Raw genomic sequence first — 57671 nt, 5'->3', positions numbered from 1 at the left:
TGCGGTCAGTAATGGGACCGATTTTCTCGCTTATAACATTTTATATGGAAGTGGTTTTGAGATATTAAGGCCAAACCAATCTGTCACGTTGAACAACAACGGTCAATTACAGACACTCAATCTTACTGGGCGAACTGTGAACAACGGTCGAGCAGTTTCACTTGGACAGTATACCGATACGATTCCAATTACAATTGAATTTTAAAGAACACGATCATGAAAAAAATAGCTTTGAGCGTTTTACTTTTGTTGGTTGTGCAGGATGGAAATACAGAAACAACAGCAAATTTTCAAATGCAGGCGACGATAGAAAATGGCTGTGAATTAAACAGCACTGAACAATTACTTGATTTTGGTCGTCACGCATTAATGTCCCAAGACAATGTAAATGGCTCAGTGATAAATACAGCACAAACTTGGAATATTCACTGCACTGCACTTTTGCCTGTGATGGTCATGCTCAATGGCGGTGATCATTTTTCAAATAATTCTCGCCGATTGAAGCATGAGCTACGAAACGATTTTGTTGCCTACCGACTCTATCAAACGACAAATTTGCAAAATGAATATCTGCGTGGAAATACTTACGCTCTAACGGCAACGACCTCTTTAAATTCTCTCTTGAATTTTTCTGTGTATGGCGTAGCTGATTTGAATAATAACAATCAACCACGATCAGCAGGTCTATATAAGGATACGGTTGCAATAACGATTACATGGTGACTTTATGAGTTTAAATAATATGAAAATATGCTCGAGCAACGTTTTTTTTACTGTTGCTATGTTGACGATTACTTCACCTGCATTGGCTCAGGCGACATTTTTAATCTGGCCAATTTATCCAAAAATTGAGGCTGATGAAAAAGCAGTTGCTGTTTGGCTGGAAAATACGGGTAAATCTGATGCGATGGTCCAAATTCGGGTATTCAAATGGGAGCAGGATAATCTGCAAGATCATTATACGGAACAAAATGACGTGATTCCGAGTCCACCTGTTGCCAAAATAAAGGTGGGTGAAAAGCATATGTTGCGCTTGACCAAAGCGAGTAATTTGGTCGCTGGAAAAGAAAATGCCTATCGAATTATTGTAGATGAATTGCCGATTAATCTGAATGCTGAAGAAGTAAAAAAAAATGCATCGACTGTCAGTTTTCAGATGCGTTATTCCATTCCATTATTTGTTTATGGTAAAGGGTTGGGAAGTGGTTTGACTCAAACCTCCCAAAGGATGAATGTTAAGAATCCCTTGGCTAGACCTTTATTAAGCTGGTGGATAAAAAACAATCCAGAGGGCAAACCTGAACTTTATATTAAGAATGAGGGGGCAAAATTTTCAAGACTTTCAGGAATTAAATTAAGTCCCGATTCAGCACAAATGGCTTTTGGAAAGACCGCATTTGGTTATGTGTTGGCGCACAGCACCATGAAATTCGATCTCGATGATCATTTACTAAAAAATCTCAACCATCAAATTTCTTTGTATGGTGTGGATAGTTCAGGCGTGCAACAGGAGTTAATTGAGATTAAAAAAGCGGGGGGAGGATAATGCATTGTCTATCGGGTTTAAAATCCCCACTTTTTTTAAGCAAAAGCCTGACTTTGATATTGATATCCAATCTTCCATTAGTTTCTTGTCATATCTATGCAAACAATTTGCCCCCACCACCAAGAAATATTTCAGAAGTGAATAGCCTATTTAAACTTTATCTAGACTTGGTTGTGAATGAGTATTCGACCTTACAGACTGTTCCAATCATTGTTAAAGCGGATCACTATTATGTTCAACAGGCTAAAATAGCTGAACTTGGAATCAAGATTCCAGAATCAGCATTAAAGGATCAACAGGGAACAATACTGACTGATTTAGATATTTTTTCTTTAGGTTTTTCTGGCAATGCATCTGAATGGATTGCATTGGATCAAGTGTCAGAATTGAACTATCACTATAATCCAGTAAAACAGTATCTTAGTTTAAATATCCCTGCCAGTTGGATGCCTGTTCAGATACGAGGTCAGGATTTCTGGTATCTGCCTGAAACAGCTCAATCTGGAATAGGCTTGTTAAATAACTATGACTTGTATGCTTATCGTCCTGAGCAGGGAGGGTACAGCAGTACACTATTTACAGAACAAAGATTTTTCTCACCATACGGTGTGTTAAAAAATTCAGGAATTTATAGTAAAACTGATTTTAAATCTGTTGGAAAAAATGCACAGCAGAACAATGGTGGATATCGCAGATACGATACATCATGGCAATATGATGAACCTCAAAATGCGCTTTCATATTTGATTGGTGATATTTTCACTGGCAATAAAAACGCTTGGGGGAGCTCAGTTCGTTTAGGTGGATTACAGGTCCAACGTAATTTTGGCACACGCCCAGATTTAATTACCTATCCTTTACCTCAGTTTAAAGGCGAGGCTGCACTTCCAAGTACAGTTGATTTGCTGATTAATGGGCAAAAAATCAATTCGACAGATGTACATTCGGGTCCCTTTATTTTGAACAATGTGCCCTTTGTCAATGGGAAGGGAGAGGCCGTTGTTGTCACAACAGATCGGGTTGGTCGGCAGGTTGCAACAACTGTTCCGTTTTATATTTCTAATACGCTTTTAAAACCTGGATTATTAGATTATTCCTTATCAGTCGGACAGGTCAGAGAAGATTATGGGATTAAGGATTTTTCTTATGGAAAATTTGCAAGTTCAGGAGATATTCGCTATGGCATCAATGAGTGGTTTACTGCTGAGGGGCGTATCGAATTTTCCAATACGATTCAGTTAGCAGGGCTAGGCTCAGTCATCAAGCTGAATCATTTTGGTGTTCTCAGTGGTTCTGCTACGCAAAGCTGGGCGGAAAAAGACGTTAATCAGATATCGGATCAAGATATTAAGGGGAATCAATATATTTTAGGGTACAGTTATAACCAGCAGCGCTTTGGGCTGAGTATCAACTATTCGCAACGTGATCGAAATTATTATGATCTGTCTAGACTGCAATATACTGGTTTAATTTCAGCGAACAGTAATCAGAATTGGGTGGCCAATACTTATTTTGCAACGGATAAGACAGGGACTTTTGGTGCAGCTTACATTCAAACCAAGACCAATGATATTGAAAATAAATTGTTGAATCTATCTTGGGCGCCAATACTGCCGTCTTATATGCGGGGCGCAACTGTTTCGTTAAGTGCGAACCGTGACTTTGTTGAAAAAGATTGGAGTATGGCATTACAGTTATCTGTACCACTTTTTGGAAAAAAGGCAACCTCAAGCTTAGGATACACTCGACAATCAAGTGGATATCAAGGTTATATCAATTTCAATCGTGCGACGCCTTTAGCAGGAGGTTTCGGGGTTGATTTAAGTCGACGCATTAATGAAAACAGTGATGATTTTAATCAGGCCCGTATAAGTTATCGCAATCGATATTTCAATACAGATTTGGGCATGTCAGGTGATCAAGATTACAGTTACTGGTTAGGTCTTTCAGGATCATTTGTTTTGATGGCTGGTGATGTTTTTGCATCCAATAGACTGGGTGAATCTTTTGCACTCATAGATACCAATAAAGTAGCAGATATTCCCGTTCATTATGAAAACAGTCTTATTGGACACAGTAATTCTAAAGGTTTCATCTTTGTACCGTCTGTGACCCCGTATTACGCGGCAAAATATAGTATCAATCCAATCAATCTACCTTCAAACTTTAATGCCACTCAAGTCGAAAACCGAATCGCTGCTAAACGAGGTTCAGGTGTCGTTATCAAGTTTCCAATCAAGCAATCTTATGCTGCAAATGTTTATTTGACTGAAAGCAATGGTCAACCTATTCCAGTGGGTGCTGTCGTACACCGTGCCCATCATGGGTCAACTTATGTGGGGATGGATGGTATCGCTTATCTTGAAGATCTCAGTGCTGAAAATAGCATTAGAGTTCAATTGCCTGATCAGACTTTGTGTGAGGCGAAATTCTCATTAGATCTAGAAAAGGCCCAGCAACAGATTGCAGTTATCAAGTCAGTGACTTGTCATGAGGTGGTTCAGCCATGATGCTTAATTTAAAAAAAATATTTCCATTCGGGATGTTGACTGGGTTGTTATTTATGTCCACTCAAAGTCATGCAGATTGTCAAGTGAATACAAATGGAAGTTATTCCATAGGAAGTATTTCATCTATTGCTCTGATGGATACGGGTGTAGCATCTAATCAGTTCAATGCGGGTTTAAGCTGTACTGGATTTAGTCTAGCTGCCTTAAATATGACTTATCTAAAATATAAGGTGAGTCAGATTCCGGAAAGTTATAAAAATACTATTACAGGTGAACAGCTTTATGTAAGTTATTTGGATACCAATAATAATCCAATTACAATTAATCAAGAAGTTGACTTGAGTAGTTTTACGATACTTAACTTTTTTTCTGGTCCAAATAATTCTTTACCTTTTTATGTTCGAATTAATGCAGGACAAGCGGTTTCACCAGGAACCTATAAATCTGAAGTTCCGTATAAAGTGCGATGGTATTACTCCGTACCAGCACTTGCTGTTGCGGGTTTAGGAATTTATTTTGAAAGTTTTGGTTTTTTTAGGGGAATATTAGGACTTGGGTTGAACTGGGGTACTGGTGAAGATGTGGTGACAAATCTAAGTATAGAAGTTTTACCTGATTGTCGTATTTCTACAAATAATGTCAATTTCGGTACTGCTGCATTTGCAAATGCTTTTGAACCTGTGCAAACCTCTATGGGGATCCGTTGTTCTGTAAGAACACCTTATCATGTCAGTTTGAATAATGGCTTGTATCCACGAAATGGAAATCAACGTGCGATGAAATCAGTTATAGGGAATAATTATTTAAATTATGAAATTTATAAAAATTCAACAACAGAACGTTGGGGGAGTAGCGGGACTGAGCGATGGTCTAGTCTGAATGCGACCACCAATGCAGGAATTCATGATGCAAGAACACAACAGGGCTATGCATTTACAGCAAAAATTCTAGATAACAATTCAGCCAATCTACCCTCTGGGACTTATAAAGATACATTAACTGTACAGATTGAATTTTAATGATCATCAGTATTTAAAGTAGCTAATGATACATGCTTGAATGAAAATATTTTACTGAGTAACTGAGGTTTTTGATGGATATGTGGAGCAATTTTTATATGCTTATCAAGCAATTTGATTGCTCTATCACTCTGACATTAAAATAATTGATGCTTGTTTTTTAAAATTTTTTATTGGCTTTTATAATAGTTTTTTTATTTTAATTGAAATAAATGAATATTAATTTAGGGTGCTAATGATTTATATTTAGACTTATTGAGTTTTTGTAGGTGGTATTTGACTTAAATATTATTTTATTCAATGAGGTTTTGTTGTGCGTGCATATGCATATTTTAGAATTGATGGGATTTCAGTAAATGAATTTAATTATACCAGTTACTTACTTGGTTATGGTTATGAAATACCCAAAAATAGATTTATATTTGAGAATGTTAAGGTGAGTATACCATTTGAGTTTCGGCATCAATTTAAAATCTTGATTAACTATACGTTGGAAAGCGGAGATCTTCTTTTAATCGATGGAATAGATGCTTTGGGAAGTAATTTTAAAGAAATATATACGACAGTTAATTTTATTTTTAAAAAAGGAATACGTTTAGTCTGTTTAGATTTTTCAAAGAAAGAAATCAAAGGAGATATAAAAAAAATTTTCTTTCACTTTCTAAAGATATGTTCTGATTTTGATAAAAAAGTTCAACTTGATAAAATGATGGATAGTAAAAAAAATAATAAAGTGGGGCGTCCAGAAATTTTGAATAAAAAACAAAAAAGAGAAGTCATTGAGAAATTTAAAAATGGACAAAGTGTATATTCTTTAGCGAGACAATATTCAGTGACCAGAACAGTCATTCAAAGATTATTAGCAAAGTCATCAGAAAGCATTATTCTTGAGGATTCGGGTGAAAAATAATAGAAAAATAAGTAGATTGGTTTTGGCAAGACATAAAGATAATCTGGATAAAAGCATAGCTGTTCAACTTAAATATCGATTAAATAAAAAAATCTGGATTTCTGATAAGATTATTCAAATTGAGATTAATTGTGTAAATGGTTTGACTCAATATAAAATTTTAAGCATTCAGCACGATGGATTAAAAATTATTTTTCTATATGGCTCTGTGCCTTATATTGTAGATTTAAGACCAGTATAGATGATGGATTGACTTAATTTAAAAGCGAAAGCTGGGGAATATTATCGCCTTTATCTCGAGTTGGTTTTAAGCATATGTATCATTCAGCAAGTTACACATACTTAAAATCATTGTCTCAGTCATTTTTGTGGTCATTGTTCAAGTGTTCGAAGTGGATGCATACCATTGACCATCCCCATAAAAGGTGGATAGATCGAATAACCAACCAAGGCTTGAAGCTCAGGTGAAAGCAACTTTACAGTTTCTTTAGAAAGTTCCAAGAGATAGTTTTCCTGTTGGCGAACATATGCTTCACAGTACTGATGTGTAACTGCAAAACGCGAGGCTTTGGAATGATTTTCACCGCCGCCGTGCCAGGTTGTTCCAAGAAAGAAGACTACGGAGCCTGCAGGCATGATGGCAGGGATCGCTTCTGCGCTTTGAGCAATGCGATCACTTCCCCAAAGATGGCTTTGAGGAATAATCACTGTGGCACCATTGTCCTCTGTAAAATCATCAATTGCCCAAATACTTGCTGCACCAAGCGGTTGCCGTGGACGGGGTAGGCGATAGAATGCATCATCATAGTGTAAATGTTGGGCAACTTCTTCGGGTAGGATATTGATCATTTGGCTCTGTGAAAGCAAAAAACCAGGTTCAAATAATCGATCCATAAGTCCAAGAATACGGGGATGTACTGCAAGTTGGTCAGTCATTCTTGTCTTGGAAAGCACATTATAAACACGTTGGGTTTGATGTCCTTCAAATGAGTTTCGTCCAGTTTGATTCAGTAAGGCGAGACCTTCTTGTTTAATTTTGCTGCAAATTTCCTTGGGAATTAAATGATTGATAATGACGTAACCATCACGCATCAATGTTTCAAAATCTCGTTCAATTTCGGATGTGTTTCTCTCTGAACCAGATTGCAATTGTCGATGTGTTTTTGCATGATCTTGTTGATTATATTTATGGATATCTAATCTTTCAGACATATAATGCTCCTTATTAAAAGATCGGCTAGATAGACAATCAATACGCGGATATTGTGATGTATTGATTCATCTACGGTTGCTGGAGTTGCAGGGTGTTGCTAATCAATTGCCAAAGTTGATGTAGTAGTTCTGTATTCGATGGTCTTTCTTTCGCGAGAATGGCTTGATCTATAGCCAAGTGAAGGCCTCCCATCAGCATCGCTACAGTTGTTTTGGGGTCGAGGGCAGCACTGATTAATCCCAATTTTTGTCCTTGAGCGATATTGCGTGCACCTTGTTCTATTAAGGCGTCTATATGGGCACGTTCGATGTCAAGCACTTCAGGTTCACGCGCCAAACGGCCTGCAATCAATGGTGCTAAAGGGTGCTGATAGAAATAATCTATAATTGCTTTAGTTCGCGCTTTTTCTCTTTCGCGCCATTCAAGATTTGCAGGGATTCCATCCCCTAGAGCAATTTCTCTTAATGGTTCATAGAATTGATCCACAACTGCTGCAATTAAACCTGTTTTTGAACCAAAGTGGTGATAGGTAAGTCCAACTGAGGTATTTGCTCTTTTCGCAATCGCACTGATTTCCATATGACCATTATTTGCAATCAACTCTTGTTCTGCGGCGGCAAGGAGTCTTTTATAGGTTTCGATTTTCTTGTCACTCATTTTTTGAATACTTAAAAATTTGAATTGAATTCAATTTAATTTAATCTCAAGCAAGGATCAAGCATTTTACGCTGTTTTTTAAATTACATTATTTGCAATAAAGTTGATGATATTTGATCTAGAAAAATAATATGCTGCTATGAAAGAATACTTTTCACTTATGTGATGTATTTCTAATTGATCATACTTAGGTGTTGAATGGTGACCATTATTTGAAATGTTGAAATGAAAATTTTCTTTCTAAGTAATTGAAACTAAAAAACATGTTGATTGTCTGTCAATCACGAAAACTTAATTAAAAATCACAACAATAAGATTTTTAAATCTAAAAAATTTCCCATCAAAAATTAAAAATTGAGGATTAATTTATGAGTAAAATTGGAACCAGCCCACAAATAGGGACTTTAAGTGCAGATTGTATAAGAAAATTTACGGTTCACTTTAGACGTCCATATGAAATTGGTCGACCTTCAGACCGTTATCATGGAGAGTTCGGATTTGATTGGGTGCGTGATGAATATATCTATCCTTTGCTTAATATTGAAGGGAAAAAAGATACGGTTATAACCGTTCCCAACCACAACTTGCTTTATCGAGTTATGTATAGTAATACGGATAATAGTTCTTATCTTAAAGATAATTTTTCGTATTTTCCATCTTGGCTTTATTTTTTTCTTCAAACTATAAAGGAATATATGGCAGTGAGGAAATAAATAAAGATGGTGTATGTTTAGATATAGAAATTCATCAGCAATTTACTGACAAAAATGACCTAGGAATGATTGATGAAAAAGAACCTCTGACAGATAATGGAACCATTCTAAAGTTTCAGGCTTCGAGTAAGTCCATCACACTATCAACATTTAATAATAATCAAAATGCTCAGACAGTATTTGAAAATAAAGACAGTATTGAATATAAACCCTTATGTGAACCTTTAAGTAGTTTCATCAACACAAAACGAGAATTTAAACAACTAGATGCTAGTGAAGACATAACAACAGTTAACGGTAAAACTGTTAAAAAAATTATAGAAGTCAATAGATATAGTTATAAAAAAAATAATGCAATTACAATTCGTTGTTCGGGTGAAGTATTAAAAAAAATGAATACATTAAAGTTACCGCATCACGAAACGGATGTCCGGATAAAGAGGTTGGGGTGATATATCTTGGTCAAAATTCTGCGATTAGCGTCATTAGTATGGTTGAAGTTGATGTTAAAGTTAAAGGAGAAATTTTAGAAAAATCCAAAAACTATGAATGGGAACTTAAAAACAGATATTTTAATCAATCTCTGATGGTCTTTAAGGTGGTGAAAAGAGAGCTTTTTGATTTAGATTTATTGTCAAAAACAGATCCAGAAGTCCGAAGTTTTGTAAAAAAATGGTGGGAAGATGAGTTAAAGACCAAATATAAAATCCAATACTTAGAAAATGTAACTGGTGAAAATGAAATCAAGGAAAATAATTTAAAAAGGAAAAAAAAGTTTAATCTAACTGAAGCTATTTATTCAGAATTTATAAGAGAGTTAAAAGAACTCTATTGGCGTAAAATGTGGGCAGAATTACGATCGCCATATGGTGATTTAGAAAGAATAACATTTATTTTTTTCACACCGATTCGTATAAGAGCTGTACCACCTGAAAATCGAAATGATAACTGGGGGGAATATCAGGAAGTGCAAGTTTTAAAGCTTATCCAAGTCTGAACTCCTTTAAAGGTGAACTTTCTAGTCAATATGAGTTTGATAATGCTATTGTTTTCTTAAAAGATGGCGTTGAACAAGGCTTTTTGGAAACGTATGCCCATGAGCTTGGCCATGCATTAGGATTATCGCATATTTTTGAATATGGGGAATTATTTGAATCATATCAGGGGTATACGGATAATTTAATGGATTATGACTATACCACAAGTAATGCTATATCTAAGTTTAAAAATAGAGTGAATATATTAACTAAATATCAAATTGATAATATTCGCCTAAATCAACGTATGACAGGTATATTATGGATTTGGGTCGGAAAAGAGTCTAATTATTGAACTGTAAAGAAACACAAACAGGCTTATTTTTCCTCATAAGCCTGTTTCAAATTAGTTCGATTTATTCCAAGTCATTATTTTGAATAATCCATACATAAAGCAAATCCAGATTGGAATTAAAATAACGGACTCTTTAAAGCCTTGTGTCCACATGATATATAAAATCATCACGATGAATGCCAAAACAAGATAATTACTGATAGGTGAAAATAAGGCAGGAAATTTGACTTGAATACCTTCCAATTGCGCGGCACGTTTAAATTTTAAATGGGTAAAACATATGATTGCCCAATTTAAAACCAAGGCAGCAACTGCCATATACATCAAATGGCTTAGAGCCTTTTCAGGTATAAAATAGTTCAGTAACACACAACCAAAAATAAGCATAGAAGAGAATACTACTGCAGGCACAGGTACGCCTTGTTGACTTACTTTAGCAAAAATCTTCGGCGCATTTCCTTGAGCAGCAAGGCCATACAACATACGGCTATTGGCATACATGCCACTGTTATAAACAGAAAGTGCAGCAGTTAAAATAATAAAATTCAGTAGATGTGCTGCCCAGTCAATACCCAATTGACTAAAAATCATCACAAACGGACTTTTATCCAAACCACCTAGATCAAGTTGATTCCATGGAATCAATGACATGATGATAGCAAGTGAGGCAACATAAAAGACTAAAATCCGAAAAATAACCTGATTGATGGCTTTAGGGATACTTCTTTCAGGATTTTCTGCTTCCGCCGCAGTCATGCCAATCAACTCAATGCCACCGAAGGCAAACATTAAAAAAGCAAGCATGTAGAACAACCCTGAGAATCCATGCGGGAAAAACCCACCGTGTTGCCATAAATTACTGAAACTTGCTGTTGAGTCCGAGCCTGCTGTAAGCAATAAGTATAATCCAAACACAATCATTGAAATGACGGCAGTCACTTTGATAATCGCTAGCCAAAATTCTGACTCGCCATAAATTTTTACATTACCAAGGTTTAGGCATGTCACCACGATGAAGAAAAATAAAGTTGAGACCCAAGCAGGAATATGTGGCCACCAATAGTGAACATATTTGGCAATTGCTGTCAGCTCAGTCATCGCCACTAAAATATAGACCACCCAATAATTCCAGCCTGATAAAAAGCCAGGAAAGTTTCCCCAATATTTTTGCGAAAAATAACTGAAAGAACCTGCAACAGGTTCTTCTACAATCATTTCACCCATTTGACGCATAATTAAAAATGCAATCAAACCCACAATGGCATAACCCAAAATAATTGAAGGACCAGCAGATTGGATGGCTTGTGCTGAACCTAGAAAAAGACCCGTGCCAACAGCACCACCCATCGCGATCAATTGGATATGTCGGTTTTTAAGTCCACGTTTTAATTGGGAAGAGGAATGGTTCAAAATAGGACGCGCTGATTCAAAAAGGGCTATTGTAATAGATTGAATATGGATCGCCTAGTTTGAAATGATGATTAGAATAATCATCTGATCGGACTATAAATCAAGAGCTCACAAATCTAAGCTTCAAAAAATAAAGGGAAAATATTGTTATTCGAGAGCATTAAGGTTATTCGATGATTCCTGTGATCAAGAAGCTGCTCAATTTAACATGCTATAGACAAATCAGTGATTCAAAATGATTTAAAACTATATAGAACCAAGGATCGTTGCTCTAAAACTAATGGTTCAGATTAAGCCGATCATCGTACTTGAATATTCACTATTGTGATATTTTATTTACTATAGTAAATTTAAAGCTTACCTGTATGGGTATGAACATATTTCATTGCACTGTATTAGATGAGAAAAAGTTAAAATGTTAAAAATTCGTATGTCACGTCCCGATGAAAGCAGTCAAGTGGTTGCAATCTGGCAAAGTTCAGTTGATGCAACACATCATTTCTTGTCTGCACAAGATCGTCATGATATTGAAAAAGAAGTGATTGATTTTTTTTCTGAAACCCCCGTTTGGCTTGCTGTAGATTCCAATGATCATGCTTTAGGATTTATGTTTTTACATGATGGTCATATGGAGGCGTTGTTTATTGATGCCAAAGCGCGTGGCCAAGGTGTTGGTAAGTTATTGTTATCGCATGCTTTAAAGGTATTTCCACATTTAAGCATTGATGTGAATGAACAAAATCAACAAGCTATTGGCTTCTATCAATACATGGGATGTCAGATTACTGGACGATCTGAACGAGATGGCCAAGGTCGAGAGTACCCCTTGTTACACTTAACCTTAAGTTCAAAAAATCTTGAAGATTTTTGATGTATTTTTGCGAAAATAAAATAATAAAACCATAGACCAATATAGGTAAAAGCCTAGGTTTTTTTCTGACTGAACGTTGCAATATATATACATGGCATCTTTTCATCAGGATTATGTAAATGGCAGTCAGCAGGCGCTGTTAATCCAATACAATCACCTGTGTCTAAATGAAATGCCTGAGTATCAATTTGTAGATCAAGCTGTCCACTTAAAACCCACAACGTTTGCCCATTCAAGTGTTCATAAGCTTGAGCAGGAATAGACAATTTCCCCTGAGGTGGAATTTCAATTTTAATCATTTCTGGATCTGCGCCGGCAGGTGAAATCGACCAACGTGTAATACCAAATTGGTGATCTGTCCAAAACTGTTGTAAATACTTTCTTGAAAGCAGTATATGGTGATTTTGGCTCTGTTCAACTTCTGCAAAGAGTTTAGATAAAGTAATACCCAAAGCACCAGCTAGGCGACTGAGTATGGTTGCACTTGGACTGGAAGTGCCACGTTCGACCTTACTGATCATGGCTTGACTTACACCAGAATAAAGTGCCAGTTCAGCAACAGTCCAGCCTTTGTTCTTTCGTTGTTTAAGCAATAAGCGTGCGATCTCAGTATCTACGATCTGATTATCAGCCTTCTTAACCATTATATAACCTTTATAACTAAGCTTGCTTATTCTGCGTGAGTAGCTTGATCTTTACTTCTGCTATATGTAAATAGCCAGCTCATCATAGATGATTGTAGTATCAGTCTGAAAGGAGGTGAGTGAAAAAAATGATTATTCATGCATCATCATATCAAGTTTAGAATAATTCATCTAACAAGGTGTAATAAAGAATTTTGTCATCGTCAACTGTTATTTCTAGTTCATCGAACAACAGCTCAGGGTTTAAATTGGGATAAGTAATACCCCAATACACTAGAGAAATTGTGCTTTAAGCTTGGATAACACAGTGCAATATCTTGAATTATTTGAGGCAGTTTTTTATATTCCATATGAATGCTATCTCCAACTTAAGCTTTTACTTTGGGTGAATTTAACCCTCACAGGTATCGAATCCAGCTGTAAATCTTAATCAGATCATGATTTACAGGTGAGTATGAACTATTTAAAGTGCTGAGTATTTTGACGCAAGATTTTGATTTATATTAAAATATTTTACTTAAGTAATCTTTTGAAAAATAAATTCTTCTTAACGATAATTCTATTACATGTGAGCCCCCTGTTTTAGGTTGATGTACAATAATTTCAACTTAAGCCTCGTTATAAGGATCATTACAAACATCATAATGAAAATATGTCAGTGCCGCCAAATCATAGTCTGGAAATACCTGTAGTGGCTCTAAAGGTACTTTGACCTTGTATTGTCCAAATTCAACTTCAGTAAACTGCTTATTGGTATGCATCTTTGTTCACCTTTATAGGGTAAGCATGGCTGAGTAAGATCAACAGAATCGCTTGGGGACTTGATGTAATAACTATAAGTTTGACGTGGATTTTAAGGTCAAGCTGAGAAATTAAAAGAAATAAGCCCTTTTGAAAGCTTGTTTAGGGTTTGTAACGCGGCGAAAAGGCCTAAAGTCAAATTTTTTTTAAATAAATTAAGGGGTATCAAGGATCAAGCTGAAAACTGACATCTTATGATCATTTTTTTAATTTACATTTTTGCTATCAGGCTATAACTAAAAGTGTTGACCTTGAAGTTAACTTTAATCTTAGTATTAATCAAGCAATCCAACGGATTGCCAAGAAATGTTAGCGGTAGTCATTGATTAGAACACAGATCAACATTTGAAATGTAAATCTCAAACAGGAGAATTCAGCATGGCATACGTTACAACTGAAGAGGGTGTGGAAATTTTCTATAAAGACTGGGGGCCAAAAGATGCTCCAGTGCTATTTTTTCATCATGGTTGGCCACTGAGCTCTGATGACTGGGATACACAATTATTATTCTTTTTAAATGAAGGTTTTCGTGTCGTTGCGCATGATCGACGTGGTCATGGGCGATCAAGTCAAGTGTGGGATGGGCATGACATGGATCATTATGCCGATGATGTTGCAGCAGTGGTCAAGCATTTGGGAATCAAAAATGTCGTACATATTGGGCATTCAACTGGTGGCGGTGAAGTTGCACATTACATCGCACGACACGGGGAGGAAAATGTTGCGAAAGCTGTACTGGTGAGTGCCGTACCACCATTAATGTTAAAAACAGAAAATAATCCAAATGGTTTGGCAAAAGACGTTTTTGATGATTTACAAAATCAGTTATTTAAGAATCGGGCTCAGTTCTATTATGATTTACCCGCAGGTCCGTTCTATGGATTTAATCGACCAGATGCAAAACCATCAGAACCTGTGATTTTGAATTGGTGGCGACAGGGCATGATGGGAGGGGCTAAAGCACATTATGATGGAATCGTAGCTTTTTCCCAAACCGACTTTACTGAAGATCTTAAAAAAATTTCAGTGCCAGTTTTGGTCATGCATGGTGATGATGATCAAATTGTACCCTATGAAAATTCAGGCGTGCTTTCTGCCAAATTGGTTCAAAATGGAATATTAAAAACCTATAAAGGTTATTCTCACGGCATGCTGACCATTAATGCTGATGTGATCAATCCAGATCTTTTAGCCTTCATTCGTGCTCATTAAAACAACATGAAATTAAAATAGAGGCTGTGATGTCTCTATTTTTTGCCCAGATAGTGAATGAAAACAATAAACTATATCTAGAATTCAACTTAAGTTATTGAAAATAATATATTTTATTTGGATTGTTGGCTGAGTTCCCAGAGAATTATTTAATATATTAAATTGTAGTAATTAAATATCCCAATATTTGTTCTCACTGTTGCATTCAAACTATAGTGAAATGGGAGTATTAATGTCGATTTTGTTTATTTATTGTTCGTTTGGGGAATTTCTGCATTTTTTTAAAACGAATTTTTTTTATTAAATTAATCAATATCTTATTAAGATTATTGATTTGAATACTCAAAATTAAACCAAAAGTGGAAATTACTTGAATGATGGTTTTTACAACTCAGTTACAAAAAAGCAATAAATTAATTAAAACTAAAATATCAATTTAAGATTTGTTTAAGGTGCTAAAAAATATAGGAAAAAATTCAATTCTCGAAATGATAATGAATTATATACAATCGTATCCATTTCTTTAAAAAGTGTGACATTGTTTACATTTTTATCTAGGTATGCATAATACACATCGACCAACACTAATCATTTTTGTTTGTATAGGACACTTGGTATGAAAAAGATTTTTTTAGCGGCATCAGTTGCAGTTTTAGGGGTTTCTAGTGCTTTTGCAGCAGATGGTACAATTACAATTAACGGTTTAGTTACTGATAAAACTTGTGACATCGTGACTCCACAAGGTAAAGACTTTACCGTAAGCCTTCCAACTGTATCTAAGCAAACACTTGCTAAAACAGGTGATGTTGCTGGTCGTACTCCATTCACTATCAACCTGGCAAACTGTTCAGAAGGTAAAGTTGCGACTTACTTCGAACCAGGTTCAACTGTTGACTTTGGTACTGGTCGTTTAAACAACCAAAACGCAACTGCGAATGGTGCTAAAAACGTTCAAGTTCAACTTTTAGGTTCAAACAACCAGTTTATTCCAGTACTTGCTGCTGGTGCTTCTGGTGCGCAAACGAACTCTCAATGGGTAGATGTTGCGGATAAGGGTTCAGCTGATCTTAACTATTATGCTGAATATTATGCAACTGATGCTTCTGCTGCTGGTAAAGTTACAACTTCAGTTCAATATACTATTATCTATCAATAATTTTTATTGAATTGTGCAGAGCTAAAGTGGGTCAGCCCACTTAGCTCTTTTACTTTATTTTAGGTAGAGATAATCGTTATGTTCTTGAATCATTCCTTTTTTAAAAAAGGTTTACTTGCACTTTTAATTCCGTTTAGTGCAGCAAATGCTGAAATTATTATTCATGGTACACGTGTGATTTATCCATCAGATTCGCGTGAAATTACCTTACAAGTGAGTAATAACGGAAATAATCCTGCATTGGTTCAAGCATGGATTGATGAGGGGGATGCCAAATCTACCCCTGACCAATCAAAAGCACCTTTTATGATTGCACCGCCAATTTCACGTGTGGAAGCAAAAAAAGGGCAGTCTTTACGTATTAGCAGTATGCCTAAAGCAAATGAGTTAAGTAAAACTCAAGAGACGCTGTTCTGGTTGAATATTTTGGATATTCCACCAAAGCCTTCCGCAAAAGATCAGAATGTAGTCCCTGAGAATTTTTTACAACTTGCGATTCGTTCACGAATTAAGTTTTTCTATCGTCCAAGCGGAATCAAAGAAGATGCTGCCTTAGCTCCTGAAAAGTTGCAATGGAGCAGTAATGGTACACAGTTAACAATCAAAAACCCGACGCCATTTCATATTACTCTGACTTCGATTATGCAGGATCAGTCAGGTAAACGTGTTGATTTGCTTGCTGAAGGTTTAATGTTGAAACCATTTTCTGATGGAACTGTGAACTTAAAAGGTTCAAATATCGCAAAAATGACTTTTACCACAATCAATGATTACGGTGGTCGTGTAGAGCGCAATATTAAATTGCCTTAAGTTGGCAAGTCTTTAAATTTCACTTTGATGCGTCATTTAAAGCACCTTTGAATAATGATGTAACACTTTTAATCATTCCATTGAACTGAGAGTAAGCGAATTAAAAACCTATTCATTTGTCAATAGGCAGACTTCTTTATGCAAAAAAATGAACAAAGCTATAAGTGGATCAAGCGACATATTCGTTATTATGTGGCTTGTGGCGTGATTACACTTAGCATTCCAGCTCTAGTTAATGCAACTGAAACTGACTTAGACGGGACAGAACAGTCTCCGACTGCTACTGAAGCAGAATTTGATTCGGCTTTTTTAATTGGCGATGCTAAAAAGATTGATGTGAATCGTTTTAAATATGGTAATCCTGTTTTACCTGGCGATTACAATGTCGATATTTATGTCAATGGAAATTGGTTTGGCAAGCACCGCATGGTGTTTAAAGCCACTGAAAATAATCAAAACGCCTATACCTGCTTTAACTCAAACCAACTTTTAGAATATGGCGTTAAAGCAGAAGTATTAAAAAAAGGCGAAAGCACTTATCCAGCAGGATGTCAGAAAATTGAACAGTGGGTAGAAGATTCATTTTATGAGTTTGATACTTCACGTTTGCGAGTCGATATCTCTATTCCACAAGTAGCGATGCAAAAAAATGCACAAGGCTATGTTGATCCAAGTGTTTGGGATCGTGGCATTAATGCTGCTTTTCTTTCTTACAATGCCAGTGCATACAAAACTTTTAATAAATTGCAGGGTGGTGAAGAAACCACCAATGCCTTTACTTCTGTAACAGCGGGAGCAAATTTAGCAGGTTGGCAATTTCGTCACAACGGCCAATGGCAGTGGCAAGATCGAACGACGGTTGATCATGCCTCTAAATCAAGTTACGACGCGATCAGCACTTATGTTCAACGTGCATTCCCTCAATACCGGGGTGTGTTGACCTTAGGTGAAAGCTTCACTGATGGTGAAATATTTGACTCGTTCGGCTATCGGGGTGTCGATTTCTCCAGTGATGACCGTATGCTGCCAAATAGCATGATTGGTTATGCGCCACGTATTCGCGGCAATGCAAAAACCAATGCCAAAGTCGAAGTGCGTCAACAAGGTCAACTTATTTATCAAACGACTGTTGCACCAGGTAGTTTCGAAATCAATGACCTTTATCCTACAGGTTTTGGTGGTGAGCTTGAGGTTTCTATTTTAGAAGCCAATGGTGAAATTCAGCGTTATTCGATTCCTTACGCTTCTGTTGTACAAATGCTACGTCCAGGTATGAGCCGTTATTCTGTGTCTATGGGGCAGTTCCGTGATAAAGATATCAACCTTGATCCTTTTATCGTGCAAGGTAAATATCAACGCGGTATTAACAACTCAATTACAGCATATGGTGGTGTGCAGTTCTCTGAAGACTATTCAGCTGTGACATTGGGGAGTGCATTTGCTACACCGATTGGTGCCGTTGCACTTGATGTGACACATTCTCAAGCTGATTTTGAGCGCCGTAAAAGTGAAAGTGGGCAAAGTTTCCGAATCAGTTATAGTAAATTGATTACGCCGACAGATACCAATTTAACTTTGGCGGCTTATCGTTACTCTACAGAAAACTTCTATAAATTACGTGATGCAATATTAGTACAGGATTTGGATAAAAAAGGTATTAGTTCTGCGCATGTCGGTAAACAGCGAAGCGAATTTCAGATTACCCTGAATCAAGGACTTCCAGAAGGTTGGGGGAACATGTACGTGACAGGCTCATGGGTAGATTATTGGAATCGTCAAGAAACTACACGTCAGTACCAGGTCGGATATAGCAATAGCTATCGTGGCTTGACCTATGGTTTGTCAGCAATTAATCGTAATATAGAAAACAAAGCGACTAAAGTGACCAATAATGATACAGAGTACATGCTGACTTTATCATTACCATTATCATTTAAGAAAAGTTCAGCGAACTTAAACTCGATCATGACGCAAGATAACGCGACAGTGGGTGTGAGTGGTGTCGTAGGTGATCGTTTTAACTATGGTACATCTGTGTCGACACGTTATGGCGATAATCCAAGTGCAAATCTCAATGCACAGTATCGTACCAATTATGCGACTGTAGGTGGTTCTTACAGTGTCGCAGATGGCTATGAACAAGCGATGCTGACTGCACGAGGGAATATTGTTGCTCATCCTAAAGGCGTATTGTTTGGACCTGATCAGGGACAAACCATGGTCTTGGTCTATGCACCAGAAGCAGCTGGAGCAAAAGTTAATAATGCAACGGGTTTAAGCATCAATAAATCGGGTTATGCGGTTATTCCATATGTCACGCCATACCGTTTAAATGATATTACGCTTGACCCTCAGGGTATGTCGGCAGATGTTGAGTTAGATGGCTCTAGTCAGCGAATTGCGCCATATGCTGGTTCAATTTCTCAAGTCAGCTTTGTGACGAAACTGGGTAAGGCAATTTATATCCACAGTATGAAAGAAAATGGTGACACTCTGCCTTTTGCAGCAGAAGTATTTGATACAAAAGGTGAAAACGTTGGTATGGTTGCGCAGGGCAGTATGGTTTACTTGAGAACCAACACTACAGCAGATACTGTGACAGTTAAATGGGGCGAAAATGCCAATGAGCAATGTCGGATTCAGTATGATGTTTCAGCGCAAGCAGCAGACAAAAAGCAAAACATGATCATGGCGGAAGGTGTGTGTCAATGAACTATAAAGTTTTAAATCCTATTCTTTTGCTTTTAGCAGGAACTGTCAGTTCTGGAGCTTATGCAACATGCGCACCTCAACGAGGATTTACGCCACAAGATGTCAGTATGACAGTTGGGCGGGTTGTTGTTCGACCGAGTGATGCTGTAGGCACCATTTTACGTAAAGCGACATTTCCTATTTCATCAAATGGATCAACCTATTATTGTGATTATGGTGCAGGGGTAATCGAAGCAGTGCTTATGCAGAATTATCCTATCAGCCCATCAGGCAATTCAATATATAGTACCAATATTGAAGGCATTGGCATCAGGTTATATCGTGAAGCCGCAGATAATTCAAACTTTTCAGGCTATTATCCGTATACTAGATCATTAAACAGAAATACGACTTATCGCTTATCTCCAGGCTATTTTGTTGTTGAAATTGTCAAGACAGCACCTTCAACAGGATCAGGTGCCCTCGTTCCAGGTCAGTATAGTCGCTATAATGTGACGGGTTATCCAAACCAGCCTTTTTTGACCAGCACTGTTTATGGAAATGCGATTACCATTGCTTCATCATCATGTGAAATCATGGGCAATATTAATAAAACAGTCACGCTTCCAACTGTCAACAAGGGTGATTTTAAAGGTGTAGGTTCTACACAAGGTGAACAGCCTTTCGATTTAAACATTTTATGTAATGGTGGTAAAAACCCAACGGGTTATGAAGAAAGCAACAAAATCAGTTTGAGTTTTGATTATCCTGCTGAGAGTAGCAGTATGCAAAATGTACTTGCTAATACCAATTCCTCAGGAACCAGTGCATCAGGCGTTGGTGTGCAATTGGTGTCAAAGTATAAAAATGCAAATCGTGTCATCGCTAAAAATGACAAACTGGAATTGGGTACTTTAAAGTCAAATGACAATATTCAATATAATTTTCCAATGACTGCGCGTTACTATCAAACGGCAACGAAAGTGATGCCTGGAAAAGTCCGAGCTATGGCAACCGTCACAATTGAATATGATTAATTGAAGTAAATCATATTTTTCTTCAACTATTTTTTTATTTATCCACTGGATAATCTTGTATTAATAATGAGGTTATGTAATTAATTAACTACACCATTTCTTTAAAGGGGATTGAGATGGAGTTAATTAAAAAATTAGCCTTTTTATTAATAACATTTAATATATCGATTTTAAGTTTAAATGCATCTGCTGAGGAGATTAGGTTTTACGGGAATATTGTAGAATTTACCTGCGAGAAAGATTCAAATAATTCAAATTGTAAAATGATTGATAACACTGTGGAAGCGATTAAAAACAAAGCAAACGTTGATAGTCTTAACTTTAATAGCTTGATTGAGACGAAAGGCAACAGCATGGTTCACCTCAATATAGAAGATTTAGAAAGTCATCTGCATAAAATATTGGTTGTAGATTATTACTAAATAGAAATTATGTTAATTGCATCACGTTTATTTTATATTATTTATAGCTTTAAATATAGTTTGATTTTTTATTAGATTATATTTGAAGCTTTTTTTAATATATTCGTTAAAATTGACATCATTGAATAGTTGGTACTGTTCTTTTTAAAATATCCATAAAAGTTTTTAAAATAATATTATAATTTTTCCCTTTATGTGTAATTAGGCATATAGGTGTACTATAGTGCATAACATTTTGCATAATCGGCTTCATAAAGCCTTCTACGACCCATTTTCTTGCATAATGATCAGGTAAAAATCCGATGAATTTACCAGTCAGAATAAGAAAGGCGATTCCTTCTCGGTCACTTGCTGTCGCAGAACAGTTTAATAATTGATGTAACTTCATTGCTTCATTGCTGATGGCGTAGTTTGGAAGTACGGTATTCCATTGCTTGAGATCTTTTTGGTTGATTTTACCTGGGTAGTCGAATAAAGGATGGTTTTCCCCACAATATAAAAATGAATTTTCCTGATATAAATGAAAATAATCCAATCCGGAGAGTGGAGTCACTAAAGGAATGGCACCAGCGTGTAAACGATTATCTAGAACACGACATTCGATATCAGACAATGTACTCATACTGATATTGATCACCACTTCAGAATTTTCTTCAGCAAGCTGTGCTAAAGATTTGGTGATATAAACACTTTGCATGGTGACCAGATTGTTAATAATGCCAATGTTAAATTCACCTTTTAATTGATTGTGCATTTGATTGATTTTGGCACGAAAGTCTTCAATCGAGGCAGTCAACATTTCAATATACTGTAAAACCTCGCGCCCTTCATCGGTGAGTGCAAAGCCCGCTCGTCCTCGTTGGCAAAGTCGAATACCTAAACGATTTTCAAGATCACTCATATGTAAACTAATCGCAGATCGGCTAATGCCCAGTATACTTTCGGCAGCAGTAAAGCTGTGACAGTCACATACTGTTTTAAAAATTTTAAGCAACTTTATATCAAAATCAGTCACTTGGTTTAATTTCTTCGGTTTCATTTAGTTTTGCTTTTTTATATCTAAACTCAAGATAATTTGAATTTATCAAAACTATATCACTTTGTACACTCAAGACATAACCCTAAAACAAGAAGAGTGATTATGTTCGATATAGATACAGCAACTGACCGTGACTATACAGCGGAAGCAAGCCATTCCAATACGCAGATGAATTTAAACTATCAAGCGTACTGGATGCCATTTTCTGCAAATCGTAATTTTCATCAAGACCCCCGTATGATCGTTGGCGCACAGGGATCGTATTTAATAGACAGTCAAGGGCGTGAAATTTATGACTCATTGTCAGGTTTATGGACCTGCGGTGCAGGGCATACCAGAACTGAAATTCAACAGGCAGTCAGTCAGCAGTTGGCAAAACTGGATTATTCACCTGCGTTTCAGTTTGGTCATCCTCTGGCTTTTCAGTTGGCTGAAAAAATTATCCAGCACATGCCTGAAAAACTACAACATGTTTTCTTTACTGATTCAGGTTCAGAGTCGGCAGATACCGCAATCAAAATGGCACGTGCGTATTGGCGAATTCAAGGTAAGCCAAGTAAAACCAAATTGATTGGTCGAGCACGTGGTTATCATGGCGTAAACGTAGCAGGTACCAGTTTGGGTGGGATTGGTGGCAACCGAAAAATGTTTGGGCAATTGATGGATGTTGACCATTTACCTCACACTTTACAAGCTCATTTAAGTTTTACCAAAGGCTGCGCAGAAACTGGAGGTATTGAGCTGGCAGATGAAATGCTCAAGCTGATTGAATTACATGATGCTTCCAATATCGCAGCAGTCATTGTAGAACCTGTGTCTGGCTCGGCAGGTTGTATTGTGCCGCCGACAGGATATTTACAACGCCTAAGAGAGATCTGTGATCAACATGATATTTTACTGATTTTCGATGAAGTTATTACAGGTTTTGGGCGTATAGGAAAATGGACTGCATCAGAATATTTTGGAGTAAGCCCAGATCTACTGACTTTTGCTAAACAAGTCACCAATGGCGCAATTCCTTTAGGTGGTGTGGTGGCGAGCCGTGAAATCTATGATGCTTTTATGCAGCAGGATCTACCAGATCATGCAGTTGAATTTACTCACGGTTATACCTATTCAGCTCACCCAGTGGCATGTGCAGCAGCATTAGCAACATTGAATGTACTTGAAAAAGAAAATTTAATTACTCAGTCTGCGCTTTTAGCGCCAAGTTTTGAAAAACTTATTCATGAGTTAAAAGGCGCACCTCACATTGTTGATATTCGTAATTGTGGATTGATCGGTGCCTTGCAATTAGCCCCTCGGGATGGCGATGCGACAATTCGTGGTTTTGAAACAGGAATGCGATTATGGAAAGCAGGTTTTTATGTGCGTTTTGGCGGCGATACCCTCCAGTTTGGACCGATGTTTAACAGTACCGAAGCACAGCTATCCCGATTAATGAATGCCGTGGGAGACACGCTTTACCAAGTGAAATAAGTTTTGCAGGCAAGATAAAGCCAATGGAAAATTGATGATCGACAAGGAACAGTAATGAATAATTTAGAAGATTTTAGTCAGGCAATACCAGATGTGGACAGTATACAGAGCATAGAAACAGTCGATGTTGTAGGACACTTTATTCAAGGTGGCTTGATGACCAAGACGAATAAAAAGCAAGCTGTGTATCACCCGGCAACAGGCAAAGTCACTAAATACGTTGCGATTGCTGATGCTGTACTGGTCAATCATGTTGTTGATATTGCGCAGCAAGCATTCCCTGAATGGCGTGATACACCCGTGATTAAACGTGCTCGGGTAATGTTTAAGTTTAAACAATTACTTGAGGAAAATGCAGAAAAACTCTGTGAATTGATTGGGCAGGAGCATGGCAAAATTTGCCATGATGCCAAAGGTGAGTTGCAGCGGGGTATTGAAAATGTTGAATACGCCTGTGGAGCACCAGAATTTTTAAAAGGCGAATTTTCAAAAAATGTCGGACCTGATATTGATTCATGGAGTGAATTTCAACCCTTAGGCGTGGTTGCAGGCGTTACCCCATTTAATTTCCCGGCAATGGTACCCCTGTGGATGTTTCCAATGGCGATTGTATGTGGGAACTGCTTCATTCTCAAACCTTCAGAAAAGACGCCATCAGCTGCATTATATTTGGCTGAATTGTTGAAAAAAGCGGGTTTACCTGATGGTGTATTCAACGTCGTCAACGGCGATAAAGAAGCCGTTGATGCTTTGCTTTATCACCCCAAAGTTCAAGCCATGAGTTTTGTCGGTTCTACTCCTATCGCAGAGTATATTTATCGTACAGCAACCTCTACAGGCAAACGTTGCCAAGCTTTAGGTGGAGCAAAAAATCACGCCATTATTATGCCGGATGCCGATATCGATAATGTTGTCAATTCCTTGTTGGGTGCTGCATTTGGTTCATCTGGTGAACGCTGCATGGCTTTGTCGGTCGCCGTTGCTATTGGGGATGAGGTTGCTGATCTCGTCATTGAAAAACTCAAGCACGAAATGCAGCAATTAAAATTTGGTCACTATGCCGATGAGCATAATGACTTTGGACCGCTCATTACACAAGCACACAAAGAGAAAGTAGAAGCTTTTATCCAAAGTGCTGAACAACAAGGTGCTAAAATTGTGGTGGATGGGCGCAATGCCCAACCCACAGGTTATGAACAAGGCTTTTATGTTGGTCCAACTTTAATTGATCAAGTCTCATCAGAGATGATCAGCTATCAACAAGAAATTTTTGGTCCTGTTTTACAGGTGATACGCGTAGCAACCATGCAAGAGGCGATGCAATTGATTAATGATCATGAGTATGGCAATGGTACCTGTATCTATACCCGCGATGGAGAAGCTGCACGTTATTTTACCAACCATGTTCAAGTCGGTATGGTGGGCGTAAATGTACCTTTGCCTGTACCGGTCGCTTACCATAGTTTTGGTGGTTGGAAGCGTTCTCTGTTTGGTGACTTATATGCTTATGGGCCAGACGGTGTTCGTTTTTATACGCGTCGTAAGACCATTACCCAACGATGGCCTTCAGCACAGATCCGTGAGGCCAAACAATTCGCCATGCCAACTTTAAATTAGCATTGTGATCCAGAGAGAAAATCCTTGGTTTTCTCTCTTTATTTTTAATAGGAATTTAAAAATGTAATTCACAGTTTGATAAGCACATGATCATTTAAGGCTTTGCGATAAAGCACAGTTTTGAAATGCGATCTTGTGCTGATTATTTAAAGGAATAAAATATGAATAGTGCAAAAACAACAAAATTAGGTGAAGGACTTTCCAACCGTCATATCACGATGATTAGTATCGGTGGTGTGATAGGCGCAGGTTTATTTGTTGGTTCTTCTGCTGCAATTGCAAAGGCAGGTCCTGCTGCTGTACTTGCTTATATGATTACCAGTGTGGTCGTATTTTTGGTGATGCGCATGCTCGGTGAAATGGCTGTAGCCCAACCTGATACAGGTTCATTTTCAACCTATGCACGTAAAGCCATTGGTCCTTGGGCAGGCTTTACCGTTGGATGGTTGTATTGGTGGTTTTGGGTCTTAGTCATCCCAATTGAAGCAATTGCAGGTGCAGAAATTTTACATGCTTGGTTTCCACAAGTGTCCAGTGCCATCTATGCTTTTGCATTTATTATCTTACTGAGTTTTGCCAACTTTTTTAGTACTAAAAGTTTTGGAGAGTTTGAGTTCTGGTTTGCGTTAATTAAAGTGATAGCGATTTTATTGTTTATTGTGATTGGTGCAGCAGCAGTATTCGGACTTTGGCCTTTGGCGCGTGATGTCAGTGGTGTAGGCAATTTATTTTCCAATGGTGGATTTATGCCTCATGGCATGGGGGGTGTACTGTCTGCTATTTTAATTTCAGCATTTTCATTTTTTGGTATTGAAATTCTTTCAATTGCTGCAGCCGAGTCAAAAAATCCACAGGAAAAAATCAAACGCGCGACTAACTTAGTGCTTTATCGCATTATCTTGTTCTTTGTTGTATCGATCTTTCTTGCCGTTGCTTTAGTCGATTGGCGTTCACCAGACTTACAAAAGTTAGGTACATTTCAGTATGTTTTGGTGAGCCTAAATGTGCCTCAAACCAAGCTGATTATGGATATCGTCGTGTTTATCGCAGTAGCAAGTTGCATGAATGCAGCGGTTTATACATCTTCACGAATGCTCTTTGCTTTGGGTGCACGTAAAGAAGCACCAAGATTGGTCACTCAAATTAATGGTTCAGGTGTACCGACGATTGCTGTATTTGCTTCGACTTTTATTGGCTTGATCTGTTGTGCTGTGAATTATATGTTCCCAGGTCAAGTTTTTGGATTCTTGCTTTCTACAACAGGTTCTATTGCTTTGGTGGTTTACTTGGTGATCGCAGTTTCGCAATTGCGTTCACGATATCAATTGGAAAAACAGGGCACCCAGATTAGTTTTAAAATGTGGATGTTCCCTTGGCTGACTTGGTTTGTGATTGTCGTCATCATGAGTGTGTTGTCTTATATGTTTTTATCACCACAATACAGTTATGAAACAAGTTTATCCTTGGGTGTAACAACTGTAGTGGTCATTTGCGGTCTACTGGTGACCCGTAAGAACAAAACAACCAAAAGAGTAGCCGTACATGTAGATTAAAGGCTTGTCTACACTGATTTGAAAATCAATCATCGATAAAAAATCATTTGTTTAAATCATTATAATTTATCCACTTTCAAACCTAGATTCTGAGGCAGATTAAGTGGATAAATTTTATCTAAAAATATTGTATTTTGCTTACTTGCTCATGCAAATATGGTCCGACTTCACTCAACTATTGACCAAAGCTTGGAGGTGTTGAGGAAAATATCCTTCAGCGCCTGCAGCATTAATATGATCAAAATATTGATACCAACCACTGGCATGAATCCCATCAAGAAGCGCTTCACGCGCCTTTGAATCTGAAAAGCGCCAAATTCCTAAATATTGATGTGGTGTACTTTGATCGATCGGAGAAATGGTTTCTGTGAGGGTCAAAACTTCAACGCCCAAGCTTGACAAGTTTCCTAGAGCCTCGCCAACTTTGCTTAGATATTCCATTCGTTGTTCATTTGGAAGTGCCTGCCAAGTAGCATTGGGGGTATATAATTCAACAAGATAGTGGTACATATTGTTTTTCCTTTCTTCGGTGGTTTTTAAAGTTTTAAATTTGTTTTATACGTATTGAAATACTCTAAGTTTGTTGATGAATCAGATTTTGAGTAACTTTCCCCAAAAGCGCTGAAAATTGTTCACGTTCCTGGGTGCTTAAGTTGCCAAAAATCTGGGCAATCCAACGACTATGTTGTTCAAACACGATTGTCGCTGTTTGTTTGCCTTTAGCAGTCAGACGAATTTGCAAAGCACGACGATCACCCTGATCAGCAATACGTGCAATGAGTCCATCTCGTTCTAATCCATCCAATAAGCCAGTCACTGTGGCACGGGTAATTCCTGCTCTCTGTGCAATATCTTTAGGCGCCAATCCTTGAGGTGATGAGTCGAGTAAGAACAGAACAACAAAACGTGCTTCAGTTAAACCATGTGGAGCAAGTTGTATTGCACAGTCATGGTCAATCAAAGAAGCAAGAGAGAGGGTTTGAAAACACAGTCGTATACTTTCAATGTTCGCAATGTTCTGTTTACTCGCTTCATCCAAGAGGGCTTGGTATTTTTGTTCAAGCTTCATTTTATTAGTTACCATATAGTATGGTGGCTAATCATATATTCATCCATAGTTGCTGTCAATTCAATTTAAAATTGAGTCAAAAAAAGTGAATGAAATAGTTAAATTTTTTATATTAAAAATAAATTTAAAAAATGTGTTATTAAGTGTTTATAAAGCTATATTTTACAATCTATTTTGATTGATTGAAGCAATGCAAACAGTTGGATTGTTTTTCTAATCATCATGTTTTAAGAGTGTACAGATCATTCAAAATAGAAATCAAACGAAATGAATTGAATGAAATAAAGGAATAAGTTCTCTAATACTTCAAAAATATCGACAGAATTTTTTACTTCTAAAATAAATAAATCACAGCGGAAATGACTGAATATCTTGTAGTAATCACATCTTTAATCTAATGCTTATATATTGGATGGTATGCGATATAGTCTTGATATTTAAAAATGAATAAAGATAAATCAACAATATGGTATTTCTAAATTTTATTGAACAAGGAAAAAATAGGATATTCAACGTGATTTTTTAGTATGAAATTATTATAAATTTAAATGAAAATGATTATAATTGCCTTTAAATTTTTTTGGCTGTTGTTTAATGCAATTTAACAAATCCTCCCTGACATTTTCCGTGCTTGCTATCATGGCAAGTAGTTCCTATGCACAAACTGAGGTTGGTCTTGAACAGCAAGCAGATACTCAAAAACTACCCACTATCACGGTTCAAGCTGCAAATGATCAGCAAGCTTACGCAGCTAAAACCGCAAATGCTGTTTTGAGATCGAATACGCCTTTATTTGAAACAGCTCATTCGATTAGTGCAATTGGTCAGCAACAAATTGAACAAAAGCAGGCGAAAACTGTGGCTGAGGCCTTAGAAGGTGTCGCAGGGGTGACATCTGGACAATATGGTCGTCGCGGATGGGACGACTTTATTATCCGTGGACAGATTTCTAGTTCTCAAACCTTTATTGATGGTCTACGGATCCAAGCATCGGATAATGTTTTACGTGCTGAAGATATTTCTGGGCTAGAATCAATTGAAGTGGTTAAAGGTCCAACTTCAGTGGGCTTTGGACTTGCCTTGCCCGGAGGATTGGTAAATTTAACCACCAAGCGTCCGCAAGCCGAAACAGCCTATAAAGGAACACTGAGTTATGGAAGTTATGGTCTAAAAGAAGGAACATTTGATCTTAATTATGCACCCAATAACACTGCAAAAGGTGCTTTTCGAGTGGTGGGACGAGTATCTGATCAGGATGACCCGACAGATCATGTCTATTTTAAAAATCAATATATTGCGCCATCTTACAATTTTGACTTAGGCGAAAAAAACGATCTCTCCGTCATTGCCAGTTACCAACATCGTGAATATATCCGTCAACAGGGTATTCCTTATAGCAAAGGCAATTATAAAAACTATCCATCAAGTCTGTTTTTTGGTGAGCCAGATCATGGTTATGATGTTGATGTTTATCGTCTTGGTGCAAATTATGCACACTATTTTGACAATGATTGGGTGTTTAAACAGAACTTTGCAATCACGAAGACAGATACACAGGGTAATCCGATATTGGCATCGGGAAGCAATACATTACCGATAATAAAACGTGCAATTAACAACCAAGACAAACAGGATTTGAACTATACTCTGGACAACAATTTGCAACGTAATTTTGATTTTGGAAAGGTCAATTATGATGTGATGGTTGGGGTCGATATGATGCGAGAACGAAGTGATTATGCGCGTCGAACAGATACCATTAATGCTTTTAATGCAGATCGTCCTGTCTATGGAATCACCAGTACAAAATTAGGTACGCCAACTCAAGAGTTGACCTATAGTCAATATGCAGGACTCTACCTCCGCAATACCATCAAGATAGATGATCACTGGATTATTGGACTATCAGGTCGTCATGATTGGACACAAATTGAAATTGATAATATTTTAAAAAATACCAGCACTAAAAATTCAGATCGTGCATTTACAGGTAGCGGTTCAGTGATGTACCGCATCAATGATATGTTTGCACCCTATGTCAGCTATTCTACTTCTTTTATGCCTGTAACTGATGTAGGTGAAAACAGACAATTGCTGAATCCGGAAAAGGGTAAACAAGCCGAAGTTGGGGTCAAATTACAGGCACTTGATCAACGTTTACAAGGTTATGTTGCCTATTATGATTTAACCCGCAGAAATGTCACTGAAGCAGATGCTTCTGGAAATTTTTCAATTCAAACAGGTGAACAAGTCACTCAAGGGTTTGAAGCTGAAGTGGCAGCAGCAATCAGCAATCAATGGAATATTTCAGCGAACTACAGTTATATCCCAAAGGCAGAAGTGACTGAAAGTGTAATCAGCAGTGACATTGGTAAGCGTAGTAATCATGTACCTAAAAATGCCAGCGCATTGTCAACTCAATATTATTTTAGTCCAGATAAACTGGGTTGGAATATTGGTGCAGGTATTCGTTATCAAGGTTCTCGTACTGCGCAGCGTAATGCTGACTTTGTTTATCTACCAAGTTATGCATTGTTTGATGTTAATGCAGGATATGAAACTAAGAATTGGGGTGCAGGGCTCAGTATAAAAAACTTATTTGATCGAGAATATCTAGCAGGAACTACACCGAATGCTCAGTTGGTCAACTGGGGTGATCCAATGATGGTACGCTTGAATGTAAAATTTAAATATTGAACTGATTCTTCTGACACGAAACGTATCTTATTAACGTCTTGTGCTAAATGAAAGTTGTGAATTCGGGAACTGAGGCCTAAAAGCAATAGGCTTCAGTTCCTTTTGCTATATTTAATACCTCTTTAAAAATTTAATTCTTTTTAAAGATATTAGGGTCTGTTGACAATTCGTCTATGTTTGCGACTAGGTGTGTTTTTTAGGCGATTCTAGGCACGAAATACGAAATTTAGTCATTCTAAATGAGTGGTTCGTAACGAAGAAGCGACAAAAAACACGCTAGTCCCGAAGGGTTGTGGTTAAAATTATCTCAGGCTACGTTATGAAACTTAAAAATAGTCTCGCTATTCATTTCATGCCTGCTCAATTTTAACCGACAACGCAAGCCATTTATGAAATGTCAACAGACCCTAGATGCTGACTCATTGAGATGATTCAATGATTTAATATAGACTTACCGATACATTGAACTGCAATCGCTTTCATTTGTGACGGGTCTAATTTTAAATTTTCCCACTTGCACATCTGTTGCAAAATCCATTCAAAATCATCAGCTTTAGGGGGATCTTGCATCCCAAAAGAACGAATAATACTTTGAATTTTATAAAAGGCTTGGGTATGAATCAAATGAGAACAATTAAAACGGATAATTTCACTTTGTTCTAACATTTCCCAGAACTGTTGAAGAGATTCAACTGATCTCAAGTCTTGTTGTGCTTGCCGGATGGCAACTTCAAGCGCATGTAAAGTATGAGGATGTTTTTGCGCCCATTCCTGCGTTGTGGCCATAACTTTGTCTGCGACTTCAGGAATAATCTGTTTGCTATCAGCAATCACCAGACCATGACCTTGAATTTGTGCTTGAATATTCCAAGGTTCGCCGACACAAAAGCCATCTATCAGTTGGGTAGAAATTGCTTCTACCATATAGGGTGGGGGCAGCGTTAACAGTTGATGTGTTTTTGCAATATCTAAATCCGCCAAAGCCAACCATTCTCTTAAGCAATAGTGATGAATGGATTGTTTAAATACATGTGCCAGTTGGATTTGATGCCCCTGTTTGATTGAATCAACAATTTTCATGGCCGACTGTTGTGGTGTATCTTGAGCAGATATTTCGAGATCATAACAGAGCTTTTGACTCAGGCTGATAAATGCACGATTGGTGCTGAGTACCAATGTACTTTGTAAAGGGATTCCCAGTTGATCATTGCCTGTGGCAGCGGCAGGAAGCATCGCCGATAAGCAATGTGCTGCATCTAAAAGACCAAAAGCCAAACGGTCACGCAGGCTTGCCCAAGATGGCTCTTTAACCAAGGTGACATTTAAACCTTGTGCAGTGAAATAACCTTGATGTTGTGCCCAAAGGATTGCAGTGCAGTCCAATAAGGCAATATAGCCGAATTGAATATCAGTTTTTTCAAGAGCATGCATAGGTTATTCCTTAAATTGAGATTGAAGCAAAGCCTGTGCTTCAATTAATTTCCGTGCCATTTCCCCAATCGTCATACGATGGCTCATGGCGTTTTTACGCAATAAACTGAATGCTTTTTCCTCTTCGATTTGATGCATCTGCATCAGCATCACTTTGGCTTTTTCAATGTCTTTACGGTCTGCAAGTTTGCATTTGGTTTCATTTAAATCTTTGAGTAATTTTTTGTGTTTTTTAAATTGTTCAATGGATATCTCTAAAATATTTTCTAGCTTTTCGGGATCGATTCCATCCACGATGTAGGCCGTTACGCCTGCTTCAATGGCACTTTTTATGGTGTCTTTTTGCGAATTTTTGGTAAATAAAACAGTGGGTAAATCAAACTGACTGACACAACTTTCGATGATGTCACGATGAGGATGATCCATGTCGAGCAAAATTACATCGGCATGGAGTTGCTGTAGGTCCGTACTATTTAAATGATCAATCATCAGGCAAGCGACGACTTCAAAGCCATGTTCGATTAAAGATGATCTGATAAAAGATGCACGTTCTATATCATCATCAATGAGTGCAATTTTTAATTTTGACATGCAACAACTTAAAGGTGTCTAGACATAAAGATTCACTCAATGATAAGCAATTTCGGTGCCAATTCTTTTACAGCGCTCAGTTTAGATTATGAATCAAGGGTTGAAGAACCCAAATAGATCGAATGCACTGTATTGACGCAATTTGCATTCTAAACATGCAATAAGTGGTGAGGAGAAAGAGAACAGCACTGTTTAAATCTTTATATTTTAATTCAAAAGGCACCATTAATTTTATTCATTTAAAGCTGATCGAATAAAATTAAATATAAAAACAGAGGTTTAAAAAAATTGGCACGAACTATGCTTACACATAAGCAAGTCAAAGAAGACTTTCAAAATTTGTAAGACGGCCAACGACGTCCGTTCTGATCGTTACTGATATGCCCTGTGCATAACAGCAACTTATATGCGTTCAGTTCAGGAGATCGAAGCTATGTCTTCAAATTTAGATGCGAAAAAAGCAACAAAAATAAATCTGTTTAGTTTCAGCAGCGCAGCAATGCGGGCCTTCCATATGAGTTGGCTCGCTTTTTTTGTCTGTTTTTTTGCATGGTTTGCCTGTGCGCCTTTAATGCCCGTGATTGCAGGTGAATTTCATTTAACCAAAGATCAAATTGCCAATATTAATATCGCTGCTGTTGCCATCACCATTTTAGTCCGTCTAATCGTGGGACCTTTATGTGATAAATATGGTCCACGTAAAACCTATACAGCATTGTTGATCATCGGCAGTATCCCCGTATTTGGTGTAGCTTCTGCAAATAGTTATGAATCCTTTTTATTCTTCCGACTCTTGATTGGTGCAATTGGTGCCAGCTTTGTGATTACACAATATCACACCAGTATCATGTTTGCGCCAAATGTCGTAGGTACAGCAAATGCAACAACCGCAGGATGGGGAAATGCCGGTGGTGGTGCAACTCAAGCTTTGATGCCTTTGATGCTTGCAGCATTGGTAATGTTTGGTGTGGAACAAGCAATGGGCTGGAGAGTTGCACTGGTTGTACCGGGTGTACTGATGCTGATTGTCGGTGCGATGTACTGGAAATTCACTCAAGATGCGCCACAAGGTAATTTTAAAGAACTTCGTGCACAAGGTGTACAAGTGGGCAGTGATAAGAAAGGGGGTATGGCAATTTTAGTTCATGCTGCAAAGAACTATCGTGTTTGGATCCTATTCGGTGCTTATGCAGCATGCTTCGGTATTGAAATTTTCATCCATAACATTGTCGCAATGTATTACGTCGACCATTTTAAATTTGGTTTAAAAGAAGCAGGAATGGCAGCAGGTATTTTCGGTTTATTGGCACTCTTCGCTCGTGCTTTAGGTGGCATTGTTTCAGACAAAGTGGCGACAAAAAAGGGTTTGGATGGGCGTACCAAAGTGCTGTTTGCCATGATCTTGATGGAAGGTGTTTTTCTCATCGTGTTTTCACAAATGAATACCGCAATTTTAGCAATACTTGCAATGACAGTCTTTGCTTTATTTACCCATATGGCTTGTGGGGCAACTTATGCACTGGTGCCATTTATCGATCGTGATGCACTGGGTGGTGTTGCAGGAATCATTGGTGCTGGTGGAAATGTTGGTGCGGTGGCAGCAGGTTTTTTATTAAAAGGCATGTTGGATATTCAAACCACATTAATGGTGTTGGGCGGTTTGGTGGTAATCGCTGCGAGTTGTGTGTTGATGATCCGCTTCTCAGTTGAACATAAAGAAAAAGAGCAAAAGTTATTTGAAGCCGCTGTACTTGAACGCAATAGCATGGAACAAAATGCGACCACAAGTATTAAACACAACAGTGCGGCTTAATTGAGTCACAAATAACAAAAGCAAAGGTGAATTGAGGAGAATGAAATGAAACTTGTCATGATTGGTCATGGAATGGTTGGGCACAAATTTATTGAATCTGTGTTGGAACATGCGGGTGATGAAATTGAAATTACCATTTTGGCTGAAGAACCACGCCTCGCTTATGATCGGGTACATTTAACAGAATATTTCACTGGAAAATCAGCAAAAGATTTAACTCTTTGTCGCTCAGACTTTGCCGATGCTTATGGCATAGATCTTCGTTTAAGTACCAAAGCCATCGCAATTGATACAGTCAATAAACGTATCACCACCCATCAGGGTGATGTGATTGCCTATGATAAATTGGTACTTGCCACAGGTTCTTATGCATTTGTCCCACCTATTCCGGGAAATGAGCGCGAAAACTGTTTTGTCTATCGAACCATTGATGACTTGGATGCAATTCGTGCAGCGAGTTTAAATGCCAAATCAGGTGTCGTGATTGGTGGTGGTTTGCTTGGTCTTGAAGCAGCAAAAGCTTTGAGAGATTTAGACCTTGAAACGCATGTGGTTGAGTTCGCACCTCGCCTTATGGCCGTTCAAATTGATGATTTAGGCGGTAAGGTGTTACGGGCAAAAATCGAAAATCTCGGTGTAAAAGTCCATACCCAAAAAGCCACTTCTGCGATTGAAGCAGGTCAGAACAGTACGCACTTGATGAAATTTGGTGATGGCTCTGAACTTGAAACCGACATTATTTTATTCTCCGCAGGAATTCGTCCGCGTGACGAATTAGCCCGTCAAAGTGGTTTAGTTTTGGGGGAGCGTGGCGGTATTGCGATCAATGACTATTGCCAAAGTTCAGATCCAGATATTTATGCGATTGGTGAATGTGCGTTATGGAATAACAAAATTTATGGCTTAGTCGCACCTGGCTACGATATGGCACGTATTGCAGCCAAGCACGTGATGCAACAAAGTTGCAGTGCGTTTGCTGGTGCAGATATGAGTACCAAATTAAAACTCATGGGGGTAGATGTTGCATCCGTAGGCGATGCACATGCAATGACACCGAATGCATTAAGTTATTTCTACGCAAATGAAGCTGCGATGGTTTATAAAAAAATCGTCGTCAATGAGGAGAAAACACAATTATTAGGTGCAGTACTGGTGGGCTGTGCCAAAGAATATAATGATTTATTGCAAATGATGTTGAATGGCTTGGCTATTCCAGAAAATCCAGAAAGCTTAATCATGCCGGGATATGCTCAGTCTGCCGCTAAAGCAGGCGGGAGTGGAGTCGATCTATTGCCTGATAGTGCCACTATTTGTTCGTGTAATAACGTATCCAAGGCAGATATATGTCAAGCAATCGCTGATGGATCGACTTCATTAGGCGCTTTGAAAAAATGCACCAAAGCTGCAACGGCATGTGGTGGCTGCGCACCTTTAGTTACACAAGTTTTAAAATCAGAGTTACAGCGTCAAGGCGTCACAGTCAATAACCATCTTTGTGAGCATTTTGCTTACTCTCGTCAAGAGCTGTATCACTTGGTTCGGGTCAATGAAATTAAAAGCTTTGATGATTTGATTGAACAGCATGGCCATGGTTTGGGCTGTGATATTTGTAAACCAACAGTTGCCAATATTTTAGCCTCTTGTTGGAATGATTTTGTTTTAAAACCAAGTCATGCAGGACTACAAGACAGCAATGACTATTATCTGGGCAATATCCAAAAAGACGGCTCTTATTCCGTCGTACCGCGTATGGCTGGTGGTGAAGTAACCCCAGATGGTTTAATTGCCATTGGTCAAATTGCCAAAGAATATGGTTTATACACCAAACTTACAGGTGGACAACGTGTTGATATGTTTGGTGCGCAAGTGCATCAGTTACCTGAAATTTGGCAAAAACTGATTGATGCAGGTTTTGAGTCTGGACATGCTTATGGGAAGTCATTACGAACAGTAAAGTCATGTGTAGGCAGTACTTGGTGCCGCTATGGCGTGGATGATTCTGTAGGTTTAGCGATTTTTCTTGAGAACCGCTACAAAGGCTTACGTTCACCACATAAATTAAAAATGGCGGTTTCAGGCTGTACCCGTGAATGTGCAGAAGCACAAAGTAAAGATGTGGGCGTGATTGCAACTGAAAAAGGTTGGAACCTCTACGTCTGTGGAAATGGTGGAATGAAACCACGCCATGCCGAATTACTGGCTTCAGATTTAGATACGCAAACTTTAATTCAATACATTGACCGATTCTTTATGTTCTATATCCAAACAGCCGATCGTTTACAACGTACTTCAGTGTGGCGTGACAATATGGAAGGTGGTTTGGATTATCTAAAAGATGTGGTGATACATGATTCTTTAGGCATCGCGACAGAATTAGAGCGCCGTATGAGCCATGTGGTTGGAACTTATCAAGATGAATGGCGCACTGCAATTGAAGATCCTGAAGTTCGTAAACGTTTTGTGACCTTTATCAATGCGAAGTCGCAACAACAACAAGACCCACATATCCAATTTGCAGAAGTTCGTGGACAAATTCGCCCTAAAACCCAAGCGGAACGTGATCTTAGTCGTATTCCTGTCGTTGAAGCTTAAACATAAGAGACAATCTGATGACAATTTTAAAAGAAATGAATGAATTAGACTGGTTAGATATCTGTGCTTTGGACGACATCACGCCCAATACAGGTGTCGGTGCTCTGTTGGATGAGCAACAAGTTGCGATTTTTCGTATAGGAAATGAAAAGCGAGTATATGCGCTCAGTAACCAAGATCCATTTAGCCAAGCATTTGTGATGTCACGTGGAATTATTGGTGATCTTCAAGGCGAACGTGTCGTCGCTTCCCCCATCTATAAACAACATTTTAGTTTAGCCACAGGGCGTTGTTTAGAGGACAAAGACCAAAAATTATTGGTCTTCCCAAGCAAGATCGAAAATGGTCGGGTCTGGATTAGCCCAACGCCACAAAAAACCTATATCACCAACAATGGTATGACTCAGGAAAAGATGAAGCTGGTTTTGATTGGTAACGGTTTAGCTGGGATGCGTTGTTTGGAAGATCTGTTGGATATGGCACCTGAGCGCTACGAGGTTACGGTGATTGGTGAAGAACCATGGGGGAACTATAACCGAATTATGCTGTCACCTGTTTTATCGGGAGATAAAACAATAGAAGACATCATGTTACACCCACATGCATGGTATGCCGATAAAAATATCCGTTTCATCGCAGGTGATCCAGCCGTGCGTATAGATCGTCCTCGTAAGCAGATCTATACCGAAAAAGGTTTAATGGTGGATTATGACCGTTTAATTCTAGCCACAGGTTCTAAGCCATTTATCCCCCCTGTTCAAGGTTCTGATCTCAAAGGAGTATTGAGTTTCCGTGACATCTATGATGTCAACAAGATGCTGGAATATTGTCAGTCCAAACGTAATGCAGTGGTGATTGGTGGTGGTTTATTGGGCTTGGAAGCTGCTTATGGATTAAAACAACGTGGCATGAATGTCACAGTTTTGCACTTGATGGATCGTATTATGGACCGTCAATTGGATGCCAAAGCCAGTCAAATGTTGCAAACAGCAATCGAGCAAAAAGGTATTTCGATTATCACGCAAGCCAATACAGAAGAACTGTTGGGTGAGGAGGGTCATGTCAGTCAAGTGCGCTTAAAGGATGGCACGGTATTGGATGCCGATGTGGTTATTTTTGCCGTTGGTATTCGCCCAAATATGGCTTTGGCACAAAGTGCAGGATTGCGTTGCAATCGTGGTGTGTTGGTCAATGACACTATGCAAACCTATGACCCGAGTATATATGCTGTAGGTGAGTGTATTGAACATCGCCAGCAGACTTTTGGTTTGGTTGAACCACTGTGGGGGCAAGCTTTTATCTGTGCATCACATTTGGCAGAGCATGGCAGTTTGACGTTTAAAGCACCCACTGTTCCCACTCAACTAAAAGTCAGTGGTTGTGATGTTTTCTCCGCTGGACGTGTTGATATCGAAAATAACCAAGAGAATGAAGGCTTTGAAGATATTGTGTTGAATGATGAAAAACGACAAATCTATAAACGCATTATTATTCAAAAAGACCATGTTGTGGGTGCGGTGTTATTTGGAGATACAGAAGACGGTGCATGGTATGCAGAATTGATTGCTGATCAAACGCCGATTTCAGTGATTCGCAATAAGTTGCTATTTGGTCGAGATTTTGCATTGAAAAAAGCAGGCTGAGTTTATTCATTCTTATATTTCCCTCCGTCATATTCAGTTGAACTTACGTGCTTTAAATGAGCTCAATATGGCGTTTAATTTCTCTAGTATTGGCCAACTTGTGTTGCGGTGATCGAGAGAGTCGGGAGATTGAAATTTTTTTAAATTTTAATTCAATGCACAAAATAAGGAGCACCGCAGAAATGAATAGTATCCCTGTCGTGGAACTGCATAGCTCCACAGAAACCAAGATCAAAACCACACACACCACATGTCCTTATTGCGGTGTAGGTTGCGGTGTCAGTGCAACAGTGGAAGCAACTGCATTTGGGCAAAAGCTCTCTGTTACAGGTGATATCAATCATCCATCCAATTATGGAAAACTGTGTATCAAAGGCAGCAATCTTGCTGATACCGTGGGTCTGGAAACACGTGTTTTACATCCGATGCTTGGACGTCATCGTCAACGACATGTCACAGATTGGGATAGCGCAACTGATTTAATAGCCAATAAATTTCAACACTATATCGATCAATATGGACCCGAAAGTATCGCATTTTATGTTTCAGGACAGTTGTTGACTGAAGACTATTATGTGGTCAACAAATTTGTAAAAGGCTACTTAGGTACAGCCAACATCGACACCAACTCAAGGTTATGCATGTCTTCGGCTGTTGCGGCACATAAACGTGCTTTCGGAGAAGACTTGGTTCCGGCTAGCTATGAGGATTTTGAACATACTGACATGGTGGTCTTGGTTGGATCAAATACAGCATGGTGTCATCCTGTATTGTACCAACGCATCATGCAAGCCAAAGAGCGTAGGCAACAGCAACAAGATGATTTATTTGTGGTGGTCATTGATCCACGGTTTACCGCAACATGTGAAGCTGCAGACTTGCATTTACCGATTCAAATTGGACAAGATGTTGCGCTGTTTAATGGGCTACTGCAATATTTATATCAACATGACTATACCGATAAAGCATTTGTGAATGCCCATACACAAGGATTGAGCGAAGCATTACAAAGTGCTGAAACGGAAGCAAACTTAGAAAATGTTGCCAGAAAAACAGCGATTTCACAGGAAAAATTAAAGCTTTTTTTTGAAAAATTTGCACACACTGAAAAAGTGATGACGCTTTTTTCAATGGGCGTTAATCAGTCCTCCCGAGGTGTGGATAAAGCCAATAGCATCATCAATTGTCATCTGTTGACTGGAAAAATTGGAAAGTTAGGTGCAGCGCCATTTTCGATGACGGGACAACCAAATGCCATGGGTGGGCGTGAGGTGGGCGGGCTTGCCAATATGTTGGCCGCACATCTGGATTTGGAGAATCCTCACCATCAACAATTGGTGCAAACATTTTGGAACAGTCCAACAATTGCTCAACACATGGGTTTAAAAGCAGTAGATTTATTTGAGGCAGTTGAACAAGGAAAAATTAAAGCCATTTGGATTATGGCGACCAATCCAGTGGTGAGTTTACCCAACGCAGATCAGGTTAAACGTGCTTTAACTCAATGTGAGTTTGTGGTGGTATCCGATATATGTAAAGACACCGACACTACAGCATTTGCGGATGTACTTTTACCCGCTTTGGGTTGGGGAGAAAAAGATGGAACAGTGACCAATTCTGAACGGCGTATTTCAAGACAACGGGCCTTTTTATCAGCACCTGAACAGGCAAAAGCAGATTGGTGGTCTGTGTCGCAAGTAGCAAAAAAAATGGGTTTTACAGGTTTTGAGTTTGAAAATTCTCATGAAATTTTTAAAGAACATGCACAGTTATCCGCTTATCAAAATGAAAGAATGTCATCTCGTTCAGAGACTGACACATTTCGATATTTTAATTTGGCAGGTTTAACTGGTCTTTCATTTCAGCAATATCAAGCGCTTGCACCAGTACAGTGGCCTGTATTGGATTTGGAACGTCAGCAAGATGTGGCTCAATTGTTTTCATCTGGGCAATTCAGCCATACCAATGCACATGCCAAATTTGTTGCCACAACTGCGATTGATCCAGTGCATTCAACGACACATGAATATCCTTTAATTCTCAATACAGGGCGGATTCGCGATCAGTGGCATACCATGACTCGCACCGGTCTTTCTGCAAATTTGTCTAGCCATAAGGCAGAACCTTTTTGCGAAATCCACCCCAATGATGCACTGAAATACGGAGTGAAGGACGGTGAACTGGTTGAGATCAAATCCGCATGGGGTTTATGTGTATTAAGAGCGGTATTGAGTGAAGACATTCGCCGTGGACAGATTTTTTCCCCAATCCATTGGAATGATCAGTTTGCATCCGATGCACGGATTGGAAAAGTGGTCAACCCTGTGGTTGATGCGATCTCAGGAGAGCCTGAATTCAAGCATACTCCAGTGATGATTCAACCATTCTATACACAATGGCAAGGCGTGTTTTATGTACGAGTGGGTTATGAACATCTGGTTCAAAACAGTATTGAAAGTACAGTTTGGTGGACCAAAATTAAAACCACACAGGCGATACGTTATGAATTGGCAGATCGGCGTCGTTTTGAGCAAATTACCCAGCATTTAAAGCAGCTTTTACCTTTTCAAGATGAAAGCTTTGAATGGCTGAATTTAGAAGATCAAACCGCACATATGAGTCATAGTGTAGTCTTAAAAGATGGTCGCCTGATTGCGAGCTTATATATCGCACCGAAAGCTTTATTACCTGATCGGGACTGGGTTGCCAGTTTATTTAAGCGTGAACGACTCAGCGCAATGCACCGAAAAGCACTTTTGGCAGGACAGGCCATGTCCATAGCAAACAGTGATGGTCCACTGGTTTGCAGTTGTTTTAAAGTGGGTAAAAATCGAATTATTGCCACCATTAAAGAAAAAAACATCCAGCATGAAAAACAAGTCACTGCATGCCTAAAAGCAGGTGGTAACTGTGGTTCCTGTCTACCTGAGATACGTGGACTGATTAAAGCCTGTCAAGCGGAGGCAATAGAATGAAAAAAAATAGCGCAATAACAACAAAGCTGTTGACATACCCTCAAACTGATTTGGTGATCCTTGCGGGTGGTCAAGCAAGACGCATGAATGGAATAAATAAGCTTTTGCAAAAGTTTGATGATCAAATTCAGTTGCTAAAAATCCATCAACAACTGAAGCATCAAGTTGCACAAGTTTGGGTTAACAGTCATCGTGATTATTCGATTTATCAAAAACTGATCCCCAATATTTATTGTTATCAAGATGATGAAAATGGCTTTTTAGGGCCTCTCATGGGAATGAAAAGTGCGTGGTCTTATGTGAAATCCGACTATGTGTTGTTTGTGCCCTGCGATGTGACATTTGTTCCAGTACAGGTGATTGAAAAATTACATCGGGCTTTAGCACGTGTCCCTTTGGCAGAGGTGGCTTATGTTGAGATTAATGGCAAAGCGTTATATCCATTCTGTCTGTTAAAGCGTAGTGCATTCGCCATGATACGCACTCATCTTGAACAGGGACAGCGCAGTTTAAAACAGTGTTTTAGTGATTTGCACGCTCAAAAGGCAGCTTTTGAAAATCATGCACTATTTTTTCACAGTATTAATTCTTTAGATGAGCTACAGCAATATCGCCAGTTAAAACTGTTGTATTAAAAAATAGATTATTGTTTTAAATCATGGGGTTAATTTTTAATAAAAAACAATAACGGTGATTTTATTTTAAGTTTGCTTTGAAATGATCAAAGTTGGAACACTTTTTGCAAATTTAAACTTAAGAAAATAGTGCAAATTTCAAGTTTAAAAACATTTTGAACTTAAACAGTGCTTCAAGGGATGTGTGTATGAATGCAATGACACCACATAAACAGAATACTGCTTTTATCGACCAACATGGTCGCATCAAGCGAAAGCTTCGAATTTCAGTGACTGATCGCTGTAATTTTAAGTGTGTTTATTGCATGCCTGAACATCCTGAGTGGATCAAAAAACATGATTTACTCAGTTTTGAAGAGCTGTATGTTTTTTGCGAGTTTATGGTGCAGCGTGGAATCGAGCATATTCGTATCACAGGTGGAGAACCGCTGATGCGGCAAGGTGTCGTACATTTCATTCAAGATTTACAAAAATTGAAGAAGTTGGGCCTAAAAAGAGTTTCGATGACCAGTAATGCTTATTACCTGAAACAATATGCAGCGCAGTTAAAACAAGCAGGGCTTGATGATTTAAATATCAGTCTAGACAGTTTGCAACCCAGCCAATTTAAAGATTTGACCAAAAAAGAATTGTTTCCTGTACTTGAAGGAATTCGAGCCGCACAACAGGTCGGCTTAAAAATAAAGATCAATGCGGTACTCATCAAAGGTCAAAATGAAGATCAAATTTTACCTTTGGCACATTGGTCGATTCAAAATCATTGCATCGTGCGTTTTATAGAGTTTATGCCTTTAGACGGTGCAGGACATTGGACACAAGCAGATGTTGTCAGTGAGCAATATATCTTAGCGCAATTAAAGCAGGATTTTGAGGTCAGCTTACAACAGGGGCAATCCTCTGAGCCTGCTCGACAATATTTAATTAATGGTTATCCGATTGGGATTATTTCAACCATCACTCATTCATTTTGTGGCACTTGTGATCGTGTGCGTCTGACAGCTCAAGGCGATTTTTTTCATTGTTTATTTGCCCCCCAAGGCATTTCGCTCAAAGCACAGATTAAAGCATTACAACACACACATTTAGCTCAAACACTGACGGCGCAGTCCATCGCTTTTGAAGAACAAACTAGATTGCCCCAACGCTTTTCATTTGCTGCTCAAACATCGAATTCTCAAGCTAATTTACAGTTACAACAGACTTTAAGTGATTATATTTGGCAGAAAAAAAGAGGCTTTCATGAGATTGCTCAAGAAGCAAAGTCAGCTCATACCCAATCTCGAAAAATCAGTATGTATATGATTGGAGGCTAATATGTTGAATTCTCCCGTTTTTTCAAAAACAGCAATAGAGCACGATTCAAAACAATCATCACAAACAATTGAGATTAAAATTGAATGTTTTGGTGCGATTGAACGTTTATTACCTGCAAATTTAAGCCTGCAATCCAAATCTGGAATGACAATCTCTGACGTTTTAGATGACCTAATACGCAGTTATCCGGAGGCAGAATCATTGCTTGATCGCTGTGCCTGTGCGATCGGTGAAGACATCATTCCACGTCAGACTTTATTAGAATCAGACAGTATCGTGGTTTTACTGTCTCCAGTTGCTGGAGGTTGATATGCATATATCTCAACATAGCCTAAAACAATTCAATAGAATTCAAGACTCAGCACTTACCCAAGATATTTTTGATTCTATTCAAGACTTTCCTGAATGTGGTGGAATTGGTTTTTTTATTGGAACTGTGCGAAATCATCATGAAGGAAAAGCGGTCAAGTCGTTAAAATATACTGCATATGCGCCTGTTTCTGAAAAAATGATCCGACAAATTGAACAACAGATCCAACAACAGTTTGCAGTGTCTTATGTCCGCGTGATTCACCGTATTGGGACTTTGGATATTGGTGAAAAAGCCATTATTGCAGTGGCCTATGCAGCACACCGTCGAGAAGCTTTTGCTGCATGTGAAGAGGCTGTAGAACGGGTAAAACATGAGGTTCCTGTGTGGAAAGAAGAGTTTTATCAAGATGGTAGCAGTCAATATGTTGCAGGCTGTTGTATCCGCAGGGACTATGTAGGAACAAGTCAAGTTTCACAGAGAGAAGCTTCCATGCAACAGCACTGTGAACATCAACACCATGCAGCTGAATCTGACCATCTTAAGCTTGGTCCTCACAAACATCAGCAAGATACAGAGCAACACGCTGTACTGAACAAGTCATGTGAACCAACCATTTATCAATGGCATATGTAAAAGCATATTCAACACAGCACGATTTGCCTTGGAAAATTTTCGCAGTAGAAGGAAGATGTCATGAAAAATGTGGGGATGAAAGCAGAAAGCTACCGTACCGCGGTTGCAACAGGAATATTACATGCGCCTTCGCATTGCATCGAACTGTTGAGAAATGGCAATACTGAGAAAGGTGATGCATTAAAAACTGCCCGTATTGCAGGAATTTTGGCAGCTAAACGTACTGATGAGTTAATTCCACTGTGCCATCCTTTGCCGATCTATCGTGCAGATGTGGAATACGAGTTAAATGAAACTCATGTGGTGATTATTGCGACAGTTGAAACAATTGGTCCAACTGGCGTAGAGATGGAAGCATTAACAGCAGTGAGTTTGGCAGGGTTAACTTTGTACGATATGTTGAAACCGCACTGTGAACCCGAAGATTTATGTCTAGATCAATGCAAATTACAAAAGAAAAAAGGTGGGAAATCGCACTTTACTCGGGTACTGAAGCAACCTTTGGCAGCTTCAATTATTGTTTTATCCGATACGGTTGCTTCAGGTAAAAAACCAGATACTGCTGGGCAAAATGTATTGGAGATCCTTGAAGAAGCCAATTTTGTGGGAATTGACTATCAAGTGATTCCTGATTCACCGGAGCAATTATTGGCTTTAATTGAACAGCAAAAAAATCAATACCCACTGATTCTAACAGTGGGAGGGACAGGATTAGGGCCAAAAGATCTCACTGTAGAAACCATTCAACCCTTACTTCAGCGTGAAATTCCCGGTTTGATGGAAGCTTCACGTAGCTTTGGTCAGCGCCGTACACCTTATGCTGCTTTGAGTCGTGGGGTTGCTGGCTATATTGAAAAAAGCTTGGTCATCACCTTGCCGGGAAGTAGACAAGGTGCGCAAGAATCATTGATTGCGATTTTACCAGCTTTGGTTCATCTCTTTGATGTACAAAAGAACATTCCACATGCAGGAGGCTATCAATGACTCAACAAGAAGTCAGTCATGGTTGTGGTGGAGAAAAAGGCTTAATTTCTATTGATCAAGCTTTAGCACTTATTTTGACGCATACTCATGGTTTGGACACAGAAGTTTTACCGCTGAGCCAAGCGCTTAATCGATACCTTGCAGATGATGTTTTTTCAACGATTGATTTACCTCTTTTTTCGCAAAGTGCTGTTGATGGTTATGCATTAGCAAGTCAAGAACCGATCGAAGCAGGGGCTCAGTTTGAAGTGGTGGGTGAGGTGCGTGCAGGGCAAACAGTCGATGTGAAACTGTTACAAGGACAGGCCCTACGAATATTCACAGGAAGTCAAATACCGATAGGAACTACGACAGTTGCCCGTCAGGAAATTGTAGAAGTGCTTAGTACACAAGAAATTAGAATCAATGAAAAACTAAAACTACATGCTGATATTCGAGATGCGGGTGAAGAACTGACACAGGGTCAATTGCTTGCGCCTGCTGGTCAGAAGCTGAATACGGGAGGTATTGCTGCATTGAGTATGGCAGGAGTGAAACAATTGAAGGTCTTTAAATACCCTAAAATTGCTGTGGTGATTACAGGGGACGAAGTTGCTGAGGCCGTTGAGTGTTTAAACTCAGGTAAAATTTTTGATGCGAATGGACCTTTGATTCAGGCATGGTTTCAAACTCAGAATCAATGCATAGATTTGATTCATGTGAATGATCAACAGCAGCAAGTTCTGAATTTATTTGACGATCTCAAAGATCAATATGATGTCATCCTAAGTACAGGTGGTGTTTCAGTGGGAGACTATGACTTTGTTCGACCTGTTGCACTCAAGCTGGGTTTTGAGCAAATTTTTTGGAAAGTCAAACAAAAACCTGGCAAACCGATGTTATTTGCCAAATATCAGCGAAAAGACCAAAAGCAATGTTATTTATTAGGATTGCCGGGAAACCCTGCTGCGGTCTATATCGGTATGCAAATCTATGTTTCAACTTTGCTTAATGCCCTGCAAGGGCAAAAAATACAGCCTCAATGGCTAAACGGTATCATCAGCCACACACTTAAACCCGATACACGTGAGCGATTCTTAAGAATGAGTGCTGTCTTTGAGCAAGGTCACTTAAGTTTAAAAAGTTTAGCCAAACAACAATCGCATATGCTCAGTAATCTTTTCAATGCCAACTGTATTGTACGTGTTCCCGCAGAGCAAGATATACACAAAGGGCAGATTCTATCTGTGTTATTCATTTAAAACCAAGAGAGTAAAAAAATGCGTACACTGATCAATTTCACATTTACTTTCACTGTGTTTTCGACACTGTCACATGCTGAAATGGTGAAAATCTACTCGGCAGCGAGTTTAACCAATGCTGTCACAGATATTGCCAAAGTATATGAAAAGCAAAATCCAGAGATTAAAATCGTGCCTGTGTTTGGTGCATCATCAGCACTGGCAAAACAGATTGAAGCAGGTGCACCCAGTGATATTTTCTTGCCTGCCGATCAGGATTGGATGAATTACTTGGTACAAAAGCAAAAAATTCAACACAACCAAGTGAAGCCCTTTCTGTTTAATCAGTTGGTCTTAATCAGCCCAGTTCAAAGTAAACAGCAATTTAAAGCTGTGCCACAGTTCAATTTTGCGCAATCCTTTCAAGGTCGGTTGTGTACGGGACAAATGGAATCTGTGCCCGCAGGTAAATATGCCAAACAAAGCTTAATTAAGTTGAATTGGCTCAATAGTTTGAATGGTCGAATTGTTGGTACGGACGATGTTCGTTCAGCGTTAGCATTTGTTGAACGCGGCGAATGCCAAGTTGGAATTGTCTATAAAACAGATGCATTGATCAGTAAAAAAGTCAAAATTTCAGGTGTTTTTCCAAGCAATAGTCATCAACCCATTGTCTATCCGATTGCTTTGACTCAACAGGGGCAAAATAATCCATCTGCGGTCAAATTTAATCAATACCTAAAGCAAAATCCGCAAGCCAAAAAAATACTGCTTCAATATGGATTTACACTTTAAGGCCATCGAATATGTTAAGCCCTGGAGAGTGGAGTGCGTTGTATTTATCGGCAAAGGTTGCAACTTTTGCAACCTTATTTTGCCTGCCTTTTGCTGTAATGCTGGGTTGGATACTGGCGCGTTATGACTTTAAATTGAAGTTTGTTGTTGAAGCATTCCTGCAAATGCCAATGGTCTTACCTCCAGTTGTTTTAGGTTATTTGCTTTTAATCTTATTTGGTGCACAGGGTTGGATTGGTCAATATCTTAGTCAGTTCGGCATTCAAATGGCTTTTGATTGGAAAGGTGCAGTCTTGGCATCGATGGTGGTGGCTTTTCCACTTATGGTGCAACCGATTCGTTTGTCTTTTCAAATGATCAATCGACAGTTGGAACAGGTGGCAGGCTCTCTAGGTGCCAGTCCATTCAAAGTATTTCGTAGTATTAGTTTACCTTTGGCGATACCGGGTATTTTAATCGGGAGTATTTTATGTTTTAGCCGTAGCTTGGGGGAATTTGGTGCAACCATTACTTTCGTGGGTAATATTCCAGATGAAACACGCACTATTCCAATCGCAATTTACTCCTTGATTCAACAACCTGATGGTGAGCAGGCTGCCATGCGTCTGGTAGGACTGTCTTTGTTGATCGCTTTCTCTGCACTGATCGCAAATTATTATATTTTGCAGAAATATCAGCGAAAACTAGGAGGCAAAGATGCTGCAATGTGATTTTCAGTTTCAATATGCTGACTTGAATCTACACGTACAGTTGCACATGAAACAACAATTACTGGGGGTGATGGGAGCCTCAGGATGTGGCAAATCAACCTTACTTAAAAATATCATGGGGCTATTACATCCGAGCCAAGGCTCAATATTACTGAATCAACAGGTATTATTTGATGATCAGAAAAAAATTCGTGTCCCGATGCATGAGCGCCGTATTGCTTTGGTTTTTCAAAAGGCATGGTTATTTCCACATATGAATGTACAACAGAATTTAAAATATGCCGAACATTTACGCACTGATCTCGATAAAAAATTTGCTTTTGAGCAGATTGTGGATTTATTGGAACTGAGGAGCTTACTCAAACGTCATGCACATCAACTTTCTGGTGGCGAGGCGCAACGTGTTTCAATTGGACGAGCATTGTTGTCTTCTCCAGATTTATTATTACTGGATGAACCTTTAACAGGTTTGGACCAACGCTTAAAACAGCAAATTTTACCTTTTCTTGATCGGGTAAAAACCCAGACTCAATTGCCGATGATTTATGTGACACATCACGCCGATGAGTTGGCTTATTTAAATGCGCAAGTGCTTTATATGGATCAAGGAAAAATAATCAATACTTAAAACTATTCAGCTTTGTCAAAAGACGTGCTGCTGTCTTTGTTTGACTGTTGATTTATTGCTTTGAGACCTTTGGAGGGGTATAAAATGTTACAATAATAATAATTTCTACAAACACCTTTTAAATAAAATGCATATTTCTGTGTTAATTTTATACAATGATAAGACTTCTTGAAGCAAACATATAAAAATAGCCTTCTAAAAATAATCAGTATTGAAAATCCAGCATTTCCATTTAGTTTCATACCCTCTGGCTTTATTGATTTGAGAATTATCTAACTGATTGACATCATAAATTTATAAACAGAGCAAAGAGAAAAAGATGTGCTTTAAACATACAGTGGTTTTGACCGCTTACTTGATTGGAATTGCATGGGCTGTGCCTGTACCAGCCATGCATACAAGCAATTTAAATAGGGATGGTCATCCATATATTCACGATCCATTAGATTATCAAACGAAAGGAGAGACGATGGTGACTAAGAATCCATTGCCAGATTTTAGCCCCTCTATTAAAAATGAAATGCAATTAAGTCGATATGAAAGAGGTTGGGAAAAACTCAAAGAAATTGATGGTGAAGCCGGTGAAAAAGTCATTCAAAGTTTAAAAGATATTTCACCTGATTTGGGGACATATATTATTGAATATGCATTTGGTGATGTTTATTCCAGAACGGAACTTGACCTAAAGTCCAGAGAAATCGCAGTGGTTGCTGCCTTGACGGCAATGGGGAATGCGCAGCCACAATTAAAAGTACACATCAATGGGGCATTGAATACGGGAAGTACTGTTAATGAGCTTAAGGAAGTCATTTTACAAATGTCTGTATATTCAGGTTTTCCAAGCAGCATCAATGCAATGAATATGCTCAAAGACGTTTTAGCAGAAAGAAAAAAACAGGGAATTTATGATGAAATAGGCAGAACAGCAAGCAAAAGTAGTCATATTGATCGATTGAAATTAGGAGAGCATGAATTATCACAGTTGGATAGTCAGCAAGTTGATCGGCTAAAAACAGCTTATGCTGAATTCTCTCCCGAATTGCTCAAGTTTACTCTTGAATATGGATATGCTGATATTTTCTCAAGGGATAATTTAAGCAAGCGGTACAGACAAATTGCGACGATTGCGGCATTAACGGCTTTAGGAACAGCACAACCCCAACTCAACTTTCATATCCATGCAGGTTTGAATGTTGGACTAAGTGAAACGGAGATCAAGGAAATTATGCTTTTAATGTCAGTTTACTCAGGCTTTCCCTCTGCAATCAACGGAACAAACGTGCTTAAACAAGTTTTAGCAGAACGTATAAAAAACTAAAATTTTACAAAGAGTCTGATCGGAAATTTTTAGTATGGTCGCTTTCAATTTATAAACAGCCCATTTAAAAGACTGCATGCCCGATAAAATTGTGTTTAAGCACAGTAATTTGATGCAAAACAATCTATAATTCTGACTTAATTTTGTTGTTCTTTTAGCTTTTAAATTTGTATTTTATGTCTCAGCTTTCCCAATATTTTGTGCAAAATCAATTTTGTTGCTTGGTCGAGTATCTGCCTACAAAAAACCAAGTACTGCCTGTAAGGGAAACTTTGGCTGGTTTTCCAGCTTGTATGACCTTGTCCGATCGTGTTCGTTCTGATGAAGATATTGAACCCTTGATCGCTGCACAAGCCTATCCGGATCATATTGAAAAAGTTTTGCATTATGCGGGTAAGGGAAGAGATATTAATGATTTTAATCTATTTTTAAAACAGGCGGATGCAGTCGGATTAAGAGATCTCTTATTGTTGACAGGTGACAAGCTAAAGAAACACCATGATGGGCAGGGGCAACATCCCAGAACCCGTTATTTGGAATCGGTCAATGCGGTTATGGCGGCTCAAAAATACGGTGGTTTCCATATTGGGGTGGCTTTCAATCCATTTAAATATACCCAAGCAGAACAACAAGCACAGTATCTAAAACTACATAAAAAATTAAATGCAGGTGCAGACTACATCATTACTCAATTGGGCTTTGACCTCTCTGCTTTAAAACAGGCACAAAATTTTTTAGCTCAAGAAAAATATACTCAAAAAATTCTTGCTTGTGTGATGCCGCTGACTTTAGCGCGCGCACAATTTATGGTGAAGCATAAAGTTGCTGGCATCGTCATCACTCCACATATGCTTGAGGTTTTAGCTCAGGATCAGGTCGATCAGTGCTCGGAAAATGCGTATAAACGCTGCGCTTTGCAAATTCTAATTTGCCAGCATTTGGGTTTTGCCGGTGTACATCTTTCGGCATGCCATAAAGCAGATGAGCAAATGTATCTAGAACAGTATATTGAACAATATCGTGATCTGAATTTGTCCCAATGTGAGATGCTGTGGAATCAATTATGGCAGTTGACTGATGGGAAGCAACTTCGACCAAGCGTTGTGGTTAAACGCATGAAATCACCATTGAATAAAAAGGTGAAATATCAGTTTTTAGACTTGATTCATCGTGCCATGTTTCAGTCTAGCTTTGTAAAAGGGGTGGGTCGTTATATTTTTAATGCAAGTTTTTGGAACATAAAAGTGGCTAACAAAGTACTTTTGCAGGCTGAATATTTAAGTAAACATTATTTGCTGGGCTGTGAAAGCTGTGGACAATGCCGTCTGGCTGAAACGTTGTATATTTGCCCGGAAACCTGTCCCAAAGGACTCGCCAACGGACCTTGCGGCGGTACTGATTTAGATCGCTGTGAGTTTGGCGACAGGGAGTGCATTCATTCGGTCAAATCACGTCTAGCGTATGATGTAGATCAAATTCAACTGTTAAAAAAACAACTGATTCCAACGGTACCGATAGACGTGCGAGGAACCAGTTCTTGGAAAAATTGGTATCAGGCCGAGTAATCGAATTTAGTCCTCATTCACCATAGCATTGCTGTAAAATTTTTCACCTAATTTAATTCGATCACGACCATTTTTCATTCGCCAGCGATTGGTATCACGTAGTGAATATACACAGCCACAGTATTCCTGCTGATAAAATTCTTCTCGTTTGCTGATTTCAATCATGCGATGTGCGCCGCCATTTTTGCGCCAGTTATAATCCCAATATTCAATTTCAGGATAATGTGCTGCGGCTCGAATTCCGCAGCCATTGATCTGCTGCATGTCTTTCCAACGGGATATCCCCAAGGAACTGCTGATTAAGCGAAAACCATGTTCATAGGCATACAGGACCGTACGCTCGAAACGCATATCAAAACACATGGTACAGCGTATGCCTTTTTCAGGTTCATTTTCCATGCCTTTGGCGCGGGCAAACCAATTGTCTGTATCATAATCGCAGTCGATAAATTCAATATTGTGTTTCTCGGCAAAACGAATATTTTCTTCTTTCCGTATCAGATATTCTTTGACTGGATGAATATTCGGATTATAAAAAAAGATCGAAAAATCAATGTCTGATTCAATTAAGCTTTCCATCACTTCACCTGAACACGGCGCACAGCATGAATGAAGCAACAATTTATCGTGCCCTTGAGGTAATTCGAGTTTTTTTCGTTCCAGTGTCATGTTGAACAATATAAAAAGTGATGGATTGAATATTGTAAAAGTTTTTATGTGATGTGGGATTGCGATTAGGTGAAATGTTTTCAGGTTAAGCTGAACGATTTTCTATTGAATATTTCAGGTTGCAGATTTTAACTCTGATATCAGTGGTTTAATTTAATGTTAATGCACTTTGAAATAAAAATATATTTTTGTACTAAACCATTTCGTCTGATTTAAAGTGAAAAAAAATAATTATATTGATCATTAGGTGAAAATAATTAAACATAAAGGCAGTGAATCAGTTATGCTATAGCGAATGGTCCGCGTCACAAACTCATCTGGTAATCATTGAATGTTAGAACTTCGACATCTAAAAACACTGACTGCTCTGCGTGAGCATGGTTCATTGGTAGCAGCCGCAGGAGATCTGTGTCTAACTCCATCGGCATTGTCGCATCAACTCCGAGAGCTTGATCAATGGTTTGGTGTTGAAGTGGTCAATCGCCGTTCAAGACCGGTCAGTTTTTCCAATGTAGGACAGCGATTGTTGAAATTGGCAGATGATATTTTGCCTCAAGTACAAATTACTCAATCTGATATTACCCGTATCGTCCATGGGCAAACTGGGCGAATTGTTTTTTCTTCTGAGTGTCACAGTTGTTTTGACTGGCTCATGCCGTTGTTAAATCAATACCGTCAACAATATCCCGATGTAGACTTAGACTTTGCTTCTGGCTTTGAAGCAAATCCGCATGAATTATTGCAAACCGGTGAGTTTGACCTGTTAATTACGGCCGATCCAATCGCACTGAAAGGCATCGAATATTTCCCAATTTTTGAATATGAATCACGTTTGGTTTTGTCCCAGACGCATCCATTGGTACGTATGAAGGAAATTACGGTTCAGGAACTCGCAGAAGAAACTCTGGTGACCTATCCTGTAGATAAGCATCGTCTTGATATCATGTCCAGACTGTTTATTCCTGCCAACATTCAGCCTAAACATATTCGGACTACAGATCTGACACAAATGTTGATCCAGCTGGTTGCCAGCGGTCATGGTATTGCTGCTTTGCCAGATTGGGTAGTAAATGAATATGAGCAAAAAGGTTGGGTGGTGTCTCGACGTCTAGATTGTGTTGCACCTGAAGGTTTACGCCGTACTTTATATGCAGGCTATCGCATTGAAGAAAAAGAAAAAGATTATTTTGATGGCTTTCTCAAGCAACTGGATAAATTTTCAAAGAAAAGAGCAAGCTATTACTGATTGATTTAAATTATGGTTGCTTCAGATTATTAGAGACTTAGATATGGTTAGACCTGATTGCTCGTAAAATGGATCAGGTTGCTACAATGAATATGACCATTTCTCTATAAACCTGGTTATAGCTTGCTATATAAGCTATGCAGCAGTGCCTGAATTTGCAAAGCTAAAAAAACAATTTGTACCGCCATGAGGAAACATTCTTTCAGTGATGATTTCTAAGAAATGTTTTCGGATTGAACAAGATTATTCAACTTGTCAAAGCAAACCCCATCTTTGATCAGACTTAGAAACACGCTGACCATTCAATTATAAATATTGAAAATGAATATAAATTTGCAAAGAAATTATAATTCATCGTTTGCATTTGATTTCTTGAATCAGCGGAGCTATGACTGGATGCTTTTTTAGAATGCATTTATCTATGGCATTACCCATCTAAATAAAACTGTTTTTGACCATTCATGGCGCTTCATTTTTTTAATAAGCACAAAACGCACTCATATCGTTCAAAAAAAAGTATGACAGAAGCTGAAAATCGTAATACTGAATTGGCATAGCCTTTGCATTCCTAAGCTCTATAAAAAGTGATCTAGGGTTCCGATATTTGTGCAATGCAAATATGACTGGACCGAGAGTTCGCGGTTCGCAAGAACTACACGGAGGGATAAAAGCCCGGGAGGAAGTCAATCAACTATCCGAACAGGAGTGGCTATGAATACGACAAATTATCATGATCAGAATGAGATTTGGTCTGAAAAATTACCGGGTGGGCATCACTGGTCAGGTCGCATTCCAAAAGGAACCGTACTGCAACTTAAAGCTTTAGCTAAAAATGCCAATGTCTCTTTGTTCTGTGTCAATTCCAATGACAGACTTGAACGCTTCAATATGCCTGACAGTTTAAAAGGGCAACATACTGCATATTTAACACAAGGTCATGTTTTATATTCTGATTTGGGACGAGTTATGGCATCAATTGTTCAGGATGATCATGGCTGGAATGATGTGTTATGTGGTCCAAGTCGACCTGAACAAATTCAGCGCACTTTTGGAACCAAAGGTTTTCAAGATGCCCGAAACCAGATGTATCAAAATGGTTTAGATGGTTTGCTGATTGAAATGAGCAAGTATTCATTGGGGCAAATTGATTTAACTGCCACGATTAACTTATTTTCAAAAGTGAGTCCAGATCAAACAGGTGCGTTGAGTTATGTTGCTTCGGACAATCAGGATCAAAGCATTCAGCTGCGTTTCGAAATGGATAGCTGGGTATTTTTATCCGCAGCACCACATGCTTTAGATCATTCAACAGATTATGCTCCAGCGGATATTGCTTTGAGTCTTTTTACTGCCTTGCCCTTGTCTGAGCATGATATCTGCCGGGATTCTTGTCCACAAAATCAACGCGCATTCAACAACAATGACCGTTATTTTGCACGCCATTCATCACATAACATCAACATATAAAGGGGCAACAATCATGACCGTATTCAGTTCAATCGAGCATCGAGTGTTAGACCAAGTACTTGTGGATGAAGTGTGCCTTGCTGGTGAGGCGTGGATGGGTGAAATTAAAAAAGGACAGTACTTTCGGATTGTTGATTTGGAAGGCAATCAAGCCGTAGATACTTTGTTCATATCCGCAGAAAACCCCGTTGAGCGGTATAGTGCAACTGATACTTTGGCCATCAACCAACATATATATTTAGAAAAAGGCACCCCTTTATATAGCAATCTCGGTCGTGCGATTGCCGTGATTCATGATGACAACTGTGGTCGGCATGATACCTTGGGCGGTGCATGTTCATGTGAAAGTAATACGGTACGTTATGCACATGAAACTTACCCTATGCACAGTTGCCGCAATAATTTTATGTATGCATTGGCCAAGCATCCGATCGCACAAAAACACCAGCTCAATGTTCGGCATATTGGCCCAAATATCAACTTCTTTATGAATGTGCCTGTGAGCTCGGAAGGTCATCTGACTTTTGCTGATGGTATTTCCGCACCAGGAAAATATGTTGAAGTTAAAGCGGAAATGGATCTGATTGTACTGATTTCAAATTGCCCTCAATTAAATAATCCATGTAATGGCTATAACCCAACGAAAATTCAACTGATTGTCCATGCTGGTACGGAGGCTTAATCATGTTTAAAAAAGTTCTCATTGCCAACCGTGGTGCAATTGCTTGCCGTGTCATACGCACACTGAAAAAATTAGGCATCGCTTCCGTTGCTGTTTACTCCGAAGCCGATCAAGATTCTTTACATGTGACCTTGGCCGATGAAGCATTTTGTATTGGTGCAGCACCTGCACAACAGAGCTATTTGAATATTGAAAAAATTCTGGAGATTGCAAAGCAGACAGGTGCTGAGGCAATTCATCCGGGATATGGATTTTTATCTGAAAATGCGGAGTTTTGTGATCTTTGTGAAAAACAGGGAATTGCTTTTATTGGTCCAACATCCAGTCAAATGCGGGATTTTGGTTTAAAGCATACGGCACGTGAACTTGCCATACAAAGTCAAGTTCCATTATTGCCCGGAAGTGCTTTGCTGGCTGATGAAAATGAAGCCATCACCGAGGCTACCCGCATCGGTTATCCAGTCATGCTGAAAAGCACCGCAGGTGGGGGTGGGATTGGGATGCGTTTGGTTTGGAATGATGCTGAACTCAAAGAAGCCTTTCAAACAGTTTCATATCTCGCTCAAGCCAACTTTAAAGACGCAGGTTTGTATTTGGAAAAGTTTGTGCAGCATGCGCGACATATCGAAGTACAGATTTTTGGTGATGGTGCGGGACAGGTATTGGCTTTGGGAGAACGTGATTGTTCTGTACAGCGCCGCAACCAGAAAGTCATTGAGGAAACGCCAGCCCCCCATTTAAATGCTGAACAGCGTGAATATATTCAAAGTATTGCAATTCAACTCATGCAGTCAGTGAATTATCGTTCGGCAGGGACTGTTGAATTTGTCATGGACACTGAAACAGCGCAATTCTATTTCTTGGAAGTGAATACACGTTTACAAGTCGAACATGGGGTAACTGAACAAGTCTATGGTGTTGATCTGGTCGAATGGATGGTGACTTTAGCCAGTGGCGATTGGTCTGCACCTCAAGAAAGATTGGTCTCGAAAGGGCATTCGATTCAAGTACGTTTATATGCTGAAGACCCGATTAAGCACTTCCAGCCAAGTGCAGGACTGTTGACGCATGTACAATTTGATTCAGAGGCACGTGTGGAAACATGGGTTGAAACGGGTTCTCATGTTTCCTCATTTTATGATCCGATGCTGGCTAAAATTATTGTCACGGCAGCAGATCGGCACTCAGCAATACGTGCAATGCAGGACAGTCTTGCAGTCACGCAAATCGCGGGTATCGAAACCAATTTGGAATATCTGCAGAATATTGTTGGGGGGGAAGTGTTTCAATCAGGAACGCAAACCACTCGCTTTTTGAATACTTTCGAATGGAAAACTCAAAAAATTGAAGTTTTACAATCAGGTATTCAAACTTCGATTCAAGATATCACCGGGCGTTTAGGCTACTGGGATGTGGGCGTACCACCGTCAGGTGCAATTGATCCTTTAAGCCTAAATGTTGCCAACCAACTTTTAGCAAATCCATACAATACAGCAGGCCTAGAATGCACGCTACAAGGCCCCAGCCTAAAGTTTCATTGTGATAGTCAAATTGTCATCACGGGTGGAGATATGGCGGCCACACTTGATGGCATCGCTGTACCGATGTGGCAAACCATCAATGTTAAAAAATCTCAAGTCTTGAAGTGTGGCACGATTAGCACCGGATGCCGTAGCTATATTGGAATTAAAGGGGGACTTGACATTCCAGAGTATCTAGGCTCAAAAGCAACCTTTAGCTTAGGTCAATTTGGTGGACATGCAGGTCGTAATTTATTGATTGGGGATATGCTTCCAATCACAGAGCATTGTTCTGAAGACACTAAGTGTTTAGCCACAGATCAAATTCCACGCTTTAGCCGAACTTGGGAAATCGCCGTGATGTACGGTCCGCATGGTGCTCCTGATTTCTTTACTGAACAGGATATTGATCAGTTTTTTGCCAATATCTTTGAAATTCATTATAACTCCAGTCGTACCGGCGTACGTCTGATTGGACCAAAGCCTGATTGGGCACGCGAAGACGGAGGGGAAGCTGGT

52 protein-coding genes and 1 riboswitch (2 of these 53 running past the window's edge) are annotated in these 57671 nt (G+C 38.8%); of the genes, 41 read left to right on the top strand and 11 right to left on the bottom strand.

Translation table 11 applies throughout. The annotated features are described in order from the left end of the window. From OSH00_RS12860 to OSH00_RS12830, 7 genes are all read left to right on the top strand, one after another. Positions 1-205, top strand: the final stretch of a protein-coding gene (locus OSH00_RS12860) for a spore coat protein U domain-containing protein (protein WP_266130739.1). The gene continues 350 nt to the left of window position 1, outside the view; 205 of the gene's 555 nt are visible here — the last part of the coding sequence; its start codon lies off the left edge, out of view; its stop codon occupies positions 203-205. A gap of 11 nt (positions 206-216) precedes the next feature. Continuing rightward, complete coding sequence (locus OSH00_RS12855; protein ID WP_266130738.1) at positions 217-723, top strand: Csu type fimbrial protein; 507 nt, start codon at positions 217-219, stop codon at positions 721-723. A gap of 19 nt (positions 724-742) precedes the next feature. After that, the gene (locus OSH00_RS12850) at positions 743-1546 is read left to right on the top strand and encodes a fimbrial biogenesis chaperone (RefSeq protein ID WP_420909521.1); all 804 of its coding nucleotides are present in this window, start codon (positions 743-745) and stop codon (positions 1544-1546) included. Further along, complete coding sequence (locus OSH00_RS12845; RefSeq protein ID WP_266130736.1) at positions 1546-4056, top strand: fimbria/pilus outer membrane usher protein; 2511 nt, start codon at positions 1546-1548, stop codon at positions 4054-4056. The genes OSH00_RS12850 and OSH00_RS12845 overlap by 1 nt, the downstream gene beginning before the upstream one ends. Further along, on the top strand, positions 4056-5075 hold the full coding sequence (locus tag OSH00_RS12840) for a Csu type fimbrial protein (RefSeq protein WP_420909520.1): 1020 nt from the start codon (positions 4056-4058) through the stop codon (positions 5073-5075). Before OSH00_RS12845 ends, OSH00_RS12840 begins: the two co-directional genes overlap by 1 nt. Before the next feature lie 313 nt (positions 5076-5388). Next, positions 5389-5985 (top strand): recombinase family protein, encoded by a 597-nt coding sequence (locus OSH00_RS12835; RefSeq protein ID WP_266130735.1) that lies wholly within the window; start codon positions 5389-5391, stop codon positions 5983-5985. Beyond that, entirely contained in the window at positions 5975-6226 is a 252-nt protein-coding gene (locus OSH00_RS12830) for a hypothetical protein (protein ID WP_266130734.1), read from the top strand. The genes OSH00_RS12835 and OSH00_RS12830 overlap by 11 nt, the downstream gene beginning before the upstream one ends. A gap of 131 nt (positions 6227-6357) precedes the next feature. Here the strand turns inward: OSH00_RS12830 and OSH00_RS12825 are convergent, their stop codons facing one another. After that, positions 6358-7197 (bottom strand): phytanoyl-CoA dioxygenase family protein, encoded by an 840-nt coding sequence (locus OSH00_RS12825; RefSeq protein ID WP_266130733.1) that lies wholly within the window; start codon positions 7195-7197, stop codon positions 6358-6360. A gap of 70 nt (positions 7198-7267) precedes the next feature. Next, positions 7268-7855 (bottom strand): TetR/AcrR family transcriptional regulator, encoded by a 588-nt coding sequence (locus OSH00_RS12820; RefSeq protein WP_266130732.1) that lies wholly within the window; start codon positions 7853-7855, stop codon positions 7268-7270. 368 nt (positions 7856-8223) lie between these two features. On the opposite strand from OSH00_RS12820, the gene OSH00_RS12815 reads away from it, so the two are divergent. From OSH00_RS12815 to OSH00_RS12800, 4 genes are read left to right on the top strand one after another with little or no spacing between them, the layout of a single operon-like run. Next, the gene (locus OSH00_RS12815) at positions 8224-8568 is read left to right on the top strand and encodes a hypothetical protein (RefSeq protein WP_266130731.1); all 345 of its coding nucleotides are present in this window, start codon (positions 8224-8226) and stop codon (positions 8566-8568) included. Next, positions 8514-9020 carry a hypothetical protein gene (locus OSH00_RS12810; protein ID WP_266130730.1) on the top strand — a complete coding sequence of 169 codons (507 nt, stop codon included), beginning with the start codon at positions 8514-8516 and terminating at the stop codon, positions 9018-9020. The genes OSH00_RS12815 and OSH00_RS12810 overlap by 55 nt, the downstream gene beginning before the upstream one ends. A 38-nt stretch (positions 9021-9058) precedes the next feature. After that, entirely contained in the window at positions 9059-9565 is a 507-nt protein-coding gene (locus OSH00_RS12805; RefSeq protein ID WP_266130729.1) for a hypothetical protein, read from the top strand. Then, entirely contained in the window at positions 9517-9900 is a 384-nt protein-coding gene (locus OSH00_RS12800) for a M43 family zinc metalloprotease (protein WP_338150164.1), read from the top strand. Before OSH00_RS12805 ends, OSH00_RS12800 begins: the two co-directional genes overlap by 49 nt. Before the next feature lie 51 nt (positions 9901-9951). On the opposite strand, the gene OSH00_RS12795 is transcribed toward OSH00_RS12800, so the two are convergent. Continuing rightward, positions 9952-11310, bottom strand: coding sequence for an amino acid permease (locus OSH00_RS12795; RefSeq protein ID WP_266130728.1), 1359 nt, complete (start codon positions 11308-11310; stop codon positions 9952-9954). Between the two features lie 415 nt (positions 11311-11725). On the opposite strand from OSH00_RS12795, the gene OSH00_RS12790 reads away from it, so the two are divergent. After that, entirely contained in the window at positions 11726-12181 is a 456-nt protein-coding gene (locus OSH00_RS12790; protein WP_266130727.1) for an acetyltransferase, read from the top strand. 53 nt (positions 12182-12234) lie between these two features. Here the strand turns inward: OSH00_RS12790 and OSH00_RS12785 are convergent, their stop codons facing one another. Together OSH00_RS12785 and OSH00_RS12780 are read right to left on the bottom strand one after the other, a co-directional pair. Then, positions 12235-12825 carry a helix-turn-helix domain-containing protein gene (locus OSH00_RS12785; protein WP_266130726.1) on the bottom strand — a complete coding sequence of 197 codons (591 nt, stop codon included), beginning with the start codon at positions 12823-12825 and terminating at the stop codon, positions 12235-12237. A 608-nt stretch (positions 12826-13433) separates the two neighbouring features. Further along, positions 13434-13586 (bottom strand): hypothetical protein, encoded by a 153-nt coding sequence (locus OSH00_RS12780; RefSeq protein ID WP_420909519.1) that lies wholly within the window; start codon positions 13584-13586, stop codon positions 13434-13436. A 418-nt stretch (positions 13587-14004) separates the two neighbouring features. Here OSH00_RS12780 and OSH00_RS12775 point away from each other — a divergent pair, with 418 nt between their 5' ends. The 6 genes from OSH00_RS12775 (at position 14005) to OSH00_RS12750 (ending at position 20954) form a co-directional block, all read left to right on the top strand. After that, entirely contained in the window at positions 14005-14838 is an 834-nt protein-coding gene (locus tag OSH00_RS12775) for an alpha/beta fold hydrolase (protein ID WP_266130725.1), read from the top strand. 616 nt (positions 14839-15454) lie between these two features. Next, on the top strand, positions 15455-15994 hold the full coding sequence (locus tag OSH00_RS12770; RefSeq protein ID WP_009584595.1) for a fimbrial protein: 540 nt from the start codon (positions 15455-15457) through the stop codon (positions 15992-15994). A gap of 78 nt (positions 15995-16072) precedes the next feature. Then, entirely contained in the window at positions 16073-16804 is a 732-nt protein-coding gene (locus OSH00_RS12765; RefSeq protein WP_266130724.1) for a fimbrial biogenesis chaperone, read from the top strand. Between the two features lie 138 nt (positions 16805-16942). Beyond that, on the top strand, positions 16943-19516 hold the full coding sequence (locus OSH00_RS12760; protein WP_266130723.1) for a fimbria/pilus outer membrane usher protein: 2574 nt from the start codon (positions 16943-16945) through the stop codon (positions 19514-19516). After that, on the top strand, positions 19513-20532 hold the full coding sequence (locus OSH00_RS12755; protein ID WP_266130722.1) for a fimbrial protein: 1020 nt from the start codon (positions 19513-19515) through the stop codon (positions 20530-20532). Before OSH00_RS12760 ends, OSH00_RS12755 begins: the two co-directional genes overlap by 4 nt. A 116-nt stretch (positions 20533-20648) precedes the next feature. Further along, complete coding sequence (locus OSH00_RS12750) at positions 20649-20954, top strand: hypothetical protein (protein WP_266130721.1); 306 nt, start codon at positions 20649-20651, stop codon at positions 20952-20954. A gap of 118 nt (positions 20955-21072) precedes the next feature. Here OSH00_RS12750 and OSH00_RS12745 read toward each other — a convergent pair whose 3' ends face one another. Continuing rightward, a complete protein-coding gene (locus OSH00_RS12745; RefSeq protein ID WP_266130720.1) occupies positions 21073-21993 on the bottom strand; it encodes a LysR family transcriptional regulator in 921 nt (306 codons plus the stop codon). A 96-nt stretch (positions 21994-22089) separates the two neighbouring features. On the opposite strand from OSH00_RS12745, the gene aptA reads away from it, so the two are divergent. From aptA to OSH00_RS12730, 3 genes are all read left to right on the top strand, one after another. Then, positions 22090-23472, top strand: coding sequence for an omega-aminotransferase AptA (gene aptA / locus OSH00_RS12740; RefSeq protein WP_266130719.1), 1383 nt, complete (start codon positions 22090-22092; stop codon positions 23470-23472). Positions 23473-23526: 54 nt separating this feature from the next. Then, on the top strand, positions 23527-25089 hold the full coding sequence (locus OSH00_RS12735) for a CoA-acylating methylmalonate-semialdehyde dehydrogenase (protein WP_266130718.1): 1563 nt from the start codon (positions 23527-23529) through the stop codon (positions 25087-25089). 161 nt (positions 25090-25250) lie between these two features. After that, complete coding sequence (locus OSH00_RS12730) at positions 25251-26642, top strand: amino acid permease (protein ID WP_266130717.1); 1392 nt, start codon at positions 25251-25253, stop codon at positions 26640-26642. Positions 26643-26813: 171 nt separating this feature from the next. Here OSH00_RS12730 and OSH00_RS12725 read toward each other — a convergent pair whose 3' ends face one another. Both OSH00_RS12725 and OSH00_RS12720 read right to left on the bottom strand, forming a co-directional pair. Beyond that, entirely contained in the window at positions 26814-27152 is a 339-nt protein-coding gene (locus OSH00_RS12725; protein WP_266130716.1) for a DUF6616 family protein, read from the bottom strand. 64 nt (positions 27153-27216) lie between these two features. After that, on the bottom strand, positions 27217-27711 hold the full coding sequence (locus OSH00_RS12720; protein ID WP_266130715.1) for a MarR family winged helix-turn-helix transcriptional regulator: 495 nt from the start codon (positions 27709-27711) through the stop codon (positions 27217-27219). Between the two features lie 594 nt (positions 27712-28305). Here OSH00_RS12720 and OSH00_RS12715 point away from each other — a divergent pair. Beyond that, positions 28306-30408, top strand: coding sequence for a TonB-dependent siderophore receptor (locus OSH00_RS12715; protein ID WP_266130714.1), 2103 nt, complete (start codon positions 28306-28308; stop codon positions 30406-30408). 432 nt (positions 30409-30840) lie between these two features. Here the strand turns inward: OSH00_RS12715 and OSH00_RS12710 are convergent, their stop codons facing one another. Continuing rightward, positions 30841-31839, bottom strand: a complete 999-nt coding sequence (locus OSH00_RS12710; RefSeq protein WP_266130713.1) for an ABC transporter substrate-binding protein — start codon at positions 31837-31839, stop codon at positions 30841-30843. 3 nt (positions 31840-31842) lie between these two features. Continuing rightward, entirely contained in the window at positions 31843-32430 is a 588-nt protein-coding gene (locus OSH00_RS12705; protein ID WP_266130712.1) for an ANTAR domain-containing response regulator, read from the bottom strand. A gap of 433 nt (positions 32431-32863) precedes the next feature. On the opposite strand from OSH00_RS12705, the gene OSH00_RS12700 reads away from it, so the two are divergent. The 15 genes from OSH00_RS12700 (at position 32864) to OSH00_RS12630 (ending at position 51568) form a co-directional block, all read left to right on the top strand. After that, positions 32864-34243 carry an MFS transporter gene (locus OSH00_RS12700; RefSeq protein ID WP_266130711.1) on the top strand — a complete coding sequence of 460 codons (1380 nt, stop codon included), beginning with the start codon at positions 32864-32866 and terminating at the stop codon, positions 34241-34243. A gap of 45 nt (positions 34244-34288) precedes the next feature. Then, positions 34289-36835, top strand: a complete 2547-nt coding sequence (gene nirB / locus OSH00_RS12695; protein WP_266130710.1) for a nitrite reductase large subunit NirB — start codon at positions 34289-34291, stop codon at positions 36833-36835. 17 nt (positions 36836-36852) lie between these two features. After that, positions 36853-38478 carry a nitrite reductase small subunit NirD gene (gene nirD, locus OSH00_RS12690; RefSeq protein WP_266130709.1) on the top strand — a complete coding sequence of 542 codons (1626 nt, stop codon included), beginning with the start codon at positions 36853-36855 and terminating at the stop codon, positions 38476-38478. Between the two features lie 182 nt (positions 38479-38660). After that, the gene (locus tag OSH00_RS12685) at positions 38661-41453 is read left to right on the top strand and encodes a nitrate reductase (RefSeq protein ID WP_266130708.1); all 2793 of its coding nucleotides are present in this window, start codon (positions 38661-38663) and stop codon (positions 41451-41453) included. Further along, positions 41450-42088, top strand: coding sequence for a molybdenum cofactor guanylyltransferase (mobA, locus tag OSH00_RS12680; RefSeq protein ID WP_266130707.1), 639 nt, complete (start codon positions 41450-41452; stop codon positions 42086-42088). Before OSH00_RS12685 ends, mobA begins: the two co-directional genes overlap by 4 nt. Before the next feature lie 188 nt (positions 42089-42276). Continuing rightward, on the top strand, positions 42277-43401 hold the full coding sequence (gene moaA / locus OSH00_RS12675; protein WP_266130706.1) for a GTP 3',8-cyclase MoaA: 1125 nt from the start codon (positions 42277-42279) through the stop codon (positions 43399-43401). Position 43402: 1 nt separating this feature from the next. Beyond that, on the top strand, positions 43403-43711 hold the full coding sequence (locus tag OSH00_RS12670; RefSeq protein WP_266130705.1) for a MoaD/ThiS family protein: 309 nt from the start codon (positions 43403-43405) through the stop codon (positions 43709-43711). 1 nt (position 43712) lies between these two features. Further along, the gene (locus tag OSH00_RS12665) at positions 43713-44348 is read left to right on the top strand and encodes a molybdenum cofactor biosynthesis protein MoaE (protein ID WP_266130704.1); all 636 of its coding nucleotides are present in this window, start codon (positions 43713-43715) and stop codon (positions 44346-44348) included. A gap of 60 nt (positions 44349-44408) precedes the next feature. Continuing rightward, positions 44409-45332 carry a bifunctional molybdenum cofactor biosynthesis protein MoaC/MoaB gene (gene moaCB, locus OSH00_RS12660; protein WP_266130703.1) on the top strand — a complete coding sequence of 308 codons (924 nt, stop codon included), beginning with the start codon at positions 44409-44411 and terminating at the stop codon, positions 45330-45332. Next, positions 45329-46573 (top strand): molybdopterin molybdotransferase MoeA, encoded by a 1245-nt coding sequence (locus tag OSH00_RS12655; protein WP_266130702.1) that lies wholly within the window; start codon positions 45329-45331, stop codon positions 46571-46573. The genes moaCB and OSH00_RS12655 overlap by 4 nt, the downstream gene beginning before the upstream one ends. A gap of 18 nt (positions 46574-46591) precedes the next feature. Continuing rightward, positions 46592-47347, top strand: coding sequence for a molybdate ABC transporter substrate-binding protein (gene modA, locus OSH00_RS12650; protein WP_266130701.1), 756 nt, complete (start codon positions 46592-46594; stop codon positions 47345-47347). A gap of 11 nt (positions 47348-47358) precedes the next feature. Beyond that, complete coding sequence (gene modB / locus OSH00_RS12645) at positions 47359-48057, top strand: molybdate ABC transporter permease subunit (RefSeq protein WP_266130700.1); 699 nt, start codon at positions 47359-47361, stop codon at positions 48055-48057. Then, positions 48044-48685, top strand: a complete 642-nt coding sequence (locus tag OSH00_RS12640) for an ATP-binding cassette domain-containing protein (protein WP_266130699.1) — start codon at positions 48044-48046, stop codon at positions 48683-48685. Before modB ends, OSH00_RS12640 begins: the two co-directional genes overlap by 14 nt. A gap of 319 nt (positions 48686-49004) precedes the next feature. Further along, positions 49005-50003 (top strand): carboxymuconolactone decarboxylase family protein, encoded by a 999-nt coding sequence (locus OSH00_RS12635; RefSeq protein WP_266130698.1) that lies wholly within the window; start codon positions 49005-49007, stop codon positions 50001-50003. Positions 50004-50179: 176 nt separating this feature from the next. After that, positions 50180-51568, top strand: coding sequence for a methylenetetrahydrofolate reductase C-terminal domain-containing protein (locus tag OSH00_RS12630; RefSeq protein ID WP_266130697.1), 1389 nt, complete (start codon positions 50180-50182; stop codon positions 51566-51568). A 6-nt stretch (positions 51569-51574) separates the two neighbouring features. On the opposite strand, the gene OSH00_RS12625 is transcribed toward OSH00_RS12630, so the two are convergent. Further along, positions 51575-52237, bottom strand: coding sequence for an epoxyqueuosine reductase QueH (locus OSH00_RS12625; RefSeq protein ID WP_266130696.1), 663 nt, complete (start codon positions 52235-52237; stop codon positions 51575-51577). A gap of 331 nt (positions 52238-52568) precedes the next feature. Here OSH00_RS12625 and OSH00_RS12620 point away from each other — a divergent pair, with 331 nt between their 5' ends. From OSH00_RS12620 to uca, 4 genes are all read left to right on the top strand, one after another. Further along, positions 52569-53483, top strand: coding sequence for a LysR family transcriptional regulator (locus OSH00_RS12620; RefSeq protein ID WP_004828965.1), 915 nt, complete (start codon positions 52569-52571; stop codon positions 53481-53483). Between the two features lie 578 nt (positions 53484-54061). Continuing rightward, positions 54062-54164, top strand: a riboswitch (guanidine-I (ykkC/yxkD leader). Between the two features lie 30 nt (positions 54165-54194). Beyond that, the gene (locus OSH00_RS12615) at positions 54195-54950 is read left to right on the top strand and encodes an urea amidolyase associated protein UAAP1 (protein ID WP_266130695.1); all 756 of its coding nucleotides are present in this window, start codon (positions 54195-54197) and stop codon (positions 54948-54950) included. Positions 54951-54963: 13 nt separating this feature from the next. Further along, positions 54964-55632 (top strand): urea amidolyase associated protein UAAP2, encoded by a 669-nt coding sequence (locus tag OSH00_RS12610; protein WP_266130694.1) that lies wholly within the window; start codon positions 54964-54966, stop codon positions 55630-55632. Positions 55633-55634: 2 nt separating this feature from the next. Beyond that, positions 55635-57671 carry the 5' portion of an urea carboxylase gene (gene uca / locus OSH00_RS12605; protein WP_266130693.1) on the top strand. 1569 nt of this gene lie beyond the right edge of the window, so the window shows 2037 of its 3606 coding nt (coding positions 1-2037); it begins with the start codon at positions 55635-55637; its stop codon lies beyond the right edge, outside the window.

The organism is Acinetobacter nematophilus (assembly GCF_026344175.1).
In the GTDB taxonomy this organism is placed as follows: Bacteria; Pseudomonadota; Gammaproteobacteria; order Pseudomonadales; family Moraxellaceae; genus Acinetobacter; species Acinetobacter nematophilus.
Note: the sequence above shows the minus strand (reverse complement) of the source record. Positions and strands in the feature narration are given on the sequence as shown.

Bases quoted from the DNA above. Each gene is read 5' to 3' on its own strand.
- OSH00_RS12820 (WP_266130732.1), bottom strand. From the start codon at position 7,855: ATGAGTGACAAGAAAATCGAAACCTATAAAAGACTCCTTGCCGCCGCA.
- OSH00_RS12815 (WP_266130731.1), top strand. From the start codon at position 8,224: ATGAGTAAAATTGGAACCAGCCCACAAATAGGGACTTTAAGTGCAGAT.
- OSH00_RS12745 (WP_266130720.1), bottom strand. From the start codon at position 21,993: ATGAAACCGAAGAAATTAAACCAAGTGACTGATTTTGATATAAAGTTG.
- OSH00_RS12685 (WP_266130708.1), top strand. From the start codon at position 38,661: ATGAATAGTATCCCTGTCGTGGAACTGCATAGCTCCACAGAAACCAAG.
- OSH00_RS12705 (WP_266130712.1), bottom strand. From the start codon at position 32,430: ATGTCAAAATTAAAAATTGCACTCATTGATGATGATATAGAACGTGCA.
- OSH00_RS12780 (WP_420909519.1), bottom strand. From the start codon at position 13,586: ATGCATACCAATAAGCAGTTTACTGAAGTTGAATTTGGACAATACAAG.
- OSH00_RS12715 (WP_266130714.1), top strand. From the start codon at position 28,306: ATGCAATTTAACAAATCCTCCCTGACATTTTCCGTGCTTGCTATCATG.
- OSH00_RS12670 (WP_266130705.1), top strand. From the start codon at position 43,403: ATGTTGAATTCTCCCGTTTTTTCAAAAACAGCAATAGAGCACGATTCA.
- OSH00_RS12805 (WP_266130729.1), top strand. From the start codon at position 9,059: ATGGTTGAAGTTGATGTTAAAGTTAAAGGAGAAATTTTAGAAAAATCC.
- OSH00_RS12855 (WP_266130738.1), top strand. From the start codon at position 217: ATGAAAAAAATAGCTTTGAGCGTTTTACTTTTGTTGGTTGTGCAGGAT.
- OSH00_RS12640 (WP_266130699.1), top strand. From the start codon at position 48,044: ATGCTGCAATGTGATTTTCAGTTTCAATATGCTGACTTGAATCTACAC.
- OSH00_RS12735 (WP_266130718.1), top strand. From the start codon at position 23,527: ATGAATAATTTAGAAGATTTTAGTCAGGCAATACCAGATGTGGACAGT.
- nirB (WP_266130710.1), top strand. From the start codon at position 34,289: ATGAAACTTGTCATGATTGGTCATGGAATGGTTGGGCACAAATTTATT.
- OSH00_RS12825 (WP_266130733.1), bottom strand. From the start codon at position 7,197: ATGTCTGAAAGATTAGATATCCATAAATATAATCAACAAGATCATGCA.
- OSH00_RS12635 (WP_266130698.1), top strand. From the start codon at position 49,005: ATGTGCTTTAAACATACAGTGGTTTTGACCGCTTACTTGATTGGAATT.
- moaA (WP_266130706.1), top strand. From the start codon at position 42,277: ATGAATGCAATGACACCACATAAACAGAATACTGCTTTTATCGACCAA.
- OSH00_RS12625 (WP_266130696.1), bottom strand. From the start codon at position 52,237: ATGACACTGGAACGAAAAAAACTCGAATTACCTCAAGGGCACGATAAA.
- modB (WP_266130700.1), top strand. From the start codon at position 47,359: ATGTTAAGCCCTGGAGAGTGGAGTGCGTTGTATTTATCGGCAAAGGTT.
- OSH00_RS12845 (WP_266130736.1), top strand. From the start codon at position 1,546: ATGCATTGTCTATCGGGTTTAAAATCCCCACTTTTTTTAAGCAAAAGC.
- OSH00_RS12760 (WP_266130723.1), top strand. From the start codon at position 16,943: ATGCAAAAAAATGAACAAAGCTATAAGTGGATCAAGCGACATATTCGT.
- OSH00_RS12725 (WP_266130716.1), bottom strand. From the start codon at position 27,152: ATGTACCACTATCTTGTTGAATTATATACCCCCAATGCTACTTGGCAG.
- OSH00_RS12755 (WP_266130722.1), top strand. From the start codon at position 19,513: ATGAACTATAAAGTTTTAAATCCTATTCTTTTGCTTTTAGCAGGAACT.
- OSH00_RS12770 (WP_009584595.1), top strand. From the start codon at position 15,455: ATGAAAAAGATTTTTTTAGCGGCATCAGTTGCAGTTTTAGGGGTTTCT.
- OSH00_RS12615 (WP_266130695.1), top strand. From the start codon at position 54,195: ATGAATACGACAAATTATCATGATCAGAATGAGATTTGGTCTGAAAAA.
- OSH00_RS12620 (WP_004828965.1), top strand. From the start codon at position 52,569: ATGTTAGAACTTCGACATCTAAAAACACTGACTGCTCTGCGTGAGCAT.
- nirD (WP_266130709.1), top strand. From the start codon at position 36,853: ATGACAATTTTAAAAGAAATGAATGAATTAGACTGGTTAGATATCTGT.
- OSH00_RS12730 (WP_266130717.1), top strand. From the start codon at position 25,251: ATGAATAGTGCAAAAACAACAAAATTAGGTGAAGGACTTTCCAACCGT.
- OSH00_RS12775 (WP_266130725.1), top strand. From the start codon at position 14,005: ATGGCATACGTTACAACTGAAGAGGGTGTGGAAATTTTCTATAAAGAC.
- mobA (WP_266130707.1), top strand. From the start codon at position 41,450: ATGAAAAAAAATAGCGCAATAACAACAAAGCTGTTGACATACCCTCAA.
- modA (WP_266130701.1), top strand. From the start codon at position 46,592: ATGCGTACACTGATCAATTTCACATTTACTTTCACTGTGTTTTCGACA.
- OSH00_RS12790 (WP_266130727.1), top strand. From the start codon at position 11,726: ATGTTAAAAATTCGTATGTCACGTCCCGATGAAAGCAGTCAAGTGGTT.
- OSH00_RS12840 (WP_420909520.1), top strand. From the start codon at position 4,056: ATGCTTAATTTAAAAAAAATATTTCCATTCGGGATGTTGACTGGGTTG.
- OSH00_RS12700 (WP_266130711.1), top strand. From the start codon at position 32,864: ATGTCTTCAAATTTAGATGCGAAAAAAGCAACAAAAATAAATCTGTTT.
- OSH00_RS12610 (WP_266130694.1), top strand. From the start codon at position 54,964: ATGACCGTATTCAGTTCAATCGAGCATCGAGTGTTAGACCAAGTACTT.
- OSH00_RS12720 (WP_266130715.1), bottom strand. From the start codon at position 27,711: ATGAAGCTTGAACAAAAATACCAAGCCCTCTTGGATGAAGCGAGTAAA.
- OSH00_RS12785 (WP_266130726.1), bottom strand. From the start codon at position 12,825: ATGGTTAAGAAGGCTGATAATCAGATCGTAGATACTGAGATCGCACGC.
- OSH00_RS12750 (WP_266130721.1), top strand. From the start codon at position 20,649: ATGGAGTTAATTAAAAAATTAGCCTTTTTATTAATAACATTTAATATA.
- moaCB (WP_266130703.1), top strand. From the start codon at position 44,409: ATGAAAAATGTGGGGATGAAAGCAGAAAGCTACCGTACCGCGGTTGCA.
- OSH00_RS12655 (WP_266130702.1), top strand. From the start codon at position 45,329: ATGACTCAACAAGAAGTCAGTCATGGTTGTGGTGGAGAAAAAGGCTTA.
- OSH00_RS12665 (WP_266130704.1), top strand. From the start codon at position 43,713: ATGCATATATCTCAACATAGCCTAAAACAATTCAATAGAATTCAAGAC.
- OSH00_RS12765 (WP_266130724.1), top strand. From the start codon at position 16,073: ATGTTCTTGAATCATTCCTTTTTTAAAAAAGGTTTACTTGCACTTTTA.
- OSH00_RS12710 (WP_266130713.1), bottom strand. From the start codon at position 31,839: ATGCATGCTCTTGAAAAAACTGATATTCAATTCGGCTATATTGCCTTA.
- OSH00_RS12630 (WP_266130697.1), top strand. From the start codon at position 50,180: ATGTCTCAGCTTTCCCAATATTTTGTGCAAAATCAATTTTGTTGCTTG.
- OSH00_RS12850 (WP_420909521.1), top strand. From the start codon at position 743: ATGAAAATATGCTCGAGCAACGTTTTTTTTACTGTTGCTATGTTGACG.